Source organism: Streptomyces sp. CNS606 (assembly GCF_000426325.1).
Genome location: NZ_AUFD01000015.1, coordinates 1 through 57,235, shown reverse-complemented (window position 1 = coordinate 57,235; position 57,235 = coordinate 1). Strand labels below are relative to the sequence as shown.

At 73.4% G+C, this 57,235-nt stretch carries 49 protein-coding genes and 1 pseudogene (1 of these 50 cut by a window edge); 30 read left to right on the top strand and 20 right to left on the bottom strand.

Annotated elements, in window-relative coordinates:
* Positions 1-1,125 carry the 5' portion of an oligopeptide:H+ symporter gene (locus tag K304_RS0112335; RefSeq protein WP_027764005.1) on the bottom strand. It extends 372 nt beyond the left edge of the window, so 1,125 of the gene's 1,497 nt are visible here — the first part of the coding sequence; its start codon is at positions 1,123-1,125; its stop codon lies beyond the left edge, outside the window.
* 424 nt (positions 1,126-1,549) lie between these two features.
* Here K304_RS0112335 and K304_RS0112330 point away from each other — a divergent pair, with 424 nt between their 5' ends.
* Together K304_RS0112330 and K304_RS0112325 are read left to right on the top strand one after the other, a co-directional pair.
* Complete coding sequence (locus K304_RS0112330) at positions 1,550-2,230, top strand: response regulator transcription factor (RefSeq protein WP_027764004.1); 681 nt, start codon at positions 1,550-1,552, stop codon at positions 2,228-2,230.
* A gap of 12 nt (positions 2,231-2,242) precedes the next feature.
* Positions 2,243-3,505 carry an ATP-binding protein gene (locus K304_RS0112325; protein WP_027764003.1) on the top strand — a complete coding sequence of 421 codons (1,263 nt, stop codon included), beginning with the start codon at positions 2,243-2,245 and terminating at the stop codon, positions 3,503-3,505.
* Positions 3,506-3,583: 78 nt separating this feature from the next.
* Here K304_RS0112325 and K304_RS28665 read toward each other — a convergent pair.
* A pseudogene (locus K304_RS28665) lies at positions 3,584-4,099 on the bottom strand (GtrA family protein); the annotation flags it as partial.
* A gap of 152 nt (positions 4,100-4,251) precedes the next feature.
* Positions 4,252-4,695, bottom strand: coding sequence for a protease inhibitor I42 family protein (locus tag K304_RS28660; RefSeq protein WP_078528987.1), 444 nt, complete (start codon positions 4,693-4,695; stop codon positions 4,252-4,254).
* A gap of 143 nt (positions 4,696-4,838) precedes the next feature.
* Between K304_RS28660 and K304_RS0112310 the strand changes: the two genes are divergently transcribed.
* From K304_RS0112310 to K304_RS0112300, 3 genes are read left to right on the top strand one after another with little or no spacing between them, the layout of a single operon-like run.
* Positions 4,839-5,978 (top strand): 5-(carboxyamino)imidazole ribonucleotide synthase, encoded by a 1,140-nt coding sequence (locus K304_RS0112310; protein ID WP_027764002.1) that lies wholly within the window; start codon positions 4,839-4,841, stop codon positions 5,976-5,978.
* A 56-nt stretch (positions 5,979-6,034) separates the two neighbouring features.
* Positions 6,035-6,544 carry a 5-(carboxyamino)imidazole ribonucleotide mutase gene (purE, locus tag K304_RS0112305; protein WP_106965583.1) on the top strand — a complete coding sequence of 170 codons (510 nt, stop codon included), beginning with the start codon at positions 6,035-6,037 and terminating at the stop codon, positions 6,542-6,544.
* Positions 6,541-7,737, top strand: coding sequence for a dipeptidase (locus K304_RS0112300; RefSeq protein WP_027764000.1), 1,197 nt, complete (start codon positions 6,541-6,543; stop codon positions 7,735-7,737). Before purE ends, K304_RS0112300 begins: the two co-directional genes overlap by 4 nt.
* A gap of 78 nt (positions 7,738-7,815) precedes the next feature.
* Here the strand turns inward: K304_RS0112300 and K304_RS0112295 are convergent, their stop codons facing one another.
* Positions 7,816-8,487 (bottom strand): DUF5701 family protein, encoded by a 672-nt coding sequence (locus K304_RS0112295; protein ID WP_027763999.1) that lies wholly within the window; start codon positions 8,485-8,487, stop codon positions 7,816-7,818.
* 161 nt (positions 8,488-8,648) lie between these two features.
* On the opposite strand from K304_RS0112295, the gene K304_RS0112290 reads away from it, so the two are divergent.
* The 4 genes from K304_RS0112290 (at position 8,649) to K304_RS34005 (ending at position 10,467) form a co-directional block, all read left to right on the top strand.
* Positions 8,649-9,323 carry a TetR/AcrR family transcriptional regulator gene (locus tag K304_RS0112290; protein WP_051308372.1) on the top strand — a complete coding sequence of 225 codons (675 nt, stop codon included), beginning with the start codon at positions 8,649-8,651 and terminating at the stop codon, positions 9,321-9,323.
* Positions 9,324-9,445: 122 nt separating this feature from the next.
* Positions 9,446-9,907, top strand: coding sequence for a helix-turn-helix domain-containing protein (locus K304_RS0112285; RefSeq protein ID WP_027763997.1), 462 nt, complete (start codon positions 9,446-9,448; stop codon positions 9,905-9,907).
* A 4-nt stretch (positions 9,908-9,911) separates the two neighbouring features.
* Entirely contained in the window at positions 9,912-10,142 is a 231-nt protein-coding gene (locus K304_RS34010; RefSeq protein WP_078528985.1) for a hypothetical protein, read from the top strand.
* A 16-nt stretch (positions 10,143-10,158) separates the two neighbouring features.
* Positions 10,159-10,467 carry a VapC50 family PIN domain-containing toxin gene (locus tag K304_RS34005; RefSeq protein WP_078528983.1) on the top strand — a complete coding sequence of 103 codons (309 nt, stop codon included), beginning with the start codon at positions 10,159-10,161 and terminating at the stop codon, positions 10,465-10,467.
* Positions 10,468-10,491: 24 nt separating this feature from the next.
* Here the strand turns inward: K304_RS34005 and K304_RS0112275 are convergent, their stop codons facing one another.
* On the bottom strand, positions 10,492-10,980 hold the full coding sequence (locus K304_RS0112275; protein ID WP_051308370.1) for an anthrone oxygenase family protein: 489 nt from the start codon (positions 10,978-10,980) through the stop codon (positions 10,492-10,494).
* Between the two features lie 212 nt (positions 10,981-11,192).
* Positions 11,193-12,302, bottom strand: coding sequence for an acyl-CoA dehydrogenase family protein (locus K304_RS0112270; RefSeq protein WP_199779603.1), 1,110 nt, complete (start codon positions 12,300-12,302; stop codon positions 11,193-11,195).
* A 198-nt stretch (positions 12,303-12,500) separates the two neighbouring features.
* Between K304_RS0112270 and K304_RS0112265 the strand changes: the two genes are divergently transcribed.
* A complete protein-coding gene (locus tag K304_RS0112265; protein ID WP_027763994.1) occupies positions 12,501-13,856 on the top strand; it encodes a UDP-glucose dehydrogenase family protein in 1,356 nt (451 codons plus the stop codon).
* Positions 13,857-14,176: 320 nt separating this feature from the next.
* On the opposite strand, the gene K304_RS28650 is transcribed toward K304_RS0112265, so the two are convergent.
* Complete coding sequence (locus tag K304_RS28650) at positions 14,177-14,782, bottom strand: CGNR zinc finger domain-containing protein (protein WP_051308367.1); 606 nt, start codon at positions 14,780-14,782, stop codon at positions 14,177-14,179.
* Positions 14,783-14,880: 98 nt separating this feature from the next.
* On the opposite strand from K304_RS28650, the gene K304_RS0112255 reads away from it, so the two are divergent.
* Positions 14,881-15,264, top strand: coding sequence for a VOC family protein (locus K304_RS0112255; RefSeq protein WP_027763993.1), 384 nt, complete (start codon positions 14,881-14,883; stop codon positions 15,262-15,264).
* 183 nt (positions 15,265-15,447) lie between these two features.
* Here the strand turns inward: K304_RS0112255 and K304_RS0112250 are convergent, their stop codons facing one another.
* The gene (locus K304_RS0112250; protein WP_027763992.1) at positions 15,448-16,719 is read right to left on the bottom strand and encodes an LCP family protein; all 1,272 of its coding nucleotides are present in this window, start codon (positions 16,717-16,719) and stop codon (positions 15,448-15,450) included.
* Between the two features lie 127 nt (positions 16,720-16,846).
* Between K304_RS0112250 and K304_RS0112245 the strand changes: the two genes are divergently transcribed.
* Positions 16,847-17,398 (top strand): acyl-CoA thioesterase, encoded by a 552-nt coding sequence (locus tag K304_RS0112245; protein ID WP_027763991.1) that lies wholly within the window; start codon positions 16,847-16,849, stop codon positions 17,396-17,398.
* A gap of 70 nt (positions 17,399-17,468) precedes the next feature.
* Here K304_RS0112245 and K304_RS0112240 read toward each other — a convergent pair whose 3' ends face one another.
* Positions 17,469-18,482, bottom strand: a complete 1,014-nt coding sequence (locus tag K304_RS0112240) for a mechanosensitive ion channel domain-containing protein (protein ID WP_027763990.1) — start codon at positions 18,480-18,482, stop codon at positions 17,469-17,471.
* A 205-nt stretch (positions 18,483-18,687) separates the two neighbouring features.
* On the opposite strand from K304_RS0112240, the gene K304_RS0112235 reads away from it, so the two are divergent.
* A complete protein-coding gene (locus K304_RS0112235) occupies positions 18,688-21,501 on the top strand; it encodes an SCO7613 C-terminal domain-containing membrane protein (protein ID WP_051308365.1) in 2,814 nt (937 codons plus the stop codon).
* Positions 21,502-21,621: 120 nt separating this feature from the next.
* Positions 21,622-21,897, top strand: coding sequence for a hypothetical protein (locus K304_RS0112230; RefSeq protein ID WP_027763988.1), 276 nt, complete (start codon positions 21,622-21,624; stop codon positions 21,895-21,897).
* Positions 21,898-22,237: 340 nt separating this feature from the next.
* On the opposite strand, the gene K304_RS0112225 is transcribed toward K304_RS0112230, so the two are convergent.
* Positions 22,238-23,653, bottom strand: a complete 1,416-nt coding sequence (locus K304_RS0112225; RefSeq protein WP_486591644.1) for an LCP family protein — start codon at positions 23,651-23,653, stop codon at positions 22,238-22,240.
* A 304-nt stretch (positions 23,654-23,957) separates the two neighbouring features.
* On the opposite strand from K304_RS0112225, the gene K304_RS0112220 reads away from it, so the two are divergent.
* Entirely contained in the window at positions 23,958-24,983 is a 1,026-nt protein-coding gene (locus K304_RS0112220; protein ID WP_027763986.1) for a glycosyltransferase, read from the top strand.
* A gap of 67 nt (positions 24,984-25,050) precedes the next feature.
* Here K304_RS0112220 and K304_RS0112215 read toward each other — a convergent pair whose 3' ends face one another.
* The 5 genes from K304_RS0112215 to K304_RS0112195 form a co-directional block, all read right to left on the bottom strand.
* Positions 25,051-25,479 (bottom strand): hypothetical protein, encoded by a 429-nt coding sequence (locus K304_RS0112215; protein ID WP_136183852.1) that lies wholly within the window; start codon positions 25,477-25,479, stop codon positions 25,051-25,053.
* 133 nt (positions 25,480-25,612) lie between these two features.
* Positions 25,613-27,319 carry an LCP family protein gene (locus K304_RS0112210; RefSeq protein WP_078528977.1) on the bottom strand — a complete coding sequence of 569 codons (1,707 nt, stop codon included), beginning with the start codon at positions 27,317-27,319 and terminating at the stop codon, positions 25,613-25,615.
* Between the two features lie 70 nt (positions 27,320-27,389).
* Entirely contained in the window at positions 27,390-29,147 is a 1,758-nt protein-coding gene (locus K304_RS0112205) for an LCP family protein (RefSeq protein WP_027763983.1), read from the bottom strand.
* A gap of 120 nt (positions 29,148-29,267) precedes the next feature.
* On the bottom strand, positions 29,268-30,488 hold the full coding sequence (locus tag K304_RS0112200; RefSeq protein ID WP_027763982.1) for an LCP family protein: 1,221 nt from the start codon (positions 30,486-30,488) through the stop codon (positions 29,268-29,270).
* A gap of 267 nt (positions 30,489-30,755) precedes the next feature.
* Positions 30,756-31,511 carry a TIGR03089 family protein gene (locus K304_RS0112195; protein WP_027763981.1) on the bottom strand — a complete coding sequence of 252 codons (756 nt, stop codon included), beginning with the start codon at positions 31,509-31,511 and terminating at the stop codon, positions 30,756-30,758.
* A gap of 128 nt (positions 31,512-31,639) precedes the next feature.
* Here K304_RS0112195 and K304_RS0112190 point away from each other — a divergent pair, with 128 nt between their 5' ends.
* The 3 genes from K304_RS0112190 to K304_RS28645 all read left to right on the top strand — a co-directional run bounded on the left by K304_RS0112190 (position 31,640) and on the right by K304_RS28645 (position 35,691).
* Positions 31,640-33,187, top strand: coding sequence for an N-acetylmuramoyl-L-alanine amidase (locus K304_RS0112190; protein WP_027763980.1), 1,548 nt, complete (start codon positions 31,640-31,642; stop codon positions 33,185-33,187).
* A 355-nt stretch (positions 33,188-33,542) separates the two neighbouring features.
* Positions 33,543-34,625, top strand: a complete 1,083-nt coding sequence (manB, locus tag K304_RS0112185) for a mannose-1-phosphate guanylyltransferase (protein ID WP_027763979.1) — start codon at positions 33,543-33,545, stop codon at positions 34,623-34,625.
* 40 nt (positions 34,626-34,665) lie between these two features.
* The gene (locus K304_RS28645; RefSeq protein ID WP_078528975.1) at positions 34,666-35,691 is read left to right on the top strand and encodes a DNA-3-methyladenine glycosylase family protein; all 1,026 of its coding nucleotides are present in this window, start codon (positions 34,666-34,668) and stop codon (positions 35,689-35,691) included.
* 80 nt (positions 35,692-35,771) lie between these two features.
* On the opposite strand, the gene K304_RS0112175 is transcribed toward K304_RS28645, so the two are convergent.
* Genes K304_RS0112175 through K304_RS0112165 form a run of 3 tightly spaced genes read right to left on the bottom strand, consistent with a single transcriptional unit; the run spans position 35,772 to position 38,649 of the window.
* Complete coding sequence (locus K304_RS0112175) at positions 35,772-37,115, bottom strand: coenzyme F420-0:L-glutamate ligase (RefSeq protein ID WP_027763978.1); 1,344 nt, start codon at positions 37,113-37,115, stop codon at positions 35,772-35,774.
* Positions 37,112-38,071 carry a 2-phospho-L-lactate transferase gene (cofD, locus tag K304_RS0112170; RefSeq protein WP_037790151.1) on the bottom strand — a complete coding sequence of 320 codons (960 nt, stop codon included), beginning with the start codon at positions 38,069-38,071 and terminating at the stop codon, positions 37,112-37,114. The genes K304_RS0112175 and cofD overlap by 4 nt, the downstream gene beginning before the upstream one ends.
* Positions 38,072-38,115: 44 nt before the next feature.
* Positions 38,116-38,649 carry a cysteine dioxygenase gene (locus K304_RS0112165; RefSeq protein ID WP_027763976.1) on the bottom strand — a complete coding sequence of 178 codons (534 nt, stop codon included), beginning with the start codon at positions 38,647-38,649 and terminating at the stop codon, positions 38,116-38,118.
* A gap of 601 nt (positions 38,650-39,250) precedes the next feature.
* On the opposite strand from K304_RS0112165, the gene K304_RS0112160 reads away from it, so the two are divergent.
* The 3 genes from K304_RS0112160 to K304_RS0112150 all read left to right on the top strand — a co-directional run bounded on the left by K304_RS0112160 (position 39,251) and on the right by K304_RS0112150 (position 45,088).
* Positions 39,251-39,514 carry a WhiB family transcriptional regulator gene (locus tag K304_RS0112160; RefSeq protein WP_027763975.1) on the top strand — a complete coding sequence of 88 codons (264 nt, stop codon included), beginning with the start codon at positions 39,251-39,253 and terminating at the stop codon, positions 39,512-39,514.
* Between the two features lie 292 nt (positions 39,515-39,806).
* Positions 39,807-43,547, top strand: coding sequence for a glycosyltransferase (locus tag K304_RS0112155; RefSeq protein WP_027763974.1), 3,741 nt, complete (start codon positions 39,807-39,809; stop codon positions 43,545-43,547).
* Entirely contained in the window at positions 43,544-45,088 is a 1,545-nt protein-coding gene (locus tag K304_RS0112150) for a DUF5719 family protein (protein WP_027763973.1), read from the top strand. The genes K304_RS0112155 and K304_RS0112150 overlap by 4 nt, the downstream gene beginning before the upstream one ends.
* 64 nt (positions 45,089-45,152) lie before the next feature.
* On the opposite strand, the gene K304_RS0112145 is transcribed toward K304_RS0112150, so the two are convergent.
* On the bottom strand, positions 45,153-45,596 hold the full coding sequence (locus K304_RS0112145; RefSeq protein WP_027763972.1) for a metallopeptidase family protein: 444 nt from the start codon (positions 45,594-45,596) through the stop codon (positions 45,153-45,155).
* Positions 45,597-45,909: 313 nt separating this feature from the next.
* Here K304_RS0112145 and K304_RS0112140 point away from each other — a divergent pair, with 313 nt between their 5' ends.
* The 8 genes from K304_RS0112140 to K304_RS28640 all read left to right on the top strand — a co-directional run bounded on the left by K304_RS0112140 (position 45,910) and on the right by K304_RS28640 (position 54,627).
* Positions 45,910-46,356, top strand: coding sequence for a DUF3499 domain-containing protein (locus K304_RS0112140; protein WP_078528992.1), 447 nt, complete (start codon positions 45,910-45,912; stop codon positions 46,354-46,356).
* Between the two features lie 91 nt (positions 46,357-46,447).
* On the top strand, positions 46,448-47,806 hold the full coding sequence (locus tag K304_RS0112135; protein ID WP_027763970.1) for a phosphomannomutase/phosphoglucomutase: 1,359 nt from the start codon (positions 46,448-46,450) through the stop codon (positions 47,804-47,806).
* A gap of 307 nt (positions 47,807-48,113) precedes the next feature.
* Positions 48,114-48,356, top strand: coding sequence for a Trm112 family protein (locus K304_RS0112130; RefSeq protein ID WP_027763969.1), 243 nt, complete (start codon positions 48,114-48,116; stop codon positions 48,354-48,356).
* Between the two features lie 155 nt (positions 48,357-48,511).
* The gene (locus K304_RS0112125) at positions 48,512-49,690 is read left to right on the top strand and encodes an SIS domain-containing protein (RefSeq protein ID WP_027763968.1); all 1,179 of its coding nucleotides are present in this window, start codon (positions 48,512-48,514) and stop codon (positions 49,688-49,690) included.
* A gap of 88 nt (positions 49,691-49,778) precedes the next feature.
* Positions 49,779-51,029: a mannose-6-phosphate isomerase, class I gene (gene manA / locus K304_RS0112120; RefSeq protein ID WP_027763967.1), complete on the top strand. Its 1,251-nt coding sequence runs from the start codon at positions 49,779-49,781 to the stop codon at positions 51,027-51,029.
* 42 nt (positions 51,030-51,071) lie between these two features.
* Entirely contained in the window at positions 51,072-52,010 is a 939-nt protein-coding gene (locus K304_RS0112115) for a cation diffusion facilitator family transporter (protein ID WP_027763966.1), read from the top strand.
* A 299-nt stretch (positions 52,011-52,309) separates the two neighbouring features.
* On the top strand, positions 52,310-53,773 hold the full coding sequence (ahcY, locus tag K304_RS0112110) for an adenosylhomocysteinase (RefSeq protein ID WP_027763965.1): 1,464 nt from the start codon (positions 52,310-52,312) through the stop codon (positions 53,771-53,773).
* Positions 53,774-53,940: 167 nt separating this feature from the next.
* The gene (locus tag K304_RS28640) at positions 53,941-54,627 is read left to right on the top strand and encodes a hypothetical protein (RefSeq protein ID WP_051308363.1); all 687 of its coding nucleotides are present in this window, start codon (positions 53,941-53,943) and stop codon (positions 54,625-54,627) included.
* 26 nt (positions 54,628-54,653) lie between these two features.
* On the opposite strand, the gene K304_RS0112100 is transcribed toward K304_RS28640, so the two are convergent.
* The gene (locus tag K304_RS0112100; protein ID WP_027763964.1) at positions 54,654-55,637 is read right to left on the bottom strand and encodes an RDD family protein; all 984 of its coding nucleotides are present in this window, start codon (positions 55,635-55,637) and stop codon (positions 54,654-54,656) included.
* 157 nt (positions 55,638-55,794) lie between these two features.
* On the opposite strand from K304_RS0112100, the gene K304_RS0112095 reads away from it, so the two are divergent.
* Positions 55,795-56,802 (top strand): stage II sporulation protein M, encoded by a 1,008-nt coding sequence (locus K304_RS0112095; RefSeq protein WP_027763963.1) that lies wholly within the window; start codon positions 55,795-55,797, stop codon positions 56,800-56,802.
* Positions 56,803-57,235 lie beyond the last annotated feature (433 nt).

Genomic DNA, 57,235 nt, shown 5'->3' with positions numbered 1-57,235 from the left:
GGTGAGGCCCAGGCCGAACTTGGTGGTCGTGGTCGGGTTGCGGCGTCCCAGCTTCACCCACAGGGCGGCGATGACCGGGGCGAGCGCCATCACGTACAGCGGGTTCAGCGACTGGAACCAGCTCTCCGGGAAGGCGAACCCGAACAGCGTGGAGGCCGTCGACTCCTTGGCGAACACGGTCAGCGTCGAGCCGGACTGGTCGAAGATCAGCCAGAAGAGCGCGGCGGCGATGAAGAACCAGATGAAGCCGGTCATCTTCTTCCGCTCGTCCGGGGTGACGTCCTGGTCACGGCGGATGCGGGCGAAGTACAGGGCCGGCAGTGCGATGCCCGCGATGGACATGGGCCACAGCACCCAGTCGATGCTGAAGACGCCGGCGAGCGTGATGGTGCCGTAGAAGACCGCGGCGATCGCGACACCGATGAGCGTCTTCCTGACGGCCGCGGACTTCTCGTCGGCGCTCAGCGGCGAGGGGACCAGGCTGCTGCGTGCGGACAGGCTGCGGGTACCCACCAGGAACTGGATGAGCCCCAGGCCCATACCGACGCCGGCCATGGCGAAGCCGAGATGCCAGTTGACCTTCTGGCCGACGGTGCCGATGACGAGCGGAGCGAGGAAGGCACCGATGTTGATGCCCATGTAGAAGATGGTGAAGCCGCCGTCCCGGCGCGGGTCGTTCGGCCCGTCGTAGAGGTGGCCGACCATCGTGGAGATGTTGGACTTCAGCAGGCCGGAACCGGCCGCGATGAAGACCAGGCCGACGAAGAACGAGGCCTTGAACGGCACGGCCAGCAGGAAGTGGCCGGTCATGATGATGCCGCCGGCGATGGCGGTGGTCTTGCGCGGTCCCCAGACGCGGTCGCCGAACCAGCCGCCGGGCAGTGCCAGCAGGTACACCGTGGCGTTGTAGACGGCGTACAGCGCGGTCGCCGTCGAGGCCTTCATGGCCAGGCCGCCGTCCGTCACCTGAGCCGTCAGGTAGAGGACCAGCAGGGCACGCATGCCGTAGAAGCTGAAACGCTCCCACATCTCGGTCATGAAGAGGGTGGCCAGACCGCGCGGGTGGCCGAAGAAGGTCCGTTCGCCGGTGGTACCGGTTCCGGCCTTCGTCAGGCTGGACGCCATGGTTGGTGGCTCCTTGCTCGCTCGGGACGCGCGGCAAGAAGCGCGATGCGCGCCCGGTGGGGGGAGAGCGGGCCTGCCCGGAGACAGACCCGCACGCCGACGGGCCCTGCACCGCGGTGGCGGCCAGAGGTCGGCGTCGACTTGCAGAATCGACGCAACCTTACGGCAGGGGACCGCCCGAATTGGAAGTGAATGCGACACAGATCACAGGTGAAAGCTGAAACTTTCCCTTGCAACCGAAGGTAAATGAAGGGTCAAGTCGGTGATTCCCAGTGTCCGTCCGACTATCGGAAGTGATCACCGGTCGTGCGGTGGGAGGCACCGCGCCTGGTCCGTTCGTGTGCGCCGGGCGTGCGGGACACCGCGCGGGCGCGGGGCAACGGGGACACACCACCCCCTGTGCTGCGAGGACTACCATCGGGCCATGACCCGTGTACTGCTCGCCGAGGATGACGCGTCCATCTCGGAACCGCTGGCCAGAGCCCTGCGCCGGGAGGGATACGAGGTCGAGGTCAGGAAGGACGGCCCCGGCGCCCTGGAAGCCGGGCTGCGCGACGCCATCGACCTGGTCGTGCTGGACCTGGGCCTGCCCGGCATGGACGGCCTGGAGGTCTGCCGGCGGCTGCGCAACGAGGGCCACGCCTTCCCGGTGCTGGTCCTCACCGCACGGGCCGACGAGGTGGACACGGTCGTCGGCCTCGACGCGGGCGCCGACGACTACGTCACCAAGCCCTTCCGCCTCGCCGAACTGCTCGCCCGGGTCCGCGCCCTGCTGCGCCGGGGCGCCGCCACCGAGGCCGCCGCCCCGCCCGCCACCCACGGCGTACGCATCGACGCCGAGTCGCACCGCGCCTGGATGGGCGAGGAGGAACTCCACCTCACCGCCAAGGAGTTCGACCTGCTGCGGGTGCTGGTGCGGGACGCGGGCCGGGTCGTCACCCGCGACCAGCTGATGCGCGAGGTCTGGGACACCACCTGGTGGTCGTCGACCAAGACCCTCGACATGCACATCTCCTGGCTGCGCAAGAAGCTCGGCGACGACGCCGCCAACCCGCGCTTCATCGCCACCGTGCGCGGGGTCGGCTTCCGCTTCGAGAAGAGCTGAGCCCTCCACCCCATGCGCCGCCGTCTGATCCAGTCCACCCTCGCCGTGGTGCTCGTGGTCCTCGCCGTCTTCGGCGTCTCCCTGGTGCTGGTGGAGTCCCGCACAGTCGAGGAGAGCGTCGAGGAGAGCGTCCGTTCCGAGGCCGTACGCCTGGTGTCCGTGGTGGAGAGCAGGCTGGTCAACGAGGAGCCCGTCACCGAGGAGACGCTGCGCACCACGGTCGAGGGCGACCGCTACATCCGCGTCGAGGTGCCCGGCCGCCCGCCCATCGTCTTCGGCGACAAGCCCGCGGACGACGTCATCGAGGCGCGGCAGACCGGTGCCCAGGGTGAGACCGTCGTCGTCCAGCAGTCCGAGGGCACGGTGCGCGCGGAGGTGGGCCGCACCCTGCTGATCATCCTCGCCGTCACGCTGCTCGCGATCGTCGCCGCCGCGATCCTCGCCGTACGGCAGGCGCACCGCGTCGCCGCCCCGCTCACCGACCTCGCCGAGACCGCCGAACGCCTCGGCTCCGGCGATCCCCGGCCCCGGCACCGCCGGTACGGCGTGCCGGAACTGGACCGGGTCGCCGACGTGCTCGACGCCAGCGCCGAACGCATCGGCCGCATGATCACCGCCGAGCGGCGTCTCGCCGCCGACGCCTCCCACCAGCTCCGCACCCCGCTCACCGCCCTGTCGATGCGACTGGAGGAGATCATCGCGACGGCCGACACCGACGACCCCGAGGAACGGGTCACGGTCAAGGAGGAGGCGACCATCGCGCTGGCGCAGGTCGAACGCCTCACCGACGTCGTGCAGCGGCTTCTCACCAACTCCCGCGACCCCCGCTCCGGCTCCGCCGTCGCCTTCGACCTCGACGAGGTCGTCAAGCAGCAGACGGAGGAGTGGAAGCCCGCGTACCGCGTCGACGGCCGCGCGATCGTACGCTCCGGCAAGACGGGGCTGCGGGTCGTCGGCACCCCGGGAGCGGTGGCCCAGGTGCTGGCCACCTGCATCGAGAACGCGCTGATGCACGGCGGCGGCACGGTCGCGCTGCGCACCCGCGTCACCGGCAACCAGGTCGTCGTGGAGGTCACCGACGAAGGTCCGGGCGTCGACCCGACGCTCGGCTCGCGGGTCTTCGAACGCACCGTCAGCGGCCACAACTCCACCGGGCTGGGCCTCGCCGTCGCACGCGACCTCGCCGAGGCCGACGGCGGACGGCTGGAACTGCTACAGCTGCACCCGCCGGTGTTCGCCCTCTTCCTGAGCCGCGACGCGGATCAGCCGGTCTGACACCGCGACGGCGGCGCCCGCGCCCGGCGTAGCGGGGTCCGTACGGGTCTGGAGGGGGACGCCTGCCTGCGTCGGCGCCTGCACCGGATCGGCCGGGTCGAGCGGGTCGGCCGGGTCGCCCGCGGGGGCCGTCTCGCCTGTGGGAGCCGGCCGTGCGCCGGCCCGGTGGCGGAAGACCCAGGTGCGGTAGGACCAGAACCGGAACACGGTGCCCAGGCCGAGCCCGATCACGTTCTTGGCGACGTTGTCCGCCAGCGGCGAGGTGAAATCCAGGCCGTAGTGGGACACCGCCAGCACGCCGTTCTCGATCACCAGGCCGACGCCGCTGAAGAAGAGGAACAGCGACAGCTCCCGCTGCACGCGGCTCTTGTCGGCGTGCCGGTACGTCCAGTAGCGGTTGCCGACGTAGTTGGTGCCGATCGCCACCGCCGTGGCGATCACCCCGGAGCGCACGGTCGCCAGGTCCAGCACCCGTATGCACAGGTTGAACACGACGACGTTCACCAGCACGCCGAAAGCGCCGACGGTGCCGAACTTTGCGAGTTCGCGGGCGAGCCCCCGCAGGCGTGCCGAGACGCCGCGCCCTTCACTCATAGCGATCGCTCGGTCCCCGTTTCTGGTCGGCTCCTCCGTGGAGGCGTTCGCCGCCTCATGCTAACCAGGACCCCGCACGCGGGCATCGTCCTCGAGTACTACGGGCAAGCCCGCACGGGCGGACGACGCGGCCCGCCGGGAGGGGCCGGCCGTCAGGCCCGGACGGAGACCGAGAAGAAGAGCCGCTTCTCCGCAGAGGTGTCCTCGTCCGCACCCCCGCACCGGAAGCAGTGGCGGAGGGCGATCTCCGTCCGCCCTTCCGCGACGGCCCGGAAGCGCAGGGACAGCGTGCCGCCGGAGCCGACGAGGTCGGGGGAGTCGGCCTCGTACTCCTCGCCGATCCTCTCCACGACGCTCCCGTCGGGACCCTCGACGATCCAGCGGAACCCGGTCGAGGCGTTGTCCTCCACCTCGATCACGAACGTGTCACCGACCGGCACCGTGACGTGCCGGTCGCGTGCGTCGAAGGTCCACGGCGTCACTCCCAGATACGCCCACAGCGGGCCGGCCTGCCACAGCGCGGCACCGGCGAGCGCCAGCACCACCCCCACCGCCAGCCCCGCGAAGAAGGGCCTCCGGCCCGGACGCTCACGCATTCAGCTCCCCCGTTCCCCCGCCGTCCCGCCCCGTGACGCTCATCACCCGGCGACCGAAGGGAGTGCGCCGATGACGCTGCGCGATCCTACCTGCGAGGGAGGGGCGACGGCCGGGCCGGGCGGCGGCGGATAGGCTGGAGACCGTGACGTTCCCCGTAGTCGGCATGGTCGGCGGCGGACAGCTCGCCCGTATGACACACGAGGCCGGCATCCCCCTCGGCATCAGATTCAGGCTCCTCTCCGACACCCCGCAGGACTCCGCGGCCCAGGTGGTGAGCGACGTCGTCGTCGGCGACTACCGCGACCTGGACACGCTGCGGGCCTTCGCCCGCGGGTGTGACGTGATCACCTTCGACCACGAGCATGTGCCCACCGCGCACCTGCGCGCCCTGGAGGCGGAGGGCATCCCCGTGCGCCCCGGCCCGGACGCGCTGGTGCACGCCCAGGACAAGGGCGTCATGCGGGCCCGGCTCGACGCGATCGGCGTGCCCTGCCCGCGGCACCGCATCGTCGCCGACCCCGCCGACGTCGTGGCCTTCGCCGCCGAGGGATCGGGCTTCCCGGTGGTGCTGAAGACCGTGCGCGGCGGCTACGACGGCAAGGGCGTGTGGGTCGTGGACGGCGCCGACGAGGCCGCCGAGCCGTTCCGCGCCGGCGTCCCGGTACTCGCCGAGGAGAAGGTCGACTTCGCGCGCGAACTGGCCGCGAACGTCGTGCGCTCCCCGCACGGCCAGGCCGTCGCCTACCCCGTCGTGGAATCGGTCCAGGTGAACGGCGTGTGCGACACCGTGATCGCGCCCGCGCCCGGCCTCGACCCCGACCTGGCCGCCGCCGCGCAGGAACTCGCCCTGAAGGTCGCCGCCGAACTCGGCGTCGTCGGCCACCTCGCGGTGGAGCTCTTCGAGACCCGTGACGGCCGCATCCTCGTCAACGAGCTGGCCATGCGCCCGCACAACTCCGGTCACTGGACCATGGACGGCGCCGTCACCTCGCAGTTCGCCAACCACGTGCGCGCGGTGTTGGACCTGCCGCTCGGCGACCCGCGGCCGCGCGCCCCCTGGACCGTCATGGCCAACGTGCTCGGTGGCGACTACCCCGACATGTACACCGCGTACCTGCACTGCATGGCCCGCGACCCGCAGCTCAAGATCCACATGTACGGCAAGGACGTGAAGCCCGGCCGCAAGGTCGGCCACGTCAACACCTACGGCGACGACCTGGCCGACGTACGCGAACGCGCCGCCCACGCCGCCGGCTACCTGCGAGGGACGATCCAGGAGTGACCCCACCCGCCACCCCGTCCGCCTCCCGGCCCGGCGCGCCCGTCGTCGGCATCGTCATGGGCTCGGACTCCGACTGGCCCGTGATGGAAGCCGCCGCCAAGGCCCTCGACGAGTTCGAGGTCCCCTACGAGGTGGATGTCGTCTCCGCGCACCGCATGCCGCGCGAGATGGTCCGCTACGGCGAGGAGGCCGCCGGCCGCGGCCTGAAGGCGATCATCGCCGGCGCCGGCGGCGCCGCCCACCTGCCCGGCATGCTCGCCTCCGTCACCCCGCTGCCGGTCGTCGGCGTGCCCGTGCCGCTGAAGTACCTGGACGGCATGGACTCGCTGCTGTCCATCGTGCAGATGCCGGCCGGGATCCCCGTGGCCACCGTCTCCGTCGGCGGCGCCCGCAACGCCGGGCTGCTCGCCGTCCGCATGCTCGCCGCACAGGACCCGGACCTGCGGGAGCGGATGACCTCCTTCCTGGACGACCTCAACGAACAGGCCACCGAGAAGGGCCGGCGGCTGCGCGCCAAGGTCGCGGCCGCCGAGGACGGCTTCGGCTTCGGAGGGGGAGCCCGATGAACGACGCCGCCACACACCTCGACCGGGCGCGGGCCCTGCTCGCCGAACACCCGGTCGTGGACGGTCACAACGACCTGCCCTGGGCGCTTCGCGAGCAGGTCGCCTACGACATCGACCGGCGCGACATCGCCGGCGACACCTCCGCCCACCTGCACACCGACATTCCGCGGCTGCGGGCCGGAGGCGTCGGCGCGCAGTTCTGGTCGGTGTACGTGCGCACCGACCTCACCGGAGACGCCGCCGTCAGCGCCACCCTGGAACAGATCGACGTCGTACGGCAGCTGCTCGACCGCTATCCCGGCGACCTCGCGTTCGCGGGTACCGCCGACGAGATGGAGGCCGCGCGGGCGCAGGGACGCATCGCGTCGCTGATGGGCGCCGAGGGCGGCCACTCCATCGGCAACTCCCTCGCCACGCTGCGCGCGTTCCACGAGCTGGGCGTCCGCTACATGACGCTGACCCACAACGACACCATCGACTGGGCCGACTCCGCGACGGACGACCCGCGCCACGACGGCCTCTCCCGCTTCGGCGAGGAGGTCGTCCGCGAGATGAACCGCTGCGGCATGCTCGTCGACCTCTCCCACGTCGCCGCCACCACGATGCGCCACGCGCTGCGCGTCACCGAGGCGCCGGTGATCTTCTCGCACTCCTCCTCCCGTGCCGTCTGCGACCACCCGCGCAACATCCCCGACGACGTGCTGGAACTGCTGCCGCGCAACGGCGGCGTGGCCATGGCCACCTTCGTGCCCAAGTTCGTGCTGCCGGAGGCCGTCGCCTGGACGCGGGCCGCCGACGAGAACATGCGCGCCCACGGCCTGCACCACCTCGATCTCAGCGCCGAGGGCAAGAACGTCCAGCGCGCCTTCGAGGAGGCCAACCCGCGCCCCGTCGCCACTCCGTCGACCGTGGCCGACCACCTCGACCACATGCGCGAGGTCGCCGGCATCGACCACATCGGCATCGGCGGCGACTACGACGGCACCGCGTTCACGCCCTCCGGCCTGGACGACGTCGCCGGCTACCCCCACCTGATCGCGGAGCTGCTGCGCCGCGGCTGGTCCGACGCGGACCTGGCCAAGCTGACCTGGTCCAACGCGGTCCGCGTCCTCCGCGACGCCGAAGCCGTCGCCGCGGACCTGAAGACCCGTCGCGGGCCCTCCATCGCGACGCTCCAGCAGCTCGACGGCTGAACCGCCTCCGCCCGGGACCCCGGCGCCGCCCCGTCAGGAGGGGCGCCGGGGTCCTCCGGTGTGCGGGCGCGGAGCCGCTCAGCCTGCCGAGCGCGCACCGGCGGACGCCATGCCCAGCCAGGTGTGCGGGTTGCCCTCCCAGCACCAGCCCAGCTTCGGTGCCCTCTTGCTGATCCAGAGGGCCGGGACACGGCGGTCGCCGCACCGCGAGCCGCCCAGGGAGAAGCACTTGTTCTTCGCCAGCACCTCCGGGAAGTGCGTGACGAGGGCGACGCCCTCCTCGATGGTGAGCGGCGTCCGCTTCCGCTCCGCGACGGTCTTCATCGCCTCGCCGGGCACGACGCCGCAGAACTCCTCCCCGCGTTCGACGTCGAGCAGCAGGTAGACGTCGTCGTCCGGCAGTTCGATCCCCTCGGGGGCGACGAACCGCTCCAGGGAGCCCGGCTCGAAGGAGTGGTCCACGAACCCGGGGAGGCGACCGCGATGCAGGGTGGTCCGCGGCACCGTCTCCTCGATCGGGGCCGCGCCCCGCGTGACGACCAGGAGGAACGGTATGCGTCCGCCGTCGGTGTCGCGGGGGCCGGTCGTCGCCGTGGCCCGGTCGCGCAGCGGGGCGACGGCAGCGGCGAACGCCTCCGGGTCCACGCCCGCCAGCGACGGGTACCCGCGGTCGACCAGAGTGCGGACCTGCCGGTCGAATTCGACGGCGCGGTCGAAGGGTGTCTCGGCGGTCTCCGGAGTCTCGGTCAAAGGCGTTCCTTCCGGGGCGGTGGAGCGAGCGGTGGAGTCGACGGTGGGGCTGGCGGTGAAGTGAGCGATGGAGCGCGACGCATCGTAGTCCGAAGGTAAACTTACGACGGTGGTAAGGAGTGCGTCAAGGGAAAAGTAGGCTCGGGGTAGGATTTCCGTCCATGGGACTCGACTCGACCACCGCCGCGGGCGGCACGACGGGTGTCGTAGCGGCTCCCGGCCTGCGCGAGGCCAAGAAGCGCGAGACGCGGCAGCTGATCTCCGACCGGGCCACCGTGCTCTTCATCGAGCAGGGCTTCGAGCGCACCACCATCGCCGAGATCGCCGACGCCGCCCGCGTCGCGAAGAAGACGGTCACCAACTACTTCCCGTACAAGGAGGACCTGGCCTTCGACCACCAGGAGGAGTTCGTCGGAGCCCTGGCCCGCACCGTCGCCGCCCGCGCGCCCGGGGAGACCGCCCTCGCGGCGCTGCGGCGGACCTTTCTGGCCGCCGTCGCCGCGCAGGACCCCGTCGCCGGCTTCGCCGGGTTCGAGTTCACCCGCATGATCGCGGACAGCGCCACCCTGACGACCTGCCTGCGCGGCCTCCACGACCAGCGCGAGCACCGGCTCGCCGCCGCCCTCGCCGAGGCCACCGGCGCCCCCGTCGACGCCATCACGCCGCGCACCGCGGCCGCCCTGCTCGGCGGCGTCCACCGCGTGCTGTTCGACCGCATCATGGCCCTCACGCTCGCCGGGCGCACCAACCCGGAGATCGCCGCCGTCCTCCACGACGAGGCCGAACGCGCCTTCGCCCTCCTCGCTCCCGCCCTCGACGCCTACGCCCCCGCCTGACGCCGCACTCCTCGCCCGGTGCCGCAGTGATGGCGTCGGCTCCCGGGGTGCGCTTGTTGCGGTTACTGCGAATAATGCGAAGAGTAGCTCCGAGTGCCGCGTCAACACCCGAGGAGCCCGTGATGACCAAATCCCGGATCCCCTCGTCCGAGGCCTTGCCCCCGGACTCCAGCCGAGTCGCCCACGAGGCCACCCGCCGGGTACGGGACTACCTGCAGGCCAACCGGCAGCAGCGGAAGATCCGCGTGACCGTGGAGGGCGAGGACCGGCGTCCTCTGGAACTCCCCCGGGAGGCGGTCGAACTGCTCGCCGGCATGCTCGCCCACATGGGAGCCGGGCGCAGTGTCGCCATCGTTCCCCGGGACGCCGAGCTGACCACGCAGCAGGCCGCCGACCTCCTCAACGTGTCACGGCCCTTCCTGATCGGGTTGCTCGAGGCCGGGGAGATCGAATACCGAACCGTCGGAACGCATCGGCGCATCACGGCTTCCTCGCTCCTGGGCTACAAGGCCCGGGACGACCAGCGGCGGCGTCATGCGGCGGACGAACTCACCGAACTCGGCCAGGACATGGGGCTGATCTGATCACATGGCGTTCGTAGCGCTCTATGACGCGAACGTGCTGTATCCCAGCACACTCCGGGACGTCCTGATCCGTGTGGCCCAGGCGGGTCTCGTGCAGGCCAAGTGGACGGAACGCATCCTCGACGAACTGTTCCGCAACCTCAAAGCGAACCGACCGGATCTCGATCCCGACAAGCTCGACCGCACGAGACGACTGATGAACGGAGCGGTCCGGGACTGCCTCGTCACGCGCTGAGCCCCTCGTCCCGGCCGTGGAACTCCCTGACCCGGACGATCGCCATGTGGTTGCGGCAGCGATACGGGCGAAGGCCCAGGTGATCGTCACCGCCAACCTGAAGGACTTCCCACAGGACAAGCTCGCCCCCTGGGACATCGAAGCGTCACACCCCGATGCCTTCCTGGAGGCGCAGGTCGACCTCGATCCCTCTGTCGTGTACGCAGCGGTTCAGCAGATCGCGGACAGCAGGCGTCGCCCTCCCGGAACGGTCGAGGACGTGCTCACCAGTCTCGAGCGCGAAGGGCTCGTCCCGTCGGTCGCAGCCCTCCGCGCGATCGCCTGAGCTGAGCCTCATCCCTCTCCGCTCTCAGCCCTGGCCGCCGTGGACGACGAGGGCCCAGGAGAGGCAGCCGAGGGAGGCGATGCCGAGCAGGGTGCGGGCGTGGTTCCAGCGGACCCAGCGACGCTCGAACGCCTGCCGCGCGCCCGTCGGTTCGTCCGGAGCCGCAGCGTCCAGGTCGTTGTTCAGCGGCACGTTCACGCGGAAGGTGATCGCGAGCGTGAACGCGTAGAGGAGGAAGGCGGCGAGCGTCCAGAACGACACGCGCGTCGTCTCGCCGCCGAGATGCAACACCCCCGCGACGAGCACCACGACGGGCGCGCCCGCGAACGCCAGGCCGAACCAGCCGTTGAGGATCTTGCGGTTGACCGCCCGCATGGCCTCGGTGAAGGTGCGGTCGTCGCACGCGCCGAGCCCCGGCATCACCGCGATGGAGAACGCGAAGTAGAGCCCGGCCATCACCCCCGTGAGCAGTGTCGCCGCGACCAGCGCGACTCCCTGCCAGACCTCCAGCACGGCACCCTCCTCGCGGCTTCCGGGCCCTCGACTTCCGTCGTTCGAGTCAAGCCGAATCCGCACGTGAGCGCCACCGATACCGAGGAGAATCTGCCGCGACCCGACGCAGACGCGCTCACCGCCCGCCGTCGAGCGGTCGACGGGCCCGGTCGGGCGGGGCACCACGCGGGACGCCCCCGCCAGGGGCGGGGGCGTCCGGGAAGAGGTGCAGTTCAGGGCAGGTTGCGGGCCATGACGATGCGCTGGACCTGGTTGGTGCCCTCGTAGATCTGGGTGATCTTCGCGTCGCGCATCATGCGCTCCAGCGGGTAGTCGCGGGTGTAGCCGTAGCCGCCGAGGAGCTGGACCGCGTCGGTGGTGATCTCCATCGCGGCGTCGGAGGCGTAGCACTTGGCCGCGGCGCCGAAGAACGTCAGGTCGGCGTCCACCCGCTCGGACTTCGCGGCGGCCGCGTACGTCAGCTGGCGGGCGGCCTCCAGCTTCATGGCCATGTCGGCCAGCATGAACTGCACGCCCTGGAAGTCGCCGATCGGCTTGCCGAACTGCTTGCGTTCCCTGACGTAGCCCTTGGCGTAGTCCAGGGCACCCTGGGCGATGCCGAGGGCCTGGGCGGCGATGGTGATGCGGGTGTGGTCGAGGGTCTTCATCGCCGTGGCGAAGCCGGTGCCCTCGTCGCCGATCATGCGGTCGGCGGGGACGCGCACGTTGTCGAGGTAGACCTCGCGGGTGGGGGAGCCCTTGATGCCGAGCTTCTTCTCCGGGGCGCCGAAGGAGACGCCCTCGTCGTCCTTCTCGATCACGAAGGCCGATATGCCGCCGCGGGTCTTCTTGTCCGCATCGGTCACGGCCATGACCGTGTAGAACTCGGAGACGCCGGCGTTGGTGATCCAGCGCTTGACGCCGTTCAGGACGTAGTGGTCTCCGTCACGTACCGCGCGGGTCTTCATGCCGCCCGCGTCGGAGCCGGCGTCGGGCTCGCTGAGGCAGTAGGAGAACATCGCGTCGCCCTTGGCCAGCGGCGTCATGTACCGCTTCTTCAGCTCCTCGGATCCGGAGAGGATCACCGGGAGCGAGCCCAGCTTGTTGACCGCCGGGATCAGGGAGGACGAGGCGCAGGCGCGCGCGACCTCCTCGATGACGATGACGGTCGCCAGGGCGTCCGCGCCCGCACCGCCGTACGCCTCGGGGACGTGCACGGCGTGCAGGTCGTTCGCCACGAGGGCGTCGAGCGCTTCCTGGGGGAAGCGGGCCTCCTCGTCCACCGCCGTCGCGAACGGTGCGATCTTGGCCTCGACGAGTGCGCGCACCGAGTCGCGGAGCATGTCGTGCTCCTCGGCCGGACGGTAGAGGTCGAAGTCGGGGACTCCTGCCACGGTGTCTCACTCCCGGGATGCTAATGACCGTTAAGTAACACGGATTCTAGGCGCTTTCCTCGCCGAGCCCACGTGAGCTACCTCTCCGGGTATCCCTAGATATGCTGCGGGCACCCCACCGTTTCGCCGCGTCGTCCAGGAGTAGCCATGGCCCACCAGGCCCCGCCCAGGATCACCGTGATCGGCACCGGCTACCTCGGTGCCACCCACGCCGCCGCGATGGCCGATCTCGGCTTCGAGGTGCTGGGACTGGACGTGCTGCCCGAGAAGATCGAGATGCTCTCGCGCGGCGAGGTGCCGATGTACGAGCCGGGCCTGGAGGAGCTGCTGCGGCGGCACGTGGCCGGCCTCGAGGGCGCCAGCGGGCGGCTCCGCTTCACCACCTCCTACGAGGAGGTCGCCGACTTCGGCGACGTGCACTTCGTCTGCGTGAACACCCCGCAGCGGCATGGCGAGTACGCCGCCGACATGAGCTACGTGGACACGGCGATCGAGTCGCTCGCGCCGCTGCTGCGCCGCCGGGCGCTGGTGGTCGGCAAGTCCACGGTGCCGGTGGGCAGCGCGGACCGGCTCGCCGCGCGCCTCGCGGAGCTGTCGCCGGCCGGGGAGGGCGAGGTCGAGCTGGCGTGGAACCCGGAGTTCCTGCGCGAGGGGTTCGCCGTCGACGACACGCTGCACCCGGACCGCATCGTGGTCGGCGTCCGCAGCGAGCGTGCGGAGACCCTGCTGCGCGAGGTGTACGCGAAGCCGGTCGCCGAGGGTTCGCCGTTCGTGGTCACGGACTTCCCGACCGCCGAGCTGGTGAAGGCCGCGGCGAACTCGTTCCTCGCCACGAAGATCTCCTTCATCAACGCGATGGCCGAGGTGTGCGAGGCCGCCGACGGCGACGTGGTGAAGCTGGCCGAGGCCATCGGCCACGACGAGCGGATCGGGCGCAAGTTCCTGCGCGCCGGCATCGGCTTCGGCGGCGGCTGCCTGCCGAAGGACCTGCGGGCGTTCATGGCCCGCGCCGGCGAGCTGGGCGCCGACCAGGCGCTGACCTTCCTGCGCGAGATCGACTCGATCAACATGCGGCGCCGCGGGCACATGGTCGAGCTGGCCCGGGAGGCCGTCGGCGGCGGGCTGCTCGGCAAGCGGGTCGCGGTGCTCGGCGCCACCTTCAAGCCGGACTCCGACGACGTGCGGGACTCGCCCGCACTGAACGTCGCAGGTCAGCTGCACCTCCAGGGTGCGCAGGTGACCGTCTACGACCCGAAGGGCATGGAGAACGCCCGCCGCCTCTTCCCGACGCTCGGGTACGCGGACAGTGCCCTGGCAGCGGTGCGCGGAGCGGACGTGGTGCTGCACCTGACGGAGTGGCGCGAGTTCGGCGAGCTGGATCCGGCGGTGCTGGCGGACGCGGTGGCGGAACGGCGCATCCTGGACGGCCGCAACACCCTGGACGCCGCGCTGTGGCGGAAGGCCGGCTGGACGTTCCGCGCCCTGGGCCGGCCGACGGCCTGAGCCCGACGGCCTGAGCCCGGCGGCTCCCGCTTGCCGACCGAGGCGCGGGCCTTGGCCCGGGAGGGTCCCGGCCCCCCCGGGGCGGCTGCCCGGGGCCGGCCGTCGGGCCGTTCGCGAGGACGACTCCGGCCCGGCGTCCGCGCCGGTCGGACCGCGCGTCGGCCCGCACACCCGGAGCGCCCGTGCACGGCGAGGGCGGCGGGTCCGCTTCGACCGGCGGCAACCCTCCCTCCCCGGGCGGCGGTCGGGCGGCCGTCGGGTGTCCGGGCGGCGGGAGGGCGCGGTCGTCGGCCCTGGTGCGCCTCGGCCCGGTCAACGGGTCACGGCGGGGCGTCGGACCCCGGGTCCGGTGAGCCCGCGCCGTGCGGCGGGCCGGCGGAGCCCGTACGGCGGCGGTCGCGGTAGGCGCGCATCTTCGCGCGGCTGCCGCAGAGCTGCATGGAGCACCAGCGGCCCCGGCCGGCCGGGCTGCGGTCGTAGAAGGCCCACAGGCAGTCCTCCGCCTCGCACGCCTTGAGGCGCTGCCAGCTGCCGTCGGCCGCCGCGGCGGCGATGTCCGCCGCGATGCGGGAGGCGAACAGCGCGGCGCCCGCGAGTCCCGGCGCGGGGCGCAGGCGCGCACCTCCGTCGGCGGTGACGGCGAGCACCAGCGGTGCCTCCGCCAGCATCGCGTCCAGGGTGCGTGAGGTCGCCTCGGGCAGGTCGCAGCCGGCGTGGGCGAGGCACGCCGCGCGCAGCGCCTCGCGGAGTTCCCGCAGCGCGGGCAGGTCGCCGGCGGCCAGGCGCATCCCCCGCAGGCCGTGCGCGGCGACGAACTCCTCGAGGCCGTCGGGGTCGTCGAACGCGTCGCGGTCGTCCTCGATGTCCCAGGTGTTGACCAGGTCCTGCACCAGAGCGAGCTGCTGCGGCGCTCTGCGGTCTCCCATGCTTGCCAGGTTACCCGTCACCGGCCATCATGAGGTAACCGCGTTACTGCTTGCGCGCTGTTAGCGGTAACCATCGTGTCTACAGGGAGGAGCCCGTCATGGCCGTCGCCACCATGGGCGTCACCGTGCTCGACTGTCCGGACCCCAAGGCGCTCGCCGAGTTCTACGGCGCGGTGCTGGGCTGGCAGGTGGACGTGGGGGACGAGCCGGACTGGGTCGAGCTGATCGGGCCGCACGGCCGGACGCTCGCGTTCCAGGAGGCGCCGGGCCACGTTCCGCCGCAGTGGCCGGGCAACGAGCGCAACGAGCACCCGCAGCAGTTCCACCTCGACCTGGACGTGACGAAGGACCGCCTGGACGAGGCGGAGCGGCAGGTGCTCGCGCTGGGCGCACGGCTCCTCGAAGGGGACGGCGGCGGCAAGCGTGACTGGCGCGTCTACGCCGACCCCGCCGGCCACCCCTTCTGTCTCTGCGCCTGCTGACGGAGTCCGGCGCCCGCCGTGACGCCCGGCTCCGGCGGGAACACGGGGTCCTGCCGCCGCGGCACGAGACGATCTCCACCTCGTGCCGCGCGCCTCGGGGCCTGCTGCGCCCTCAGCATGCGGCGGCGGGTGCGACCCCGCTCGTCGGAGTCGCACCCGCCGTGCACCGCGTGGCGGTACGGGTCACTGGCCGCCCTCGACCGTGACCTTCGCACCGGAGTTCATCTGCTCCACCATCTGCTCGACGCGCTCCATGTCCCACCTGAGCGAGCCGCCGGGTGCGGACCCGCTGAGCGGCATGTTCAGGGACTTGCCCTCGCCGCCGCTGACGCTCTTCATGGCCCAGAACATCTCCGCCAGGTCGAACAGGCTCATGTCCTTGTCGACCTTGAGAGTGTCCAGCCCGGCGCCCATCGTGGGGTACAGCCTGAACGGGTTGAGGATCGTGGACGGCGTCGCTGTCTGGCTCGCCAGCGCGGAGAGGAACTTCTGCTGGTTCTTGGTCCGCTCCAGGTCGCTGCCCGCCTCGTAGCGGTTGCGGACGAAGGCGAGGGCCTGCTTGCCGTCGAGGGTCTGCTTGCCCGCCTTGAAGTCGGCGCCGGAGTTCTTGTCCTTGATGTCGCGCGGGATGTCCATCTCGACGCCGCCGACCGCGTCCACGATCTTGGCGAAGCCCCCGAAGCCGATCTCCGCGTAGTGGTCGATCTTGAGGCCGGTGTTGTACTCCACCGTGCGCGTCAGCAGCGTGGGCCCGTCCATCGAGTAGGAGGCGTTCAGCTTGCTCTGTCCCGGCGAGGCGAACTCCTTGCCGCTCTCGGAGCCGGTGAATTCCGGGATGGTGACGTAGGAGTCGCGGGGGAGCGAGACCAGCGTGTTCCCCTCCGGTCCGACGTGCAGGATCATCATGGTGTCCGTGCGGCCGCCGTCGGTCGGGCCGCCGGTGTGCAGTTCCTTCATCTCCTCCTCGGTCAGCCCCTCGCGGCTGTCCGAGCCGACGATCAGGTACGTCGTCCCCTCGCCGTCCTCCGGCCGGTCCTGGACTATGCCCAGGTCCACCTCGCGGCGCAGCTTGGAGTCGGCCCAGAAGTAGGTGCCGACCGACCACACCAGCAGCACCACGACGACGGTCACCAGGATGCGCTTGAAGCGGGTACCGGCCGACGCGCGCGGACGTCCGGACTCGGGGGCTCCCACGTAGCCGCCGCGGTCGCCGACGCCCCGTCCGCCGTAGACCTGGCCCTGGCTGTAGCCGGAGTCGTAGACCGACCCGTCCCCGTACCCGTCGTCGTACCTGTTGTCGTACCCGTCGTCATACCGCGGCCCGCCCTGCGGCGGCACGGTCGGGGGACGCCGGACGTGCGGCATGGCGCGGGCGCCCTCCGGCTCGGAGGCGGCGGAGCCGCGCCCGTACCGGTCGCGAGGTTCGTCGATCCATCCGTCGGGCCACTGGTTCATGCACGGCAGTGTGCCCGGCCCCGTGGCCGCCGCACAGGGCGGGGTCGGAATCGGGGCGGGGCTGTAGCAGACCTGTCGAAAACCGGGGGTGCGGGGTCCCGATTCGTCCCGGCCTAAAGTGGCCGTCATGACCGAACAGGCATCCGCCGGTGCGGACGGCGCCCTCCCGGGCAAGCCGACCGCCGCCGCACGCACCACCCTCAGCCAGATCATGACCGCGGCCGACACCAACCTGCTGGGCACCGTCCACGGCGGGGTGATCATGAAGTTCGTCGACGACGCGGCGGGCGCGGTCGCCGGACGGCACTCGGGCGGGCCGGCGGTCACCGCCTCGATGGACGAGATGGTCTTCCTCAACCCCGTGCACGTCGGCGACCTGGTGCACGTGAAGGCGCAGGTCAACTGGACCGGCCGGTCGTCCATGGAGGTCGGGGTGCGGGTACTGGCCGAGCGGTGGAACGAGTCCACCCCGGCGGTTCAGGTGGGCAGCGCCTACCTCGTGTTCGCCGCGGTCGACGAGAACGGCAGGCCGCGCGCCGTCCCGCAGGTCGTGCCGGAGACGGAGCAGGACAAGCGCCGCTACCAGGAGGCGCAGATCCGGCGCACCCACCGGCTCGCGCGCCGCCGCGCCATCAAGGAGCTGCGGGAGAAGCGCGCCGCGGAAGGGCTCGACGACTGACGGCGGCGGCCCGGTCACCCGAGAGCGGGTGACCGGGCCGCCGGTTCCGGGATGCCCCGGAGGGGGTCGCTCAGCGCGTCACGGCGGCGGCGTCCCGGCCCTTCGGCACGGCGGCGCGGGCGTCCTCGTGCCGCATCCACACCGTGCGCTGCGGGAACGGGATCTCCACGCCCGCCGCGTCCAGGTTGTCCTTGACCCGGCGGCGCATCTCGCGGGTGACGCCCCACTGCTTCAGCGGCTGCGTCTTCACGGCCATCCGCACCACGACGGCGTCCGCGTCCAGCGACTGCACGCCCCACACGGACGGCTCCTCCAGCAGCAGCGCGCCCTGCTCCGGGTCCGCGTGCAGCTCGCGGCCGGTGCGCTCCAGCACCTCGTACACGGTGTCCAGGTTGGAGTCGTACGCCACACCGACGTCGAGGACGGCACGCGCCCAGTCCTGGCTGTCGTTCTTCACGCGCAGAATCTCGCCGTTGCGGATGTGCCACAGGCCACCCGTCAGGTCGCGGACCTGGGTGAGCCGCAGGCCCACGTGCTCCACCTCGCCGATCGCCTCGCCGAGGTCGACGGTGTCACCGACGCCGTACTGGTCCTCGACCATGATCAGCAGGCCGGAGAGGTAGTCGGCCACCAGGCTCTGCGCACCGAAGCCGATGGCCAGACCCACGACACCGGCGCTGGCCAGCAGCGGGCCGAGCGCGATGCCGACCTCGCCGAGCACCATGGCCAGCGCCATGATGCCGATCACCACGGTCACGATGCTGCTGAGCACCGCGCCGATGGTCCTGGCACGCTGCTCGCGGCGCTCGCGCGCCCGCCCGGCGTCCCGCTGGAGCACGGCGGGCCCGCGGCCGTTGCGGCGCGGCGTGCCGTCCTCCTCCCCCTTCGCGGGCTGGAGGATGCGGGCGACGACGCGGGCGATGGCCCGCTTGGCGAGGGCGCGCACGAGGAGGGCGCCGAGGATGATCCCCAGAATGCTGGCGGCGCCGGCGATGATCGCCTCGCCGTTGTCCCGGAGCCAGCCCGGCATCTCCAGCGCCAGGACGTTCGTGCTGCTGAGGGTGTGTGAGGCGGGCGCTTCCACGGGAAGTCTCTCCAGTCCGTCGTCGGATTGCCGATCGGTCAGAGCATCCGAACGTACTCGGGGGCTTCTCCCGAGGTCAAAGGCGCGGCGCAGGCCCCCAGCACCCCGGCAGGGTCTTCACGGCGGCTGCGCACGGCGTACTCATCCGTGGTCTGAGTACACCGACGGATTCCGCCCGCGTCCCCGGCGCGGGAACCTGCCGCGTATGACGAACAGCACGCCGAACGCTCCCTGCCCGGACTGCGGGCGGCCGCTGCCCGCCCCGGCCGCGTCCGCGGCGCACTGCCCGCACTGCGGGCTGCCCGTCACCGGACCGGTCTTCGGCCGCGTGCGGTGGGTCGAGGGGGAGCTGCACCGTCTCGACCACCGGCGCGGCACGCTGCTCGCGGAGCGGCGGCGGCTGCTGGGCGAGCTGCGCGCCGGGGCGGCCCGGGTCACGGCGAACGGGCCGCAGTCCGACGGTCCGCCGGGCTCCGGCCCGCCCGCGTACGGGCCTGCGGGGTTCGGTCCGCCTCCCGCCGGGTTCGGCCCGCCCCGGCACGGCGCCGTGCCGCCGCCCCGGCCCGGACGGGAGACCTCGCCGGGCACCGCCCGCAACGTGCTGCTGGCCCTCGGTGGCGTTCTGCTCACCGTCGCCGCCCTCGCCTTCACGCTCTTCAGCTGGGGCGAGATGGGCATCGGCGGCCGGGCCGCCGTTCTCGCCACGGTGACCGTCGCCGCCGTCGCCGCCCCCGTCCTCCTGCTGCGCCGCACCCTGAACGCCACCGCCGAAGCGGTGGGCTGGGTGGCCCTGGTGCTGCTGCTCCTCGACGCCTACGCGCTCCGGCAGGTCCGGCTCCAGCACACCGACGCCCTCGCCTACACGGCGACCGCCGTCGCGGTCGTCGCCGGGCTGTGGGCGGTGTACGGCACCCTCGTGCCCCGGCCGGGGCTGCGCGGGCCGGTACCGGCCGCGGTCGTCCTCGCCCAGCTGCCGGTGCCGCTGTGGGCCGGCGCGGCGGGCGCCGGGCTGCACGGCACGGCCTGGGCCCTGCTCGCCACGGCCGCCGCCGACACGCTGCTCGCGGTCGCGCCGTGGACGGGCGCCAAACGCCCGTCGCAGGCGGTGCGCGTCACCGCCTCGGTCACGGCGCTGCTCACCGGCATACCGGCCCTCCTGCTCGCCGGATGGCTGTCGCTGGCCGCGCAGGACCCGGCGAGCGCCGTGGAGGCGGGCGCGCTGCTGCTCGCCGCGGCAGCCGTGCTGCTCTCCGCCGGGTGGCGGCGGCGCACCTACGCGGTGGCGCTGGGCTGCGCGGCCGGACTGCTCGCCGTCGCGGCCACCGGCGGACTGGTGCGCACGCTCGTGCCGTCCGTCACCTGGGTGGCGCCGGGCTACCTGCTGTGTGCCGTGCTGCTCGCGGCGGCCGTGTCCGGCGTACGGAGGCGGGGGAAGACCGGCGTCGTCGCGGAACCGAAGAGGTCGCCGCGGGCGGGCCTGCTCCTCGCCGCAGCCGGGGTCCATGCCTGCGCGCTGCTGTACGCGGCCCCGCCCCTGGCGTACGCGCTGTTCGCGCCGCTGGGGTGGGCCGAGGCGCCGTGGCGGGGAGTGCCCCGGGACGCGAGCGCGTTCGACGCCCACTGGACCGGCGACGCCGGAACCGTGATCATCCTCGGGGTCTGCGCCTCGGTCCTGGCGGTCGCGGGCCGGGTGCCCGTACCGGTGCCGGTGCCGGACGAGGTGCGGCGTGCCGCCGCCCTCGGTGCGCTCGTCCTGGGTGCGGCGGCCGTCGCCGTCGCGCCGACGGCCCTGGACCTGCCCTACGCGGCGGTGCGCGTGGTGCTCGTGGCGCTGGTCGTGGCCCTGCTCGGCCTCGCTGCCACCGGCACGGGGGGCCGGCTGAGCGCCGCCACCGCCTCCGGCGCGGCGGTCGTGACCGCGCTGACCGCGCTCGGCTGGGCCCTGACGGACCGCACGGCCACGCTGGTGACGCTGCCCGTGCTGGGCGCCGCCTTCGCGGCCGCCGCGGTCCTGTCGGCGCGGCGGCACACCGCCCGGCCGACGCGGGAGGGCGCGTCCGTCCCGCCGGGCGGCGCCGTTCCCCCGAGCGCCCCGAGCGCAGGGGCCCGTCCCGGGGGCGGCTTCGCCACCGGGATCGCCGTGGCCGCGCTGTGCGCCGCGGTGGCCGTGCTCCACGCGGCCGGTTTCGCGTGGGCGGTGCCCGTCGCGCTGGACGTTCCGCACGAGCGGGCCGCCTTCGCCGTGTTCGCCGTCGCGGCCGTCGCCGCCTGGGTGGCCGCCCGCCTGGCCCGCCCGACCACCGGTGCGGGCACCGGCACCGGCACCGGGCCTGCCGCGCCGTCCCGCTTCCTCGCGCCGGGGGCCGTCGTGTCGCCGGCCGTGGAAGGCGCCGGATACGTCGTCGCCGGCTGGTCGCTGCTGCCGGCGGCCGCGGACGTACCGCTGCTCGCCCTGGCGCTCGCCCTGTGCGGCGTGCTGGCCGGCTGCGTCGCGGTGCGCGAGGACCGCCGTCCGGCGGCGTACGTCGCGACCGCGCTGTTCCTGCTGGCCACCTGGGTGCGGCTGTACGCCTCCGACGTGGAGGTGCCCGAGGCGTACACCCTGCCCCCGGCCGTCGCCGCCCTGGCCATGGGCCTGCTGCGGCTCCGCGCCCAGCCGCGCCTGTCCTCGTGGGCGGCCTACGCCCCCGCTCTGACTCTCGCGCTGCTGCCGAGCCTGGTCGCCCTGCTCGGCGACCCGCACGGGCTGCGCCCGCTGCTGCTCGGCATCGGCGCGCTGGTGGTGACGCTCCTCGGCGCGCGGTACCGCCTCCAGGCGCCGCTGCTGCTCGGCGGCGCCGCGCTCGCGCTCGTCGCCGCGCACGAGCTCGCGCCGTACCTGGCACACGCCGTCGGGCTCCTCCCGCGCTGGCTGCCGCCCGCCGTGGCCGGGCTGCTGCTGCTCGCCGTCGGTGCCACGTACGAACAGCGGCTCCGGGACGCGCGCCGTCTGCACGCCGCCTGGCGCCGCCTCGGCTGACGCCGGCGAAGCCCCGCCACGACTCCCGGCGGTCCGCTCGGCGTGCGGGCGACGGCTCCGCGCCGGAAGCTGTCGGCAGACCCGGATGTCACGGACCACCGGACGAGGAGCGTGGACGGCATGGCGAGTACGGCGGAGGTGACCGCGGCGGAGCGCGCGATCGGCGAACTGCGCCGCTGCGTGAGCGCGCTGCGCGACCGGTACGGGGAGGTGACGGCGGTCGGGCGGCTGGTCAACGACGTCGAACGCCTCGAACTCGATCTCGCCGACGTCGCCGCGCTGCCGCCCCACGAGGAGCGGCGGGACGAGGACGTGGTCGAGATCCCCAGCGCCGCGTACGACGAGCGGATGTGGCGCGGCGGCGACGACGAGGGCGTCGGCGGCCCCCGCACGTAGCCCCTCCCGGGGCCGGGGCCCGTGGAACGCACCCTCCCGCGACGGGTACGGCCGTCGGCCCGCCATACGGCTGCGCGGCGCGCCGACCATGCCGGGCCGGCGCGCACGTGCCGTGCGCTCCCTGTCCGGGTCCTCCGCTTCAGACGGGGCGGCGGCGACCACGTCGAGGCCACCCCACAGGTGACCAGGGTGGTCTCTGCCGTGCCTGCCCGTGAGGTCTTCCCCGTGCCCGTGCCTGTCCCGGCAAGCGTGGGCTCCGGCCCAAGGCCCGGTCGGGCAGGGCCGTCGCGGGCCCGCAGCGCTGCCCGACGCCGGTCGGCAGCCCGCCGGGACAACACACCTAGTCGCAGGCGACCTCGTCGCCGGTGACGGCCTCGAAGCCATTGCCCCGGTCGCCGTCGTGCTTCTCCGCCGCGAACGGGTCGGCCGCCCGGACCGGGTGCACCTCGGCGAACCCCTTCCCCAGCGTGACCTCCATCAGGGGCCCGCGTCCCGGCTCCGCACGGAGTTCCGCGTCCGGGAAGGCCGCAGCGACCGTCCGCACCGAGCGGTCCCAGCGCGGGTCGTACGCGATCACCGTCCGCCCGACGTCCTGCGTCTCGGCGTTGCGCGGCAGCCCGGTGGTGCGGAAACCCGTCTCCCGCAGGGCCGTGTCGGCGCGCCCGGCCAGCCCGGACCGGGTGGTGCCGTTCTGCACCTGGACCTGGACCTGCGCAGGCGGCACGTCCACGAGGGTGGGTTCGGCCCGCCGCCCGGTCGTGCCGCCGCCACCGGGGTTGCCGCTGCCGCCGGCGTTCTTCGCGGTGTCGTGCCCGGCCAGCGGCTTGTCCTGGCGGACGGCCTCGAACAGCCGGGCCGCCTTCTTCTCGTTCCACCGCACGGTCGAGCCGACGCCCTCGACGGCGTGGCTCGGGTCCGCGACGGGCACCGACACGAACTCCGACGAGGAGGGGGTGAAGCCCCGCATGGCCTCCGCGAGGGCCAGCATCTCGTCGGTGCCGAAATTCCGGTCGGCGCGCACCGACTCCAGCATCGTGGAGGTCACCTTGCTCAGCCGTACCGGGCTGGTCAGCACGCCGCTGCTGGTCGCCTTCTCGATGACGGCGGCGATGAACCGTTGCTGACGGTGCATCCGCCCGAAGTCCGAACCGCCGTCCACGTGCCGGGCACGGACGTAGCTCAGCGCCTCGCCGCCGTCCAGCGTCGACGTACCGGCGGGCAGGTCGAGGCCGGAGTAGGAGTCCTGAAGCGGGCGCACGGTGCACACCTTGATGCCGCCGAGCACGTCCACGGTCTTCACGAAGCTGGTGAAGTCGACCTCCAGGTAGTGGTCGATGTGCACGTCGGTCAGCTTCTCCACGGCCCGCACGGTCAGATGCGGACCGCCGTGCGCGTACGCCGAGTTGATCTTCGCGGGGAGCGCGTCGTGGCGTACCTTCGTCCGGCCGTCGGTGTGCGGGGGCAGCTCCACGTACGAGTCGCGCGGGATGCTGATCACACTGAGCCGGTCGCGGTCCTCCGAGACGTGCACCAGCATCAGGGTGTCCGTGCAGTCGCACGAGGCGCCGCCCAGCTTGTACCGGTCACGTTGCCGCTCGCTCAGCTCCTGCCGGTCGTCGACGCCGACGACGAGGAAGTTGAGGCCGTTGCCGGTGGACTCCGGCCGGTCGGTGAGCCCGGCGAACGCGTTGATGCGGTTCACCCCGCCCTCCAGCCCGTTCACCACCAGGTGCCCGACGCCGCTGGTCAGCAGCACCAGCGCGGAGCCGCCGACCGCGACGCGGATCCCCCAGCGCGCGCGCCCTCTGCCGCGTGGCCGGCCCAGTGGGGCACCTCCGGGGCCCGAAGCGCCCGGAGGGAGGTCGGCGTCGCGGCGGGAGCGGGGACGGGGGGACAGGGGCAAGCGGCACCTCCACGGCGGACGACCCGGGCGTATCGGCGTCGTGACCGGGACTGTAGGCACGTATGACCGACCCGACCGGGCCACACGCCGCGCCGCGGCCCCCCGGGCACCCGGCTGGCGTGCGGGCGTGTCCCTCGTTCGCGGTAACGTGGCCGCCGTGAATCCCCGCGTTTCCCCCGCCGTGTCCGTGATCATGCCCGTCCTCGACGAGGAACGGCACCTGCGCGACTCCGTGCGCCACATCCTCGGCCAGGAGTACGACGGCGAGCTGGAGGTCGTGATCGCCCTCGGCCCGTCCACGGACCGCACGGACGAGATCGCCGCGGAACTGGTCGCCGAGGACACGCGCGTGAAAACGGTCCCGAACCCCACCGGCCGCACGCCCGCGGCACTCAACGCCGCGATCCGGGCGTCCCGGCACCCCGTCGTGGTGCGGGTCGACGGACACGGCATGCTCTCCCCGGACTACATCGCCACCGCCGTGCGGCTGCTGGCGGAGACCGGCGCCGCCAACGTCGGCGGCCTCATGCACGCCGAGGGCGAGAACGCCTGGGAGCAGGCCGTCGCCGCCGCGATGACCGCGAGGATCGGCGTCGGCAACGCCGCCTTCCACACCGGCGGCGAGGCGGGCGAGGCCGAGACGGTCTACCTGGGGGTCTTCCGCCGCGAGGTGCTGGAGCAGCAGGGCGGCTACAACGAGGAGTTCGTCCGGGCGCAGGACTGGGAGCTGAACTTCCGCATCCGGGAGGCCGGCGGCCGCATCTGGTTCTCGCCCGAGCTGCGCGTCTCCTACCGGCCGCGGCCGAACGTGCGGGCGCTGGCGCTGCAGTACCGCAACTACGGGCGCTGGCGGCACGTCGTCGCCCGCTACCACGCCGGCTCCATCAACCTCCGCTACCTCGCGCCGCCCACCGCGCTCTGCGCCATCGCCGCCGGGCTCGTCGCGGGCGCGACGCTCACCCCGTGGGCCTTCGCCGTGCCCGCCGGCTACCTCGCCGCCATCACGGCCGGCTCCGTCCCGGCCGGGCGCGGTCTGCCGCTCGCCGCCCGGGTCCGCATCCCGGTGGCGCTGGCGACCATGCACATGTCCTGGGGCTGGGGCTTCCTCACCAGCCCGCGCAAGCTCGCGCGCCGCGTCATCGCCTCCCGCCGCCCCGCCCCGGCGTCGGCGACTCCACGCTGACCGGAACCGGCGACACGACGATGCCCCCGCCGACCGGCGGGGGCATCGTCATGGGCGGGCGCGCACGTCACCCGCAGTGGAACCAGCCGGACGGCGGGACGTGGTCCTGCACGATGTTGCTGCCGGAGAAGTTCCACATCGCCGTCTCCACGGCGATGCAGCGGTTCTTCCCGTAGAAGCGGTAGTTGGCGTAGTAGAGGTAGTGGCCGTCGTCCTCGCCGACGTACCCGGTGGCGTCCGTCCACGCCTGGACCGCGATCCGGGACCGCTTCCCGTAGTAGTCGCCCCGCTTCACGGCCGCCACGCAGTTGTACGTGCCGTCCCAGTACAGGTAGGTCGTGGCCACCCGGGTGCCGTTGTGGTAGTTGTTCCAGCTGTCGATCTGCGTGCCGTTGCAGCCGTGGGCGGCCGCCTGCGCGGTGCCCGCCGGCCCCAGAAGCGTCGCCGCTGCGGCGATCGCGAGCGCGGTGAGCACACGTGTCGCGTTCCTGAGCATGCCGAAGTCCCCCCTCGGTCGGAATTCCCTCCGTTCCCGTCGAGCGAGCCCGACGAGGTCGTGCGTGCCCGATCGTTCCACGGGGCGCAGGGCGCGCACAAAGGGTATTCCGGTCACCTTCGGGGCGGGGGAGTCACCAGCGGTAGGGCTCGTACACGGGCATGCACGTCCCGCTGTCGTCGGAGGCGTTGAGGGGGTCGGCGCTGTCGGGGACGGAACCGGCGCCGGGCGCCTCGTAGGAGGTGCCCTCCCGCCAGTCGTCGCCGATGACGAGGGTGACGGACTGCACCTGGGAGGACGCCTTCACCGCGTCCTCGGGGACGCGGAGTTCCTTCGCCACGAAGAGCGCGTCGGCGCGGGACTGCGCGCCGCCCGGCTCCGGGTAGATGAGCGTGGTGTCCGCCTGCGGCTGCGGCGTGGCGACGGTGGCGGCCCGGCCGAAGCCCGCTGCCTGGAGCTGCTGCGTGACGCTGCCGGCCCGGCCGTCGACGGCCGGCTCGCCGTCGCTGCCGGTGCCGTTGAGGACCCGCACCGGGATCGCGGAGGCGGGCTGCGCCTCCGGCCCTTCCGACGCCCCGGCGCCCGGCGCCTTCCCGTCGTCGCCCTTCTTGTCCGCCTTCTCGCCGTTCCCGTCCAGCGGCACGTCGTCGCGCAGCATCGCCCAGACGTGCGAGGCTTCCTCGCCGGGCAGCAGGTGGTTCGGGTTCGACGGGTCCTGGACGGTCGGCATGGTCGCCATCGTGACGCGGTCGGTCGGCACGTTCTTGAACTGGATGCCGACGTTGTAGAGGTCCTTCACCGAGCCGATCTCGTTCGACACGGTGAGGGCCTTCGTGGCGGACTCCGCCAGGTCCAGGAGCCGTCCGGTGTCGGTGAAGACGTTCTGCGACTTGAGCTTCCGCAGCATCGAGTTGAGGTACATGTGCTGGGCCTTGGCGCGGCCGATGTCGCTGTGGAACGCGTGCCGGGTGCGCAGCCACTGGAGGGCGGTCTCGCCCTTGATCTCGTGCGTGCCGGCGGTGAGCTTCAGCCCCGATCCGCCGCCCGCGCCCGGCAGCGGCCGGTCCCACACGTTGTGCTCGACGCAGACCTCGACGCCGCCGACCGCGTCGGCCATGGCCACGACGCCCGCGAAGTCGACGGTCACCCAGTGGTGGATGTAGACGCCGGTCAGCTTCTCCCAGGTGGCGAGTGTGCAGCCGGGACCGCCGCGGCCCAGGGTGGTGTTGATCAGTCCGTTGGTCTCCGGGTACGTCTTCCCGGTGTCGGCGTCGGTGCACTCGGGGATGTCCACCCGGGTGTCGCGCGGGATGCTGATCATCGAGGCGTTCGAGCGGTCGGCGGAGATGTGCAGCAGCATCTGGACGTCGGCCAGGGGCTTCTGCCCGACGCTGTCCCTGCTGCCGCCCAGTTCGAGGTTGGCGTCGGAGTTCCGGCTGTCGGAGCCGAGGACGAGGATGTTGAGCGGGGTGTCGCCCTGCGCGTTGGGCCCGGGGGCGGTGAGACCGCTGTCGGAGGCGCTGCGCTCGCCGGTGCGGAGGTTGCCGTTCAGGTACTGGTAGTAGAGGTAACCGCCGCCGGCCGTGACGAGGACGAGGACGGCGAGGCCGATGGCGATCCAGCGCAGGGTGCGGCGCCGGGGACGCTTCGGCCCGCCGCCGGATATCTCCCCGGAGTCCTCGCCGGGGCCGCCGGGTTCGCCGGTGTCGTCGTGGTCGCCGCTGCGCGGGTGCGGAGGGCGGCGGGAGTCGTCGTAGAGACCGTCGTCCCAGCCCAGATCGCCGGCCGAGGGCGCACCCGAACGTCTCCTGCTGTGCCGGATGTCGTCCTGCTGCCGCACGAGACCTCTCCGTCCTGATGTGGTGTTGTACGTCCCCCGCCGCCTCCCGGGAGGCGGCAGGGGGTCCGCGCTATCCGGCGCAGAGGGACTTGTCGCCGGCGTTGACGGCGTCCACGGGGGCCTTGTCGGGGGCCTCCAGCTTCACGCCCGGTTCGACGAAGTCCGCGCCGAGCGTGAGGGTCATCCCCTCCTGCGGTCCGGCGTCCCCGGAGGTCTCCTTCAGCGCCGAGGAGGGCAGCCCCATCATCTCCGCCAGGGCGGCGGCCTGAGAGGCCTGGTTCGGGGCGTATGCGAGGGTCGTCTTCTCCAGCTCCTTCGGGGCGTTGCCCGCGTTGGTGGAGAGCGGTACGCCCTGTTCGGTCTGGAGCCAGGTGAGCGTGGTCTGCGCGGACCCGGCCGGGGCGCCGCCGTTGAGCACGTCGACCCGTACCTCGGAGGCGGGCGCCTTCTCGACCTTCGACAGGTCGGCGCCCTGGTCCTTCTTCGCCTTCTTCTTGCCCTTGTCGGTCTTCGTCAGGGACTTGTCCTGCTGGACCATGCGGAAGAGCGGCTGGGCCTTGTCCGGCTCCAGTATGACCGTGTTCGGGTCCTCCGGGTTGTCCAGCACCGGCGCGGTGACGAAGCTGATGTTCTTCGTGTCGACCCGACGCAGGTCCTTGGCGAGGGCGATCAGCTTGTCCACCCCGCCGATGCCGTCGTCCACCGTCAGCGACTTGGTGGCCACGTCCGCCAGGTCGAACAGCTTGCCCGGGTCGGTGAGGGTGTCGCTGGACTTCATCTTGCGCACCATGGAACTCAGGAACTGCTGCTGGAGCTTGATCCGGTCCAGGTCGCTGGAGAAGCCGATCGACTTCCTCGTCCGTACGAAGGCCAGGGCCTGTTCGCCCTCGACGACGCTGCGTCCGGCGGGGAGGTCCAGGTGGGACTTGGGGTCCTTGACGGGGTGTTCGAGGCAGACCCCGACGCCGCCGACGGCCGTGGAGAGTTCCTTCACCGCGTTGAAGTCCGCCAGCATGAAGTGGTTGGGCTGGACGCCCGTCACCTCGTGCACCGTGCGCCAGGTGCAGCCCGGGTCCCGGCCGAACTGGCCCAGGCTGGTGTTGAAGCGCACGTTCTGGGTGCCGGGGATGATCTTCTTGGAGCCGTCCTCCTGTGTCACCGGGCAGTCGGGGACGTCGACCATCAGGTCGCGCGGGATGGAGAGCACCGTGGCGTTGGAGCGGTCGGCGGAGACGTGGAAGAGCAGCGTGGTGTCGGCGTGGCCGACGCTCTCCGCGTCGCCGTAGCCGTCGTTGCCCTTGCCCTGCCGGGAGTCGGTGCCGATGAGCAGGATGTTCAGCGGGCCGTCGGAGACGGCGGGGTTGTCGATGCCGACGTCGACGGTCGTGAGGTTGCCGTTCAGCCGGTAGTACGTCCAGGCCACACTCGCGCAGCCGACCAGCAGGAGCATGCCGAGTATGCCGCCGCCCCACTGCAGGGCGCGCTTCTTCCCGGTCGGTTTCGGGCGGGGCTTGCGGCGGCTGGCGCGCGGCCCGCCGCCGTCGTCGCCGGAGCGGGGGTGCTCGCCGTCGTCCTGCGGGCGGGCGCGGCGGCGTCCGCGCTGCGGCGGCACGTAGCCGTCGGTCTCCGCGCGTTGACGGTCGGTAGGCTGCGAGGAGGAGGGCGTTCTCTGGCGCGGCGCCGTCATGCGGTCGCCGTTGCCGTACGTGTGGCGGGAGTTGTCGGCAGCAGGGCCCGACTGCAGTTCGTAGGTGCCGGTGCTCGGGTTGAACACCCACTGGTCTGCGGGGTCGATGTCGCCTGCGTGTCGCCGGCCTTGCGCGTCCACGATTGCGAGTGTCCTCCATTGTGCGCCTGGCGCCCCGAGGGGCGGACCGGATCGCTCACCATATCCGGCGGTCCGGCCGGTCAGCGATGCCGGTGACCGGCATCGTCGGCTCCTAGTAGGTCAATTCCCCCCATTCCGTGCACCGTCCCCGCTGCATACGCCGGTGGCATCGGAGGCCTCACGGTAAGGGGATTCGGGCTCCGGCGACGAGTCGGGCGTCGCTCCTGGTGCTGTGGTGTGTGTCACGCGCACGGGTTCCCCCTCGCGCAGCCTTTCGAACAACTGGTTCGCGGCGGGCTGTACGAGTTCGTCCCGGTTCGGGTCGAGGGTGTAGGGCTGCCGGGGCACCGTGAGGAAGTGCACCTCGCCCTCGGGTGTCTCCCGCAGGCTCCGCACCAGCCCGTACAGCTCGCGGAGCGAGTCCAGGCCCTCGTCCGCGGTCAGTGCCGACGTGGCGGCGTCGAGCAGCGGGTAGAGCTTGGACGGGTCGGTCAGCACCCCTTCCTCGCGCACCTCGTCCAGCAGCGAGGCGAGGAAGTCCTGCTGGCGGCCCATGCGTTGGGTGTCGCTGCCGTCGAACGCCTTGCGGGCCCGCACGTAGCCGAGTGCCTGCTTGCCGTTCAGCGTCTGCCGCCCCGCCTCCAGGTCCAGGCGGGCGTCCCGGTCGTGAACGTCGTGCGGCAGGCAGACCTCGACGCCTCCCACGGCGTTCACGATGTTCTTGAAGCCCTTGAAGTCGACGATCAGGTGGTGGTCGATCCGCACCCCGGTCAGTTTCTCCACGGTGCGGATGGTGCAGGCCGCGCCGCCGAACTGGAACGCCCAGTTGAACTGGGCGAACTGCGCCCGGGTGGTGGTGCCGTCGGATCGGCGGCACTCGGGGACGTCGACCATCAGGTCGCGCGGGATCGACACGGCGGTGGCGTGGCTGCGGTCGGCCGGCAGGTGCAGCAGGATCGTGGTGTCGCTGCGGGCGCCGATCGCGTCGCCGTAGCCGGAGTTGCGCCCCTCCCGGCTGTCGGAGCCCAGCAGCAGGACGTTCCGCGTCTCGCCCGCCGCCGGGTCGGGGCGCTCGTCCGCGTGGCGGGCCAGTTCGCGGGCGGTCGAGGTGTCGGTGCGGATGTTGCCGTCGAGGTCCCGCAGTACCGCCCACGCCGTGCCGGCGCCGGCCAGCAGCGCCGCCGACGTGCCGAAGGCCACCCAGCGCAGTACGCGGCGCCGCCGGCCCGGGAGGCGCGGCCGGGAAGCGGAGTTCGCCGGTCCGGCTTCGGTGGTCTCCGGGGAGGCCGCCGGGGTGGCGGCCGTTCCGTCGTCGCCGGTGGGGCCGGTGTGAGTGGTCACGTGGGCGTCCGTCCGTCCGGGGTCTCGCTGGTGCGCGGGCGGACCGGCGCACCGCCGCGGAGCCGGGTGGCTCGGGCGGCGTGCGGACGTACGGGCGGCGCGCGGGTGTGCGCAGGCGGAGTTCGGGCGCCAGGCCGCCGGGTGGCCGTACGGAAGCCGGTCACTCAGACAGACGTGCGGGACGGGCCAAGGGTTGTACGCACGGTCGCGCCGATGTGACGCCGGCGGTCGCGACGGGCCCTGCGGGTGAGCGCGGCGGGAACGCCGTCAGCCGGCGGTGTGGGTGACGCGTTCGGCGTCGCGGCGGTGCTCCAGCGCGGCGGCGTCCAGTCCGTCCGCGTTCCGGCACAGCACCACGGACGCCCCGGCGGCGAGCGGCGCGTACAGCCCGGCCGACACCCCGGCCCAGTCGTCGTACGGCAGGCGCGACAGCAGCCGCGAGCCGGCTTCCAGGCCGAGCCCCGCCGCGTCCGCGCGTGCCCGCTCGACGAGCTGCGCCGCGGTCAGCTCCTCGCCGCCGGGGAGGACGAGCGCGGTGGTGTCGGCGTCCACCGGGGCGTACGGCGTGAAGCGGTCGCCCTGGCCGGGGACCTCCACCGCGTAGTCCGCGAAGCCCTCCGGGGGCTGGGGGAAGCGGGTGCCCATCGGCCGCAGTGCGAGGGCCACCCGGTCGCCACCGCAGGCGCGTGCCGCGTCGAGGGCGTCCGGGCCGGCGACGACGAGATCCGCACCGGACGGGTCGCCGTGCAGGTCCACGGTCACCCCGACGGCGGAGCAGGCGAGCAGCCAGACGGCGGTCTGCCAGTGCGCCGGGAGCAGCAGCGCGAGCCGGTCGCCGGGTGCGGCGGACAGGTCGTCCTGAAGCAGGTTGCCGGTCTTCGCCACCCAATTGGCGAGGGTCGCGACGGAGAGTTCCACGCGTTCGCCGGTGGCGTCGTCGTAGAAGGTCACCAGCGGCCGCGCCGGGTCGGCGGCGAGCGCGGAAGACAGCAGGTCGGCGGGGGTGCGGTCGGTGGCGTTCATCGGGGCCAGGGTACGCGTCCGACGGGACGTCACCCGCCGCGCGGGGCACCTGTTCGAGCGTCCCGGGGCCGACGGCGTGTCAGTTCCCGGATGGACAGAAGCGGGTGAATCGGCTCATTGTCGTACGTATGCGTGCACTTCTCGCCACCTCTCTCGGTGTTCTGTCCACCGTGACTCTCCTGCTGCAGCCGGCCGCCGCGGCGGCCGCGCCCGGCGACGTCCGGACCCCCGCCGCCGGGCAGCGGGACGCGTCGCTCGCATCCCCCGTCACCGGCATGCCCGGCAGCACGCAGTCGCTGCCGCTCGCCCGGATCGCGTCGCCCGGCGATCCGGCCGGTTCCCGGCGCTCGGGCAGTGCCCCGCACCGCCACGAGACCCGTCCCGGAGCAGTGGACGGGCGAGCCGCGCCGGGAGACGCGGTCGGTCTGGAGCAGCGCACCGTGCGCCCGTTCTCCCTGGTCGGCATCGTCTGGCAGGACCCCCGGGAGCGGCTCGACGCCGACGTGCGCATCCGTACCCGGAACGCGGCGACGGGCGACTGGTCGAGCTGGCGGACCCTCGCCACGCACAGCGAGCACGCCCCGACGCCGTCCCACCGGGGGGCCGGCGGCGAGGACGGCGCGCAGCGCGGCTCCACCCCGCCCCTGTGGGTCGGCCGTTCGGACGGCGTCCAGGTGCAGGTCCGCCCCGAGCACGGCGAACTCCCGCGCGGCCTGCGGCTGGAACTGGTCGACCCCGGTGACGCCCCGGCCCGGATCGCCGACGCCGCCGGCGGACGTCCCGTCTCCGACGTACCGGGCACGGGCGCACGGGCCGGCGCTCCGCGAGGCGGCGGGGCGCAGAGCCTCGCGGAGGACGAGCCCGCCGAGAAGGAGCCTGGCGAGAAGCGGGCCGCCGAGAAGGCGCCCGTCGAGGAGCAGGCCGCCGAGGAGACTCCGGCCCGGGAGGAGTCGGCCGGGGAGAAGGCCGCCGCCGCGCCGGGCCGGCTGCCCGCGCTGACCATGGAGGAGACCCTCGCGGACGCGGCCGAGCACGACCTCACCCCCGAGGTGCGGGCGGCGGACGGCAAGCCGCACGTCGGGCCCCGGCCCGGCATCGTCATCCGCAGTGGCTGGGGCGCGGACGAGAGCGTGCGCGAGAGCGGCTACGCGTACGGCGACGACGTGAAGACGGCCTTCGTCCACCACACCGCGGGCAGCAACGGCTACCGCTGCAAGGAAGCGTCCAAGGTGATCCGCGGGATCTACCGCTACCACGTCAAGAGCCTGGGCTGGCGCGACATCGGCTACAACTTCCTCGTCGACAAGTGCGGCACCATCTACGAGGGCCGGGCCGGCGGCGTCACCCAGCCGGTGCGCGGCGCCCACACTCTCGGCTTCAACAACGCCAGCATGGGCGTCGCCGTCCTCGGCGACTTCAGCAGCAAGAACCCGCCGAAGAAGGCCACCGACGCCATCGCCAAGCTCACCGCCTGGAAGCTCGGGCTCTACGGCGTCAACGCCGAGGGCAGCACCCGGATGACGTCCGAGGGCGGCAAGTACAGCAAGGGCGCCAAGGTCAGGATGCGCACCATCTCCGGCCACCGGGACGGCTTCTCCACCGCCTGCCCCGGCAAGCAGCTCTACCAGGACCTGGGCGCCATCCGGAAGCTCGCCGCCAAGCTCCAGGGGCGCTGACCTCGAAGGAGGCGTCCTCCCTACGCCGACGGGCGTACGGCGGGTCCGTCGGCCGGCGGGCCGGGAGCGCTCACCCGCGGGCCGGGACGGGCGGCGGCCGTCCGCATAGACTGGCCGCCGACCGCCCGGCGATCGGGTCCCGGCCCCGCACGCCCCGAAGAACCGGGGCGGCGGTCGGCGTCGACCCGGCCCGGCCGGATCCCCCGTCGACGGCATCCCGTCGGTCAACCCCGCGCGGCCGGCGGCGCGTCCCACGTCATGCCGCGCGGCGCCGACCCGCCGACGGCCCCGGCGTCAGGGGAGCGCAGGCGTGGCGGACGAGACGGACCGGCCCCGGCAGGAAGCAGAGACGACGTTGACTGAGGCGATTCTCCTCGTCGGAGGCAAGGGCACCCGGCTGCGGCCGCTCACGGTGCACACGCCCAAGCCGATGGTCCCGGCCGCGGGGGTGCCCTTCCTCACCCACCAGCTCGCCCGGGCCCGCGCCGCCGGGGTCGAGCACGTGGTGATGGCCACCTCCTACCTCGCGGAGGTGTTCGAGCCGCACTTCGGCGACGGCTCCGGCCTCGGCCTGCACCTGGAGTACGTCACCGAGGAGGAGCCGCTGGGCACCGGCGGGGCCCTGCGCAACGTCGCCTCCCGCCTCACCTCCGGGCCGGACGAACCGGTGCTCGTCTTCAACGGCGACATCCTCACCGGCCTGGACATCCGCGCTCTCGTCCGCACGCACGCCGACGCCGGAGCCGACGTGTCCCTGCACCTCACGCGGGTGGCCGACCCGCGCGCGTTCGGGCTCGTCCCGACGGACGACGACGGGCGCGTCACCGCCTTCCTGGAGAAGCCGCAGACGCCCGAGGAGATCGTCACCGACCAGATCAACGCGGGTGCGTACGTCTTCCAGCGGTCCGTGATCGACACGATCCCCCACGACCGTCCGGTGTCCGTCGAACGCGAGACCTTTCCCGGACTGCTCGCCGACGGCGCCCACCTCCAGGGCATGGTCGACTCCACCTACTGGCTGGACCTCGGCACCCCGCAGGCCTTCGTCCGCGGGTCCGCCGACCTGGTCCTGGGGCACGCTCCCTCGCCGGCCGTGCCGGGCCGCCGCGGTGCGTGCCTGGTGCTGGACGGAGCGACCGTCGCCGAGGACGCCAAGCTCTCCGGCGGCACCGCCGTCGGTACGGGCGCGGTCGTCGGCACCGGAGCCCGCGTCGAGGGCAGCACCCTGCTCGACGGCGCGGTCGTGGAAGCGGACGCCGTCGTACGCGACTCCTTGATCGGCGCGGGCGCGCGCATCGGGGCGCGCACGGTCCTGGACGGCGCCGTCATCGGGGACCGCGCAGAGGTCGGCCCCGACAACGAGCTGCGCGACGGCATCCGCATATGGTGCGGTGCACGCATCGGGGCCGGCGCGGTCCGGTTCTCCTCCGACCAGTGAGTGAGAGACGCGGCGGACGTGACGTGAGGCGGTGGCGACGATGGCCCGACGAGGAAGCAGGCCGTCCCCGGCCGACGGGCTGCCGCGGCCGAGGCCGGAGGCGTCCGGAGTCCGCCCTTCCCGGTCCGGCGTCCGCCCGTCCGCGTCCGGAGTCCGCCGCCGGTGGGACCCCGAAGGGCCGTACGACCTGCTGGGCAGTCTGCACGTGCTGCGCCGCGGCCCGTACGACCCCACCTGCCGGGTGGTGGACGGCGCTGTGTGGCGCACCATGCGGACGCCCGCCGGGCCGGTCACGCTGCGGATCGCCGCCCGGGGCGGCGGGCCCGGCACCCGCGTCGAGGCGGAGGCGTGGGGGACCGGCGCGGAATGGTCGCTGGACCGGCTCCCGGCGCTGCTCGGCGCCGACGACGACCCCGGCGCGTTCGTGGCCCACCACGACCTGCTGCGCGAGGCGCACCGCCGCAACCCCGGCCTGCGGCTCGTCCGCACCGGCCTGGTGATGGAGTCGCTGATCCCGTCGGTGCTGGAGCAGAAGGTCACCGCGGAGGAGGCGCACCGCGCCTGGCGCCGCCTGGTGCGCCGCTTCGGACAGCCGGCGCCCGGCCCGCGCGAGGACCTGCACGTCCTGCCCGCGCCGCGTAGCTGGGCGCTGATCCCCTCCTGGGAGTGGCACCGCGCCGGCGTCGACTCCAAGCGCTCCGCGACGATCCTGCGTGCCGTGCAGCGCTGGTCGCGCATGGAGGAGGCCGCACGCATGGACCTCGACGCGGCGGTCGCCCGGCTCTGCGCCATCCCCGGCATCGGCCCGTGGACCGCCGCGGAGACGCTGCAGCGCAGCAACGGCGCGGCCGACGCGCTGACGGTCGGCGACCTGCACCTGCCGGGCATCGTGGGCTACGCCCTGACCGGACGCCGGGGCTGCGACGACGACGGCATGCTGGAACTGCTGGCTCCCTACGCGGCACAGGGCCAGCGCCACCGCGCGGCCCGGCTCCTGCTCACGACCGGCCGCATCCCGCCGCGCCGCGTGCCCAAGATGCCCCGCACCGACATCGCCGCGCTCTGAGGCGGGGAGCACCGAGGCAGGGGAGAGCCGGGCCGGGGAGGGGCAGCCGGCGCCCGCGCACCGGAACGGCCGGGGACGTCTCAGCGCACCACGGTGAACGCGTCGGCGCTCCGCGCGGGCCGTGCCTTCGGCGCGGCCGCCGCGTGGCCGATCGCCACCGCGCCCATCGGCTCCCACGTCCCGGGCAGCTCGAGCACGTCGCGCACCACGTCGCGGCAGAACATCGTCGAGGAGATCCACGCCGACCCCAGCTGCTCGCCGGCCAGCGCCACCAGGAAGTTCTGGATGCCCGCACCGTGGGCGACGACGAACATCTCGCGTTCGGCGGCGGCCCGGCGTGCGTCCGGGTAGGTGTGCGACCCGTCCGCCACCATGCACGGGACCGCCAGGTACGGCGCGTTGCGCAGCACGTCGCCGCGCCGCACGCGCTTGGCGATGCTCTCCTCGCTCTTGCCGTCGGCCCGCAGGTCCGCGATCCAGGCGTCCCGCATCGCGTCCAGCAGCCGCAGCCGCGACGCCTCGGACTCCAGCAGGACGAACCGCCAGGGCGTGGTGTGGTGCGGCGCGGGTGCGGTGACGGCCGCCGCGACGGCCCGGCGCACCGCCGCGCCGTCCACCGGCTCGCCGGTGAACTCCCGCACGGTGCGCCGCCCGGTCACCGCCTCCCGTACGGCCTCGGAGGTGCCGAGCCGGAACATGTCCAGCGCCGCGTCCCGTACGAGGGGCCGCGCCGTGGTGTCCCGGTCCCCGGCGCCGAGCACGTGCCGCCCCATGCCGCGGACGACCGCGACCGGTCGCCCGTCGGCCTTGCCCTTCACCAGTTCGCCCGCCGCGGCCAGTTCGTCGCCGACGGCGGTGACCGTGACGCCCAGCGGATTGCCGTAGGAGTCGACGCCGCCGCGCAGGTCCTCCAGGACGCGCACGCCGGCCGCGCCGATCGCCACGTCGGTCTGCCCCTCGCGCCAGGGGCGTCCGAAGGTGTCGGTGACGACGACGCCCACCCGCGCGCCCAGCACGTCGTACAGGCCGTCCCGGAGGCGGGCGGCGGACGCGTCGGGGTCCTCGGGCAGCAACAGCACGGTTCCGGCCGGGGTGTTGGACGCGTCGACGCCTGCGGCGGCCATCACGAAGCCGTGCCGGGTCTCGACGATGCGAGCCGGTCCGCGCCGTGCGACGACGCGTACGGTCTCGGCGTCGATGGACGCCTCCCGGTCGTCGGCGGCGACCGTACGGCCCTCCGCCTTGCTGACGATCTTCGAGGTGACGACGAGTACGTCGCCGTCCACGAGGCCGTCGAGTCCCTCGGCCGCGGCCGCTTCGGCGATCAGCTTGACCAGGTCGTCGCCCTCGCGCACCTCGGGGATGCCGGGCAGCGCCCAGACGCGGAAGCCGGGGCGGGCGTCGCGGTGCTCCGGCGCGGTCATGCCCGCACCTCCTCGGCGAGTGCCAGCGCGTCCGACGCCATGCGTGCGGTCGCCTCCGGGTCGCTCATCATCAGGGGTACCGCCCGGCAGCGGATGCCGGCCTCCTCGACCTCGTCGACCGCGCCCGCGTCGACCGTGTCGACGAGCCACCCGTCGAGCAGCCCGGAGCCGTAGTGCCGGGCGACGGCCGCGGCGGTGGACCGGACGCCGATCGCGGCGAGCACCTTGTCGGCCATGCCGCGGACCGGCGCGTCGCCCACGATGGGGGAGAGGCCCACGACCGGTACGCCCGCCTCGGCGATGGCCTCCCGGATGCCGGGTACGGCGAGGATCGTGCCGATGCTCACCACCGGGTTCGACGGCGGGAACAGCACCACGTCCGCCTCGGCGATGGCCTCCAGGACACCGGGCGCGGGCTCGGCCTGGTCGGCGCCGACGGGCACGACGGCCTGCGCGTCCGGCTCGGCGCGCAGCCGGATCCAGTACTCCTGGAAGTGGAGCGCCTTGCGCTCGCCGCCCTCCTCGACGGCGACGTGGGTCTCGACCCGGTCGTCCGTCATCGGGAGCAGCCGTACGCCCGGTCGCCAGCGCGCGCACAGCGCCTCCGTGACGGCGCTGAGGGGATAGCCGGCGCCGAGCATCTGCGTGCGGACGAGGTGCGTGGCGACGTCCCGGTCGCCGAGCCCGAACCACTGGGGCTCGACGCCGTACGCGGCCAGCTCCTCCTTCACCGCGAACGTCTCGCCCGCGCGGCCCCAGCCCTGCTCCTCGTGGATGCCGCCGCCGAGCGTGTACATCACGGTGTCGAGGTCGGGGCAGATCTTCAGACCGAAGAGGTGGATGTCGTCCCCGGTGTTGCCGATGACGGTGATGTCCGCGTCCGGTGCGGCGGACTGGAGGCCGCGGAGGAAGCGGGCGCCGCCGATACCCCCGGCCAGAACCACGATGCGCTGCATGACGGACAGTCTCGCAGCCCGGCCGGGCCGGGGGCAGCCGGGTCTCAGGGGGCGGTCGTCGCGCCGTCCGCCCGCGCGGCCGCGGAGGGCGCGGCTGCGGAGGGCACGGCCTCCGGGCGGACGGGGGCGTGCATGGGCATCTGCGTGAGGCCCGGGAAGTAGACGTGCAGGGTGACGGCCGGTTCGAGGCCGGTGTTGACCGCCTCGTGCACGTAGCCGGGGGCGAAGACCCGCTGCGCGCCGGACCGCAGCCGCCTGGTGCCGCCGCGGGAGTGCTCGGTGAGCTCGCCCTCCAGCACGGTCAGCACGCCGGACGACGGGCCGTGGTCGTGCCGTCCGCTGCCCTGCCCGGGCAGCCAGCTGAGCAGCCACACCTCGTAGCCGGGGCCGGTGCGGAGCCGGTGGTACCAGCGGGTGGTGGCGTCGTAGCGCACCAGCGGCGCCCACGACGCGCGGTCGGCGGCCAGGGTGCGGGCCAGCCCGGCGAACTCCGCGACGGTCGTCGGGTGCGGGGGCGCGGGCTGGAGGAGGTGGGGGACGGCGAGCAGGTCGCCGGCGATCTGGACGTCGCTGTTCACGGGGAAGGTCGCCTTCGTGCCGGAGGGGAGGGGCGGTGTGGGTACCTCGGGTGCCTCAACAGCAGTGACAGCGACAGTGACCGGACGCAGCACGAAGGATCCCGCCGCGGCGGGCCGGAGTGAGCGATCGGGTCACGGGCATGGGCACAAGGAGACCGGAGCCCGTGGGCGGTGTCAACCGGATGTCGCGTTTGGCGGCGAAGGTCTCACCGCTTCGAGTGGCGTCGGGGACAGAAGGGTTTGTGCTCCGGTGATCGCGGACACATGGCGCACCATCCCGGCCCGTGAGCGCCGTTGTGAACCTGTGATCCGGTTGTGATCCGCTTCGCTTCGGCCGGCGGCCGGGAACGTGATCGACGGCTGAGTCGTCACTCAGGACAGGAGAGTCCCACGGGTGGATCACCCGGTACGACTGTCATAGTTTGTGGAGAATTGAACACTTTCTGCAAGCTCTTGGTTCCGCAGAGTGAATATCGGGCTCAATAGCAGATCTCAGCTTGACCCTCCCGGATCGGCACACTTGTAATTTCACACGTGTCGTTCAGGCGGGATCGATAACGACGGCATCACGGGGAAGCAAAGACGGACGAGGGGCGCGCACATGACCGAGCTGGTGGAGCAACTGCTGGTCGAAGAGGCGGACGAGGAACTCGGCTGGCAGGAGCGCGCGCTGTGCGCCCAGACCGATCCCGAGTCGTTCTTTCCCGAGAAGGGCGGTTCCACGCGGGAGGCGAAGAAGGTCTGTCTCGCGTGCGAAGTCCGGTCCGAGTGTCTCGAATACGCACTCGCCAACGACGAACGTTTCGGAATCTGGGGCGGACTGTCCGAGCGCGAGCGCCGACGGCTGAAAAAGGCTGCGGTCTGACCCGCGGCGGCCGACCACCGGTGACGTCCCGGTGACGACCCGGAGGCCGTGACGCGCGGGCGGCGGCCGGCGCGACGCAACGGGGCGGCGAGCGGAGCCCGCACCGGCGGCGGTCCCGCTCTCCGGGCCCGCGCTCCGCCCGCACTCCGCGAGCACGGCGGAGCCTCGTACGCGGGCGGACGGCGCCACCTCGGCGCCACTCCTCTAGTGTGGGCCCGTCCGAGACGCGTCCGGCCCCGCCTCGCGGGGACGCGCGTCCACCGCCGTCCACTCAAACGGGGCCTGTACCTCGATGTCCGTGCACAGTCACCCGGCGGCCCAACACCAGGCGGCCACACCTGACTTCCCCCGGCACGTCGTCACCGCCGTGCTCGTCTCCCACGACGGCGCGCGCTGGCTGCCCGAAGCACTGTCGGGACTGATCGGGCAGGAGCGCCCGGTCCAGAACGTCATCGCCGCCGACACCGGAAGCGCCGACGACTCCGCCCGCCTGGTCACCGACGCCCTCGGTACCGACCGGGTCCTGCACATGGCCCGGCGCACGGGCTTCGGCGCGGCCGTCGAGGAGGCCGTCCGCACCGCGGGCGAACTCACCCCCGACGACCTGCCGTACCTCAAACGCCCCAGCGGCTGGGACCCCGTCACCCGCACCTGGCACGACGAGGCGTACGACATGCCCGAGTTGCCGCACGGCGAACCCGTGCAGTGGCTCTGGCTCCTGCACGACGACTGCGCCCCGGCCCCCGACGCCCTGCACCACCTGCTGCGGGTCGTGGACGCCGATCCGTCCGCCACCGTCGTCGGCCCCAAGCTGCGCAGCTGGTACGACAGCCGTCAGCTCCTCGAGACCGGCGTCACCATCGCCAACAGCGGCCGCCGCTGGACCGGCATCGAACGCCGCGAGCAGGACCAGGGCCAGCACGACCAGGTGCGCCCGGTGCTGTCGGTGTCCACCGCCGGCATGCTGATCCGCCGCGACGTCTTCCTCGCACTCGGCGGCTTCGACCGCCGCCTGCCGCTCATGCGCGACGACGTCGACCTGTGCTGGCGCGCCAACGCCGCCGGCCACCGCGTGCTCGTCGTCCCCGACGCCCACATGCGGCACGCCGAGGCCGCCTCCCGCGAACGCCGCCCCGTCGACTGCGTCGGGCGCGGCGGAGGCGCCAGCCCGCACAAGGTGGACAAGGCCGGCGCCGTCTACACGATGCTCGCCAACGCCCCCGCCCGCGGGCTGCCGTGGGTGCTGCTGCGGCTCGTCCTCGGCACCCTGCTGCGCACCCTCGCCTACCTCGTCGGCAAGGTCCCCGGCCAGGCGCTGGACGAGGTGTCCGGCCTGGTCGGCACCCTGCTGCGGCCGGTGCGCATCCTCGGGGCCCGCAGGCGCCGTGGCAAGCCGGTCGTCGACCACCGCGACCTGCGCCCGCTCTTCCCGCCGCCCGGCGCGACCGTGCGGGCCACCGCCGAACAGGTCGTCAGCAACTTCGCCGGCCGCGCCGAACCCGAACGGTCCTCCGGCGGCCGGCACGGCGCCGTCGAGTCGGGACCGACCGACGAGGACGCCGACTTCCTCGAGGTCGAGCAGTTCGCCCGGGTCAAGCGCCTCGCCCAGAAGCCCGGACCGCTGCTCTTCGCCGTCCTGCTGCTCGTCTCGCTGATCGCCTGCCGTGCGCTGCTCTCCGGCGGCTCCCTCGCCGGCGGCGCACTCCTGCCCGCGCCGGAGAGCGTGTCCGACCTGTGGGCCCGGTACACCGACGCCTGGCACCCCGTGGGCATCGGCGGCACCCAGACCGCGCCGCCCTACCTCGCGGTGCTCGCGCTCGTCGCCACCCTCCTCTTCGGCAGCACCGGCACTGCGCTCACCCTGCTGCTGGTCTGCTCGGTGCCGCTGGCCGGCCTCACCGCCTACTTCGCCTCCCGGCCGCTCGTCGACTCCCGCGTGGTGCGCGCCTGGGCCGCCGTCGCGTACGCCTTCCTGCCCGCCGCCACCGGCGCCCTCGCGGGCGGCCGCATCGGCACCGCGGTACTCGCCGTCGTGCTGCCCCTGCTCGCCCGCACCGCCGTGGCCGCGAGCGGCCTGCGCGGACGGCCCTCCTGGCGCGCCGTCTGGGCGTATGCGCTGCTGCTCACCTTCACCACCGCCTTCACGCCCGTGACCTGGCCGATCGGCGTGCTCCTCGCCCTTGCCCCGGTGGTGCTCGCGCAGCGCCGCGGCGACGGCGTCGCGGGCGCCGCCCTCCGCGCCGCGGTCGTCGCCGTCACCCCGGGCCTGCTGCTCGCCCCCTGGTCGCTCGCCCTGCTGACCAGCCCCTCCCGCTTCTTCACCGAGGCGGGGCTGCCCTACGGCACCGGTGCCGCCGACGCGCTCGACCTGGCCACCCTCTCCCCGGGCGGCCCCGGAGCGGCCGGAGGGCTGCTGCTCGCGGGCATCGTGCTGGCCGCGCTCGCCGCACTGCTGCGCGCCGACCGGCAGACGCCCGTACGCGCCGCCTGGGCCGTCGCCCTCACGGGCCTGGTCTTCGCGGTGCTCGCGAACGCCCAGGGCTGGGCCGGCCCCGCCACCCTGGTCTACGGGATCGCGCTGCTGGCCGCCGCCGCCGTCGGTGCCGAGGGCGCACGCGAACGGGTCGCGTCGCAGAACTTCGGCTGGAAGCAGCCGGTCGCCGCGCTGATCGCCGCCGCCGCCGTCGCCGCGCCCCTGCTGTCCGCCGTCGGCTGGATGATCGACGGCGCGCACGAGCCGCTGACCCGACGCAGCCCCGTGCAGGTCCCCGCCTTCGTCGCGGAGGAGAGCAACACCGAGGACCAGGCCCGCACCCTTGTCCTCGACGGCGAGGAAGGCGGCGACGCGACCGCCACCGGCCAGGTGTCCTACGCCGTGGTCCGCGGCTCCGGCGCCCGCCTCGGCGACGCCGACCTCGCGGCCGCGGCCGGCCGCGACACCCGCTTCGACGAGACCGTCGCGCACCTCGTCGCCGGCTCCGGCGCCGAGCAGACCAGGCGCCTCGGCGACTACGCCGTGGCCTACGTGCTCGTCCGGGAGGGCGCGCCACGGCAGTTGAGCCGCACGCTGGACGCCACACCCGGCCTCACCCGGCTCAGCCAGGAGGACGGCAGCGCCCTGTGGCGCGTGGACGCCGAGGTGGCCCGCATCCGGATCGTCTCCGGTCAGGAGAAGCCCGGAGACGGAAACGGCGCCGGCGCCGTGCCGGAGCCGGTGCTCGTGCCCGCCGGGCCGGTCGAGGCGCACACCGACCTCCCGTCGGGCCCCGACGGGCGCGTGCTGCGCGTCGCCGACCGTGCGGACACCGGCTGGCGCGCCACCCTGGACGGCCGCGAACTGACCGCCGTCACCGTCGACGGCTGGGCGCAGGGCTTCGAACTCCCCGCCGAGGGCGGCCGCCTGGACCTCACCTACGAGACTCCGCTCACCCACACCGTGTGGCTGTGGACGCAGGCCGCGCTGGTCCTCGTCGTCCTCGTGCTCGCGCTGCCCGGCCGTCGCCGCGACGTGGACGACGACCTGCCCGAGGAGGACACCGTCCCGGCGGAGCCCGTGGCCGGGGAGGGCCGCCGTGCCCGCCGCCTGCGGGCCGCGGCCGCCGAGGCCGCCGAGGCCGAGGGCGCGGACGGGACGGCCGCCGAGCCGGACCCGGCCGACGGCGTACCCGGACACGGCCCCGCCGACGCCGACCCGGGCTTCGAGCAGCCGCCCGCGCCCCCGATGCCCGAGCAGGTCCCCTACGGCCAGTACGCCGACCAGTACGGCACCGGGTACCCCGACCCGTACGGCACCGGCGCCACCGACCCCTACGGTCAGGCCGCCGTCCCCGCGCAGGGCGGCTACGGGGACGACCCGTACACGGGCTACGACGCCCACGACGGTCAGGACCCGTACGCGCAGCAGCCGTACGTGCCCGGACAGCAGTACGGCGAGTGGGACGGGCAGCAGCCGCAGCAACCCCCGCAGAGTTACGGCTACGACCCCCGGACCGGCGGAGGAACGCCGTACGGCGACAGGAGTGAGAACCAGTGAACCGCACCACCCTCACCCTCATCGGCGTGACGACGGCGCTCGCGGCGGTCACCGGAGTCGCCGCGCTGACCGCGCCCGCGCCGCAGAGCCCGGACCAGGCGCCCGTCGCCGAGCGGTTGCCGGTGCAGCGGTCCACCCTCGTCTGCCCCGAGCCGTCCTCCTCCGACCTGGCAGAGACCCGCTACACGGCCTTCAGTCCGCCGAACGACGCCGAGGGCGAGGGAGGGGCCGCGCTGCTGCCGGTACCGGAGAAGGACACCGGTCTCACCGACGACCCGGAGAAGGACGACAAGGGCGACAAGGACGACGACAAGGAATCGAAGGACGGCGAAGGCGAACAGCCGGACCCCGTACTGCCGTTGAAGAAGCCCGGCACGCCCGTCACCGACACCGAGGGCTCCGCCGACGCGCCGGCCCTCGCCGGCTCCGCCGACGGGCCGTTCGCGCCCGGCTGGACGGTGCAGCAGACCACCGTCGTCAGCGCCGGTACCGGACGCGGCCTGCACGGCACCGCCTGCTCGGCCCCCGACACGGACTTCTGGTTCCCCGGCGCCAGCACCGCCGAGGACCGGCAGGACTTCGTCCACCTGACCAACCCGGACGACACCGCGGCCGTCGTTGACCTGGAGCTGCACAGCAAGGACGGCGCCCTGCCGGGCGAGAACGGGCGGGGCCTGACCGTGCCGCCGCGCTCGACGCTGCCGGTGCTGCTGTCCACGCTGACCGACGAGCCGGTCACCAACGTCACCGTGCACGCCGTGGTCCGCACCGGTCGGGTCTCCGCACAGGTGCACGCGTCCGACGAGAAGCTCGGCGGCGACTGGCTGCCGCCCGCAGGCGTGCCGCGGCCCACCGCCGTGCTTCCCGGCATCCCCGCCGACGCCACCTCCGTACGCCTGGCGGTGCACGCCCCCGGCGACAGCGACGCCGACCTCAAGGTGGGCGTCGCCACGCCCAACGGCACCATCACCCCGGCCGGCCTCGAGACGCTCCACGTGAAGGCCGGCATGACCGCCGCCGTCGACCTCGACGACCTCACCCAGGGCGCCGCCGCCTCGCTGGTCCTCACCCCGACCGAGAGCGGGGACGAGACGCCGATCGTCGCCGCCGCGCGGATCACCCGCGGGAAGAAGGGCGAGCAGGAGACCGCCTTCCTCGCAGGCACCCAGCCGGTCGAACAGCGCGCGACCGCGGCGGACAACCAGGAGAAGGGTTCCACGCTCTCCCTCCTCGCCCTCGACGGCAAGGCGAAGGTCCGCGTCACCGCCTCCGCCGGCAGCGAGGGCGGGTCCCCGCAGAGCCGCACCTACACCCTGAAGCCCGGCACCACCACCGCCGTCGAGGCGCCACGTCCGAAGGGCGCCGAGGGCACCTACGCGCTGACCGTGGAACGCCTCTCCGGCGGCACGGTCCACGCCGCCCGCACCCTCGCCGAGGAGGACGGCGGCGTGCCGACGTTCACCGTCCAGACGCTGCCGGACGACCGTGGCCGGGTCGCCGTGCCGGAGGCCGGGCAGGACCTCTCCGTCCTGCAGCGCTGAGCCACCGGACGGTCCGGACCGGGGTTGGCTGGCACCGCCCCGGTCCGTCGGGTCCGGTCCGGCCTCAGTCCTGTCCGTACCGGGGGTCGACGGACTCGGGGGAGAGGCCGAGCAGCTCGGCGACCTGCTCCACCACGACCTCGTGCACCAGCAGCGCCCGCTCGTCGCGGCTCTTCGTGCGCAGCTCCACCGGGCGCCGGTAGACCACCACGCAGTCCGGCCGGTGCCCGTGCGCCGGCACCAGGCGGCCCAGCGGCACGGTCACGCCGTCGGCGGGCATGCCGTCGGCGCGCGGCACCTCCTGTACGGCGAAGTCGACGCCCGCCAGCTGCGGCCAGTGCCGCTCCAGCCGGTGCGCCGAATCGCGGACCAGATCGTCGAAGGCCTCCGACCTGCTCACGGCCAGCGGCACCTGCGGCGGGGCGACCGGCCCGCGCATGCCGCGGCCGTGTCGGTCCCGGTGGCGCGGCCGCCGGTCGGAGACCCGGGGCGGGACGGCGTCGCTCATCACCGAAAAAGCGTAGCCGTCCCACCCGGGTCGGCACCCCTCCGGAACCCCCGTGCGGCGGAAAGGACCGCACGGACGGGCGGATGTGTCGCCGGCCGACCGTTCCGGTGCGCTTTGCCGTCCGTCTCCGTCCGCCGCCCGACCGGTGATCTCGCGCGGAACGACCGTTTCACCACACCTCCCCGACCGCCGTCCGGCCCGTCCGGCGGGGGCCGTCCGTCCGCCCGCCCGGTGGGCCGGACCGGGCCGCAGGTCAGTACGGCTCCCCACCCGTGGGGCGTTTCCGGCGAAGCGGACGACACGGCCGGGTGAGCTGAAGGAGAGTCGTCGCAGCCCGCTCACAAGTGCGGTACCGTCCAACGTCGTGAGTCCTGTACGTCGCTGTTCACGCACCGCGTGCGGCCGCCCCGCCGTGGCCACGCTGACGTACGTCTACGCGGACTCGACCGCCGTCCTCGGACCGCTCGCGACCTACGCCGAACCGCACTGCTACGACCTGTGCGCCGAGCACTCCGAACGCCTCACCGCCCCGCGCGGCTGGGAGGTCGTGCGGCTCGCCCTCGACCCGGCGCACGTCCGCCCCAGCGGCGACGACCTGGAAGCCCTGGCCGACGCCGTCCGCGAGGCCGCACGCACCCGCGGCCGCCCCGGCGCCGACGCCCCGCCCGCCGACCCCTCCGGACCGCGGCGCCGCGACACCGACCCGATGGAGGTCGCCCGGCGCGGCCACCTGCGGGTGCTGCGCTCCCCCGACTCCTGACCGACGCCGCCGCCCTCCCTCCACCGGTGCCCCTGCGGGGTGCCGGGTAGATTTGGCGGCCCGCCGTCGACCTCGGGAGTGCAGGGTGGCCGTGACAGACCTGTCGCAGATCGTGAAGGCGTACGACGTGCGCGGCGTCGTACCGGACCAGTGGGACGAGCACCTCGCCGAACTCTTCGGCGCCGCGTTCGTGCAGGTGACCGGCGCCGAAGCGATCGTCGTCGGTCACGACATGCGGCCCTCCTCGCCGGGCCTGTCCGGCTCCTTCGCCCGGGGTGCCGCCGGACGCGGGGCGGACGTCACGGAGATCGGGCTCTGCTCCACCGACCAGCTCTACTTCGCCAGCGGCCACTTCGGCCTGCCCGGCGCCATGTTCACCGCCTCGCACAACCCCGCGCAGTACAACGGCATCAAGATGTGCCGCGCCGGGGCCGCACCCGTCGGCCAGGACACCGGGCTCGCCGACATCCGTGCACGCGTCGAGACCTGGGCCGCGTCCGGGCTTCCCGCCACCGACGCCACCCCGGGCACCGTCACCCGGCGCGACGTGCTCGGCGCCTACGCCGACCACCTGCGCGCCCTCGTCGACCTCCGCGGCATCCGCCCCCTGAAGGTCGTCGTCGACGCGGGCAACGGCATGGGCGGCCACACCGTGCCCACCGTCTTCGAGGGCCTGCCGCTCGAACTCGACGCGCTGTACTTCGAGCTGGACGGCACGTTCCCGAACCACGAGGCCAACCCCCTCGACCCGAAGAACATCGTCGACCTGCAGGCCCGCGTCCGTGAGACCGGTGCCGACATCGGCCTCGCCTTCGACGGCGACGCCGACCGCTGCTTCGTCGTCGACGGCGACGGCGACCCCGTCTCCCCCTCCGCCATCACCGCACTCGTCGCCGAGCGCGAACTCGCCAAGGACCCCGGCTCCACGGTGATCCACAACTGCATCACCTCGTGGTCCGTGCCCGAGATCGTGCGCGAGGCCGGGGGCACGCCGGTACGCACCCGGGTCGGACACTCGTTCATCAAGGAGGAGATGGCACGCACCGGCGCCCTCTTCGGCGGCGAGCACTCCGCGCACTACTACTTCCGCGACTTCTGGAACGCCGACACCGGCATGCTCGCCGCGCTGCACGTCCTCGCCGCCCTCGGCGGCCAGGACGGGCCGCTGTCCGACCTGGTCTCCCGCTACGACCGGTACGCCGCGTCGGGGGAGATCAACAGCATCGTCGACGACCAGGCCGCCAGCATGGCCGCCGTCCGCGAGGCCTACGCCGGGCGCGAGGGCGTCACCCTCGACGAACTCGACGGCCTGACCGTCACCGCCGACGACTGGTGGTTCAACCTCCGCCCCTCCAACACCGAGCCCCTCCTCCGCCTCAACGTCGAGGCCCGCGACGCCGCGACGGTCTCCCGCATCCGCGACGAGGCCCTCGGCCTCCTCCGCGCCTGACGCGCTGCTCGCTCGCCGAGCAGTCGGCCGACCGCGGCGGAGCCCGGGCGTCCGCCCCGTGCTCCGTCGCCCCGGCGCGGTCCCTCCAACCCGGCTGCGGCGGCGCGTCGTTCGGCGGGGCGGCCCGGTGGTGCCGCGCCGCCCCGCCGGGGTGCGCCGGGTCCCCGGAGGCGACTCCCCAGGGGCACGGGACGGGCGGGGCGGGACGGAGCGCACCCCGCGGTGCGGTCCCACGGGCGACCCGGCCGCCCGGCCCGCAGCGGTACCCTGACCCCACAGCCGAGCCCGCCTCGCGAAGGGACCGTCCATGCCGCTCGAAGCCGGCCTTCTCCAGATCCTCGCCTGCCCGGCGTGCCACGCCCCGCTCCGCGAGGAGGAGCCCTCCGCAGAGGCGGCCGCCACGGCCCCGGCGGGGAGCGCGGAGGGGAGCACCGACAAGCCCGGCGCCACCGCCGAGCTGGTGTGCACCAGCTCCACGTGCGGCCTCGCCTACCCGGTCCGGGACGGCATCCCGGTCCTGCTCGTCGACGAGGCCCGCACCCCGGCCTGACGCCGCCGCCGCGCGCCGCGGCGGGTGCCCGCACCCGTGCACCCGCACCGCCCACCGGCAGCGCACCCCGCGGCGGCACACCCGCACACCCCCGGCCGCGCGGCCGCGGCGACGTCCGACGCCCTCCGCGTTCGACCGACAGGAGGCTCCGTACGATGCTCGACGAGTCGCTGCTGGACGACCCGGACGCACTCGCCCGCGCCGACGCCGACGGCCTGCTGCGCGACGCCGCCCAGTCGGGCGCCCGCGTCCGCACCGCCGTACGGCAGGCCCACGAGGCCGGCCTCGCCGACCTGCGTCCGGACGGCCGCCCCCGTTCCGTCCTGGTGGCGGGCCCCGGACCGGTCACCGCCTGCGTCGCGGAACTCCTCGACGCCCTGGGCAACGGCACCGTGACCGTGAACCGGCTGCACCCCACCGGTGACCTCCCCGCGCCGGGCGCGCTGCGCTGGGCGCTGCCGGGCTGGGCCGGCCCGCTGGACCTGCTGCTGCTCACCTCGCCGTCCGGCGACGAGCCGGGCCTCACCGCCCTGACCGACCAGGCCTACCGGCGCGGCTGCACCGTCGTCGGTGTGGTCCCGCCCCGCACGCCGGTGGCCGAGGCGGTCACCGAGACGCACGGCCTGGCCGTACCCCTGGCCCCCGGCCCGTCCGCGGGTTCTCTCGACGTTGACGCGATCACCGGCGCCGGGAACCCGCCCGGGATGGCCGCTCGCACCGCCCCCGGCACCCTGTGGGCCCTGCTCACCCCCCTCCTCGCGCTGACCGACCGACTCGGCCTGCTTCCCGCGCCGTGGGCGGCGCTGGACGCGCTGGCCGACCGGCTCGACGAGGTGGCCGCGCGCTGCGGCCCGGCGGTGGAGACCTTCGGCAACCCCGCCAAGACCCTCGCCACCGAACTCGCCGGAGCCCTGCCGCTGCTGTGGAGCGAGGGTCCGGTCGCGGGCGCCGCCGCCCGGCACTCCGCCACCGTGCTGGCCGCGCAGGCGGGACGTCCCGCACTGGTGGCCGCGCTGCCGGAGGCGATCGAGGTGCACGGCCGCCTGCTCGCCGACGCGTTCACCCCCGGGGGCCCTGCCGAGGACGACTTCTTCCGCGACCGCGTCGAGTCGCAGGAACCACTGCACACCCGTGTCGTACTGCTCCGCGAGCACGCGCCCGGCGCGGACTCCGCCGTGGTGGCGGCCCGCGACCTCGCGTACACGCGGGGCACGCCGCTCAGCGAGCTGGAGCCCGGCGAGGGCAGCGACCCCCTGCAGGCCGCCGCGGAACTGATCGCCACGCTGGATTTCGCCGCCGTTTACCTCACGCTCGCTCTCGGCGACGCATCCTGACCCGGCCGTCGCGGCGGTGCGGCCGCCGCACCCGGCCGGGGCCCGCCGTCGGCACGAACACGCACCCGCACGGAAAGCCCGTCACCCCATGGACCGTCTGCAGAACACCGTTCGCCCCTACGCCTGGGGCTCGCCCACCGCCCTGCCCGAGCTGCTCGGCGAACACCCCACGGGCGCACCGCAGGCGGAGCTGTGGATGGGCGCCCACCCGGGCGCGCCGTCCCTGGTCGACCGGGGCAGCGGGCCCGTCCCCCTCTCCGAGGTGATCGCCGCGGACCCGGACGGCGAGCTGGGCGCGGCCGCGGTCGCCGCCTTCGGCCCCCGTCTGCCGTTCCTGCTGAAGCTGCTCGCCGCGGCGCAGCCGCTCTCCCTCCAGGTGCACCCGGACCCTGCGCAGGCCGTCGCCGGCTTCGCGGACGAGGAGGCCCGGGGCGTCCCGCGCGACGCCCCGCACCGCAACTACAAGGACGACCAGCACAAGCCCGAACTCCTCGCCGCGCTCACGCCGTTCGAAGGGCTGTGCGGCTTCCGCCCGGCCGCCGAGGCCGCCGGACTGCTGGCCGCCCTGGACGTCGACGGACTCAAGCCCTACGCGGACATCCTGCGGGCCGCCCCCGAGGAGGCCGCCCTGCGCGAGGTGCTCACCGCCGTCCTCTCCGCGGACCGTGACGAGATCGCGGACACCGTCCGGCAGGCGGCGGCAGCGGCGAGCCGCCTCGCCGGGCAACCGGGACCGCACGCCGAGGACTACGCCGCCTACGCCGGAATCGCGCGCCACCACCCGGGCGATCCCGGCCTGTTGGCCGCGATGCTGCTCCACTTCGTCCGCCTGCGACCGGGGGAGGCGCTCTACCTCGATGCCGGGGTGCCGCACGCCTACCTCTCCGGGCTGGGCGTGGAGATCATGGCGAGCTCGGACAACGTGCTGCGCTGCGGCCTCACGTCGAAGCACGTGGACGTGCCCGAACTGCTGCGCGTCGTGCGGTTCGAGGCGACCGGGCCGGGTGTGCTGGTGCCCGAGCCCGACGCCGACGGTGCGGAGGTGTACCGGACGCCCGTCGGCGAGTTCCGGCTGTCCCGGCACGTCCTCGCGGCGGGCGGCGCACCGCGGAGCCTGGACGCGCAGGCGGCGCAGATCGTGCTGTGCACGGACGGGGAGGTGACCCTCGTCGACGAGTCGGGGCAGCAGGCCCCGGGGGGCGGGGACCCGTCCGGTACCACGGGGGAGCGGGACGGCGAACTCCGCCTGGCCCGGGGACGATCCGTCTACCTTCCGGCCTCCACCTGCCCGCGCGTTTCCGGCGAAGGTACGATCTTCCGCGCCACAGTGGCCGTCTGACACGAGTCGGCCGGGCCTCCACCAGAAAGGGACCCTTCGCACATGAGTGCATCAGGCGGAACGAAGGCGATCGTCGCCGCCCTGGCAGCCAACCTGTCCATCGCGGTGGCCAAGTTCGTGGCGTTCGCCTTCAGCGGGTCGTCCTCGATGCTCGCCGAAGGGGTCCACTCCCTGGCCGACTCGAGCAACCAGGCGCTCCTGCTGGTCGGCGGCAAGAAGGCGAAGAAGGCCGCCAGCGAGGAGCACCCGTTCGGCTACGGGCGCGAGCGCTACATCTACAGCTTCATCGTCTCCATCGTGCTCTTCTCGGTCGGCGGCGTCTTCGCCCTCTACGAGGGCTACGAGAAGATCGTGCACCCCCACGAACTCAGCAACTGGTGGTGGCCGGTCGGCGTGCTGGTCTTCGCGATCATCGCGGAGACGTTCTCCTTCCGCACCGCCATCCAGGAGTCCAACGCGGTCCGCGGCTCGCTCACCTGGACGCAGTTCGTGCGCCGGGCCAAGGCGCCGGAGCTTCCGGTCGTGCTGCTGGAGGACCTGGGCGCGCTCGTCGGCCTCTTCCTCGCGCTCGTCGGCGTGGGCCTCGCGGTGATCACCGGCGACTCCTTCTGGGACGGCCTCGGCACCATCTGCATCGGTGTCCTCCTGGTGCTGATCGCGATCGTGCTCGCCGCCGAGACCAAGTCGCTGCTGCTGGGCGAGTCCGCGGACGCGTCGCAGGTCCGCGCGATCCGCGAAGTGCTGGTCGACGAGGAGACCGTGACCGGCGTGATCCACATGCGCACCCTGCACCTCGGCCCGGAGGAGCTGCTCGTGGCGGCCAAGATCGCCGTCCGGCACCACGACTCCGCCGCCGACGTCGCCCGCGCCATCGACGCGGCGGAGGCCCGCATCCGTGAGGCGGTGCCGATCGCTCGGGTGATCTACCTAGAACCGGACATCTACCGGCCGACCACCGAGAAGGCGGACGCCGGAGTCTGACCTGCGGGAACGCGTGAGGGCGGCCGGGTGGAAGCCCGAGCCGCCCTTGCGTTTCCCCCATCCCATCCGTTCGACTGGTCGGGCGGTGTAGATTCGTAGCAACACAGTCGTCGCTGCTGATGGCGGTCGGGCGGCCCGCACGAGCGGGCCACCGAGGGAGAGAGGGCCTCCGACGGACTGGGCTGCGGGCAGGGGACACGTGCGTCGTGATGCGTCACGCGCGTCGGCGTGCGCCTCGTGATAGCGCCGCGGCACGGACCAGTCAGCCACCTCGACATCCCCGAGGAGATGCAGTTCGCATGACGACGACCGCCACGACGTCGACCCACGACTTCAAGGTCGCAGACCTCTCTCAGGCCGTCTTCGGCCGCAAGGAGATCACCCTCGCCGAGCACGAGATGCCCGGCCTGATGGCGATCCGCGAGGAGTTCGCCGACCAGCAGCCGCTGGTCGGCGCCCGGATCACCGGCTCGCTGCACATGACCGTGCAGACGGCCGTGCTCATCGAGACCCTCACCGCCCTGGGCGCACAGGTCCGCTGGGCCTCCTGCAACATCTTCTCCACCCAGGACCACGCGGCGGCGGCCGTCGCCGTCGGCCCGGACGGCACCCCCGAGAACCCGCAGGGCGTCCCCGTCTTCGCCTGGAAGGGCGAGACGCTGGAGGAGTACTGGTGGTGCACCGAGCAGGCCCTGACCTGGCCGGGCGCCGAGACCGGCGGCCCGAACATGATCCTGGACGACGGCGGTGACGCCACCCTCCTCGTCCACAAGGGCGTCGAGTACGAGAAGGCCGGCGCGGCCCCCTCGGTCGACACCGCCGAGAACGACGAACACCGGGTCATCCTCCAGCTGCTGAACCGCACGCTGGCCGAGACCCCGCAGAAGTGGACGCAGCTGGCATCGGAGATCCGCGGGGTCACCGAGGAGACCACCACCGGCGTGCACCGCCTCTACGAGATGCACCAGGCCGGCACGCTGCTGTTCCCCGCGATCAACGTGAACGACGCGGTGACCAAGTCGAAGTTCGACAACAAGTACGGCTGCCGCCACTCGCTGGTCGACGGCATCAACCGGGCCACCGACGTCCTGATCGGCGGCAAGGTCGCCGTGGTCTGCGGCTACGGCGACGTCGGCAAGGGCTGCGCGGAGTCCCTGCGCGGCCAGGGCGCCCGCGTGATCGTCACCGAGATCGACCCGATCTGCGCGCTCCAGGCCGCGATGGACGGCTACCAGGTGGCCCGGCTCGAGGACGTCCTCGAGACCGCGGACCTCTTCATCACCACCACCGGCAACCGCGACATCATCATGGCCGGCGACATGGCCCGGATGAAGCACCAGGCGATCGTCGGCAACATCGGCCACTTCGACAACGAGATCGACATGGCCGGCCTCGCCGCGATCGAGGGCATCGTCAAGGACGAGGTGAAGCCGCAGGTCCACACCTGGACGTTCCCTGACGGCAAGAAGATCATCCTGCTGTCGGAGGGCCGTCTGCTGAACCTGGGCAACGCCACCGGCCACCCGTCGTTCGTGATGTCCAACTCGTTCGCGGACCAGACCATCGCGCAGATCGAGCTCTTCACCAAGCCGGAGGCCTACCCGACCGGCGTGTACGTGCTCCCCAAGCAGCTCGACGAGAAGGTCGCCCGCCTCCACCTGGAGGCGCTGGGCGCCCGCCTCACCGAGCTCCGCCCGGAGCAGGCCGACTACATCGGCGTGCCCGTCGAGGGCCCGTACAAGCCGGACCACTACCGGTACTGAGCGGACGGGCCGGGCCCGTCCGTCCGGCCCCGCCCACCGCACACCCCGCAGGCCTCCGACCTCCCGGTCGGGGGCCTGCGCCCGTCGCACCCGGGCCGCCCGGCGCGGCCGGTACGTACGGCAGGCGCTGCACCTACCCGTCTGCGCACGCACGTAGGCTCGCTGCCATGCCTCGCGGCCGTTACTCCCTCCACGACCCCGACGACCACGCCCCGCTCGGCGAGGAGCACTTCCACTGCGCCACCGGCCCTTCCGGCTGGCGGTACGTCTCCCAGCTCCTCACCCCCTCCGGCGATCCCGCCGGTTCCGTCGACCTCACCCTCGACACCCTCGGGCGCACTCTTCGCCTCGAACTGCGGGCCGGCGACTGGCAGGTGCGCGGCGCCACGATGGACGGCGTCACCTGGGTCCGCACCGACCCGGCCGGGCGGCACGCGCAGGAGGGGAACGCCAAGGCCCACGGCTTCACCGGAGCTTCCCCCGCCTTCCTCGTGGCGACGGCCCGCCTGCTGCGACCCGGGCCCGGAGCCCCCGCCACCCGCGTTCGCCTCGTCTCCTTCGCACCTCCCGTCCTCGCGCCCCGCACCCTCGACCGGTCCTGGCACCTGCGTTCCACGGAAGCACACGCCACCGACAACGACCCGCTGACGGTGGAGAACTACCAGGTCACCGACCTGGAAACCGGCGAGGAACAGCCCGTGCACCTGGCCGGGGACGTGGTCCTCGCCGCCCCGGGCGTCGAACTGGAGGACCTGGAATCGCCGCCGTCCACCTTCCCGGAGATCCCCGCCGGCTTCGCGGACCCCGACCAGGACCCCGACCAGGACCCCGGGGAGGACACCCGGGAGACGTGAGGACCGTGCCGCCCGCACGGCGGCGCTCAGGCCGGGGGGACGAACCCGCTGCTCGGGCCCGGTGACGTGCTGCCGTCCACGGCCCGTTCCGGCGGGCGGGGGGCAGCCGCGGACCGGGCGCCCGCACCGTGGCCACCCCGGGTCGCGTCGCCGCCCGGCGGAGTCCACCGCTGCCCGGGGGACGGCGCGGCCGACGGGGCGGCTCCCGTCGCCGGGGCCCCGAGGTACGTCGGGGCCGTTCCCCGCGCGGCTCCGGCGCCCGCCGGGCCGAAGGCGCGCCGGGCGTCGCGTGCCTGCCGTTCCGCCAGCACGCCCGCGAGGTAGTGGGGCGGCGGTACGTCCGCAGGCGGCGGCGCGCCGGTGCAGGCCGCGAGGTCGGCCGTCAGCCGCTCCGCCACCCCCCGGCTCACCGCCTGATCCAGCTGGCCCGCGCGCATCAGGTACTGCCGGACCGCCAGCCACAGCCCCTCCGGCACCCCGGACAGATCCAGCCCCGCGAAGCGTCCCTCCAGCCGGACCGGAGGCGGCGGAGCCTGCTCGGCGCGCACGGACGGTACCCGCTCCCGCACGACCAGCGTCCCCGCGAACACGTCGCCCAGCCGTCGGCCACGCTCCGACACCAGGGACGCGACGCACGCCACCACCCCCGAGGTCAGCAGGATCTCCACGACTCCGACGGCACCCCGGGTCAGCGCGTGCCGGAAGCGCACGGGTCCGCCGTCCTCCCGCACCACGCGCAGGCCGAACACCAGCTTCCCCACCGACCGCCCGCGGCTCAGCGTCTCGACCGCGATCGGCAGCCCGACCGGCACCAGCAGGAACAACGCCACCTGCACCGCCGCCACCGCCGCAAGGTCCAGCGAGGAGACGGCGCTGAGCAGCAGCAGGGACAGCGCGACGTACAGCGACCACACGAGCAGCAGGTCGATCAGCACCGCACAGGCGCGGCTGGGCAGGCGCGCCGGCCGCAGCCCGAGGACGACCGCGTCCCCCGTCACCAGCTCGTTCACCCGGCACACCCTCCTCGCCCACCGATGAATCCCGGAACCCGAACCCCGGAGCCGACGGCCTCCGCCCCATCAGGCGCCACCGCTCCGGGCCGGTACGTCGTGGCTCCGGGTGGCAACAGTCTGCCGCCCCCGCCAACGAGTCTGCCAAGCTCTCCGCATGGACCTGGACGTCTTTGTCTCCGCCCACCGCGCGGACTGGGAGCGCCTGGAGACGCTGCTGCGCCGCCGTCGCAAGCTGACCGGTGCGGAGGCAGACGAACTGGTCGCTCTCTACCAGCGCACCTCGACCCATCTCTCCCAGGTCAGGTCCGCTTCGCCCGACCCGGAGCTCACCGGCCGCCTGACGAGCCTCGTCGCCCGGGCCCGCAGCACGGTGACGGGCGCCCGCCGGTCGTCCTGGCGCGACGTCGGGCACTTCTTCGCGGCCGGATTCCCCGCCGCCGTCTACCGCGCGCGGCACTGGTGGGTCCCCACCGCCCTGCTCTCCACGGTCGTGGCCGCCGCTCTCGGTTGGTGGATCGGCGCGCACCCGGAGATCCAGGCGGCCATCGCCGCGCCGGACGAACTACGGGAGCTGACCCGCCCGGGCGGCCAGTACGAGTCCTACTACTCCAGTCATCCGGCGACCTCGTTCGCGGCCCAGGTGTGGACGAACAACGCCCGCGCGGCGGCGATCTGCCTGGTCTTCGGTGTGCTGCTCGGCATCCCCGTCCTGTGGGTGCTGTTCCAGAACATGCTGAACCTCGGCATCGGCATCGGACTCATGTCCTCCGCAGGGCGGCTGGACACCTTCCTCGGCCTGGTCCTCCCCCACGGCCTGCTCGAACTGACCGCCGTCTTCGTCGCAGCCGGAACGGGCCTGAGACTCGGGTGGACCGTGATCGACCCCGGACCGCGCACGCGACGAGCCGCGCTCGCGCAGGAGGGCAGATCCGCACTGGGCATGGCTCTCGGCCTGGCCGCCGTGCTGGCGGTGTCGGGGGCCATCGAGGGCTTCGTGACCCCCTCCGGCCTGCCGACGTGGGCACGCATCGCCATCGGAGTCGCCGCGGAGGTCGGCTTCCTCATCTACGTCTACGTGGTGGGGCGCCGGGCCGCTCGCGCGGGCGAGACGGGCGACGTCGAAGCGGCCGACAGGACGGCCGAGGCGCCCACCGTCGCCTGATGTGCATCGGAGGCGATCAACCTGCTACGCTCTCCGAGCCCCCGGAGAACCGTTGACGCGGTGCTTCATGGGGTGTAGATTGGCGAAGTTGCCCCGAACGCGGTCAGCGTGGGAGCATCATCACCGAACTTCTGACGCTTCGAGGTCGTCACCTTTTCGAAGGAAAGCGACAGGGAAGCAGCCCCGAAATCTCATCGGAATTCATCTGATAGTGTCGGGGACACCGAAGGGAAGCGCCCGGAGGAGCCTGTGAAAGGGTTCCGATGGAAGCGTCCGTTCCTTGAGAACTCAACAGCGTGCCAAAAGTCAACGCCAGATATGTTGATACCCCGTCCCCCTGTTTTGTGGGGGCGTGGTTCCTTTGAAACACAACAGCGAGGACGCTGTGGATCGTCGGGTTATTCCTCCGGCGGTTCCGCTCTCGTGATGTGTC

Coding starts and splice junctions, on each gene's coding strand:
- K304_RS0112330 (WP_027764004.1), top strand. CDS start 1,550: ATGACCCGTGTACTGCTCGCCGAGGATGACGCGTCCATCTCGGAACCG.
- K304_RS0112325 (WP_027764003.1), top strand. CDS start 2,243: ATGCGCCGCCGTCTGATCCAGTCCACCCTCGCCGTGGTGCTCGTGGTC.
- K304_RS28660 (WP_078528987.1), bottom strand. CDS start 4,695: ATGCGTGAGCGTCCGGGCCGGAGGCCCTTCTTCGCGGGGCTGGCGGTG.
- purE (WP_106965583.1), top strand. CDS start 6,035: ATGGGCTCGGACTCCGACTGGCCCGTGATGGAAGCCGCCGCCAAGGCC.
- K304_RS0112300 (WP_027764000.1), top strand. CDS start 6,541: ATGAACGACGCCGCCACACACCTCGACCGGGCGCGGGCCCTGCTCGCC.
- K304_RS0112290 (WP_051308372.1), top strand. CDS start 8,649: ATGGGACTCGACTCGACCACCGCCGCGGGCGGCACGACGGGTGTCGTA.
- K304_RS0112285 (WP_027763997.1), top strand. CDS start 9,446: ATGACCAAATCCCGGATCCCCTCGTCCGAGGCCTTGCCCCCGGACTCC.
- K304_RS34010 (WP_078528985.1), top strand. CDS start 9,912: ATGGCGTTCGTAGCGCTCTATGACGCGAACGTGCTGTATCCCAGCACA.
- K304_RS0112270 (WP_199779603.1), bottom strand. CDS start 12,302: ATGCTCCGCGACTCGGTGCGCGCACTCGTCGAGGCCAAGATCGCACCG.
- K304_RS0112265 (WP_027763994.1), top strand. CDS start 12,501: ATGGCCCACCAGGCCCCGCCCAGGATCACCGTGATCGGCACCGGCTAC.
- K304_RS28650 (WP_051308367.1), bottom strand. CDS start 14,782: ATGGGAGACCGCAGAGCGCCGCAGCAGCTCGCTCTGGTGCAGGACCTG.
- K304_RS0112255 (WP_027763993.1), top strand. CDS start 14,881: ATGGCCGTCGCCACCATGGGCGTCACCGTGCTCGACTGTCCGGACCCC.
- K304_RS0112250 (WP_027763992.1), bottom strand. CDS start 16,719: ATGAACCAGTGGCCCGACGGATGGATCGACGAACCTCGCGACCGGTAC.
- K304_RS0112245 (WP_027763991.1), top strand. CDS start 16,847: ATGACCGAACAGGCATCCGCCGGTGCGGACGGCGCCCTCCCGGGCAAG.
- K304_RS0112235 (WP_051308365.1), top strand. CDS start 18,688: ATGACGAACAGCACGCCGAACGCTCCCTGCCCGGACTGCGGGCGGCCG.
- K304_RS0112230 (WP_027763988.1), top strand. CDS start 21,622: ATGGCGAGTACGGCGGAGGTGACCGCGGCGGAGCGCGCGATCGGCGAA.
- K304_RS0112215 (WP_136183852.1), bottom strand. CDS start 25,479: ATGCTCAGGAACGCGACACGTGTGCTCACCGCGCTCGCGATCGCCGCA.
- K304_RS0112195 (WP_027763981.1), bottom strand. CDS start 31,511: ATGAACGCCACCGACCGCACCCCCGCCGACCTGCTGTCTTCCGCGCTC.
- K304_RS0112190 (WP_027763980.1), top strand. CDS start 31,640: ATGCGTGCACTTCTCGCCACCTCTCTCGGTGTTCTGTCCACCGTGACT.
- K304_RS28645 (WP_078528975.1), top strand. CDS start 34,666: ATGGCCCGACGAGGAAGCAGGCCGTCCCCGGCCGACGGGCTGCCGCGG.
- K304_RS0112175 (WP_027763978.1), bottom strand. CDS start 37,115: ATGACCGCGCCGGAGCACCGCGACGCCCGCCCCGGCTTCCGCGTCTGG.
- cofD (WP_037790151.1), bottom strand. CDS start 38,071: ATGCAGCGCATCGTGGTTCTGGCCGGGGGTATCGGCGGCGCCCGCTTC.
- K304_RS0112160 (WP_027763975.1), top strand. CDS start 39,251: ATGACCGAGCTGGTGGAGCAACTGCTGGTCGAAGAGGCGGACGAGGAA.
- K304_RS0112155 (WP_027763974.1), top strand. CDS start 39,807: ATGTCCGTGCACAGTCACCCGGCGGCCCAACACCAGGCGGCCACACCT.
- K304_RS0112145 (WP_027763972.1), bottom strand. CDS start 45,596: ATGAGCGACGCCGTCCCGCCCCGGGTCTCCGACCGGCGGCCGCGCCAC.
- K304_RS0112130 (WP_027763969.1), top strand. CDS start 48,114: ATGCCGCTCGAAGCCGGCCTTCTCCAGATCCTCGCCTGCCCGGCGTGC.
- K304_RS0112125 (WP_027763968.1), top strand. CDS start 48,512: ATGCTCGACGAGTCGCTGCTGGACGACCCGGACGCACTCGCCCGCGCC.
- manA (WP_027763967.1), top strand. CDS start 49,779: ATGGACCGTCTGCAGAACACCGTTCGCCCCTACGCCTGGGGCTCGCCC.
- K304_RS0112115 (WP_027763966.1), top strand. CDS start 51,072: ATGAGTGCATCAGGCGGAACGAAGGCGATCGTCGCCGCCCTGGCAGCC.
- ahcY (WP_027763965.1), top strand. CDS start 52,310: ATGACGACGACCGCCACGACGTCGACCCACGACTTCAAGGTCGCAGAC.
- K304_RS28640 (WP_051308363.1), top strand. CDS start 53,941: ATGCCTCGCGGCCGTTACTCCCTCCACGACCCCGACGACCACGCCCCG.
- K304_RS0112095 (WP_027763963.1), top strand. CDS start 55,795: ATGGACCTGGACGTCTTTGTCTCCGCCCACCGCGCGGACTGGGAGCGC.